Here is a 55,423-nt window from a genome sequence, read left to right on the forward strand (position 1 = left end):
GGAGGTGCTCGACGCGGTGGAGTCGGCCACCGGGATCCGCCTGGGCATGCTGTCCGGGGTGGAGGAGGCGAAGTTGACGTTCCTGGCGGCGCGGCGGTGGTTGGGGTGGCGGGCCGGGCCGATGTTGATGCTCGACATCGGTGGCGGCACCGCAGAGGTGGCGTTCGGTCCGGACCGGCTGCCGGAATCGGCGTTGTCGCTGCCGCTGGGTGCCGGCCGGTTGACCCGGCAGTTTCTGCGTGAGGGTGATCCGCCGCCGGCCGCCGCGGTGCGCCGTTTGCGGGGGCATGTCCGCAGGCAGGTCCGTGAGCTCGTCGCGCAGGCCTCGTGGGAGCCGAGGCGGACGGCGGTGGCCGCGTCGGCGACGTTGCGGCAGTTGGCGAGGCTGACCGGGGCGGCGCCGCTGCGGCGTGGTCCGTTCGTCGACAGGCGGCTGCGGCGGCGGTCGTTGCGGCCGTGGATCGACCGGCTCGCCGCGATGCCGACCGCCCGGCGTGCCGAGCTGCCGGGGGTCTCGGGGCACCGGGCCCGTCAGCTCCTCGCGGGAGCGATCGTCGGCTACGAGCTGATGCGCGATCTCGACATCGCCGTGGTGCGGGTCTGCCCGTGGGGCCTGCGCGAAGGCATCCTGCTGCGCCGGCTTGAAATCTGCCAGCCCGAGCTCGGCCACGCCGGCTGGGTTTCGTGCGGCTCGCCCGGGGGTCGCCGCGACGACGTTCGTTTCACGCTGGTGCTGCGGTACGCGATAGCCACGTTGCTGGCCCGGGCGCTGCAGCGAGGCGCCCCGGGCGAACGGGGCCGTGATGCTGGTGTGCCGTGACGGATTCATCGCCTCGGCTGCGGACCACCCGCCGACACGCAGGTTCAGGCAGCGGTGAACGCAAGGTGCGGAAAGTCAACGGGGGAGCTCGATGCCGGCTCGGACCAGCGCGCAAGGGCACGCTGCTGCCGATATTTCGGCCGACCTGACGCAAGCTTGGCGAGCCGGCTCCAAAAGGCGACGGGTCAAGAGCGCAGGAGCCGGTCGAGGAACGGATTGCTGAACACCCGGGCCGGGTCCAGCCGGTGGAGCGTCGAAACGGCAGCGTCCCAACCCGAGCCGAAAGAGGACGGCACGGCGCGCCCGAGCACGTCCGGATCGGCCCAAGCCGCCTGCTCGGTGTAGGCCCAGCCCTTCGACCACTCCACTCGCGTGCTCGGGTGGGCAGCGAGGAGATACCGCTCCAACTCCCGGTAGAAGCGGTTCGCGTCGGCCGTGCCGGGCAGCGTCAGCACATCGAACCACACCGCCACCTGCCCCGCCGGGCGGTCGGCGTCCGGCCGCAGCGCCGACAGTGAAGGTGCCTGCGCGCCGGGCACGGCCACGTCGGCCGGGTCGTCGACGCCGGTCACCCGGATCTCCACCGCCCCGTTGACCGGGAACCTCCCGCCGGCCGCGTAGGCCAGCAGCCGTGCGGTATAGAACTCGGTGAACGCATGGACGACCGCCTGAACGCCGGAGCGCGCGACCCGCACCGCGTAGCCGTTGGCGTGGACGTGCAGGGTCGTCGGCCGCACGTACAGCTGAAGGTTCTTGGCCGCGCCCCACAGATCGGCGGAGGCGGTGGCGAGGAGCCCGGCCGCGGTGGCCGCGTACTGCGCCTGGCCCAGGACCGGGGCCAACTCGTACTGCCCGGCCAGGATGCGCCCGGCCAGGTCGGCCACCGGCGATGGAACATTGTCACTGAACGGATAGTTGTAGGGCCCGGTGACCGGGCGCGATGTCGACGGCCGCTGCGGGCTGACGCTCCAGATCTTCAGCCACGGGCGGACGGTGAACGGGAACCAGATGGCTTCCACGCGTCCGGTCGCCGCGATGAAGCTCTCCAGGGTGCGCCCGCCGGCGCCGGGCGCCGCGAAGAGCTCCGCCGCCGGAATGTCGACCCTGCTCACGCAACGTAGCCGCGCGAGCGGCCCGGCGAGCAGTGTGATCTCGGTGAGGAACGCCCTTCCGAGGTTGGTCAGCAGCGCAGCACAGTCCGGGTCGGTCCGCTCAAAGGACCGCGTGACGTAGGCGCCGATGTCCGGGTCCCACACCACCGCGGTGAGTCGCAGGATCAGGTTGCTCAGCGACCCGTAGGTAGTGCCCGGCGGCCGGACCTCCCCGTCGGCCGGCACGGCGCTACCGTGGGCGTCCACCGCCAGGGCGCCGCCGACCGACAAGTCGCCGGGCGCTGGGGTGGCGGTCAGCCCGTAGCCGGCCGACTCCAGGAAGCCGAGCAGCGCCTCCATACCGGCGCCCGGCTCGACGCGTACGGTCGCGGAGCCAGGCTCGGCTCCCGGATTGCCGAGCGACATCGCGTTGAGGTGGTGGGTGTCGACGAGCACGACGCGGCTCGCGCAATCGGTGCCGGCGGTCAGGGTCAGCGGTGCCCAACCGTGCCGGAAGCCCTGCGCGCGCAGCGCGAACCCGTGCCGATGCGCCCAGTTGGTCAACGTCACCACGTCCTGCGCGTTGCGGGCGACGGCGGTCCAGACGTCATCGGCGCGCAGCTCGCCCGCCCAGTTGCGGTAGCTCTGCCGGTAGTGCTCCACGCCCGCAGGGAAGTCCGGCGGGACCGGACAGGCCTCGTCGGCCGAAGCCGCCACCGCGCGGGGAACCGGAATCCATACCAGACTCAGAGCGCCGGCAGATGCGGCGAGCATCCGGCGTCGGGGCAACGGCTGCGCCATCCGGCCATTGTGGCAGTTACTGCACCTTGGCGCCCCCAGAACGAGAAGGTGGGTCAGTCCCTTGTGGTGGTCGCGTCGACGCAGCGAGCAAGAAGGTCGCGCAGCACCCGCTGTTCGTTCGTGGCCGGCGCGTCCTTGATCCGGTGCTCGATGCGCGGGCCAGAGCCGCGCTCGAGAGTCCCGGCTGCTCGGCGAGGGCGGGCGTCCGCCCCACGGCAGGTCACCGTGGACGAGGGCGCCTACGTGGTCTGAGGCGGGGAGCCCGGCGGGAACCTCGTCGAGGCGCTCGTCACCGTGCCGGCGACCGGCCTGAGGGAGATCCACGTACCGCTGGCCGCCACCAGGCCGGTGGGGACGGCCCCCCGCGATCGCGCCGTACGCTGACGATCAGCATCGTGGCGCCCGCGGGCGGATGGGAAGCTTTCAGAGCCAGCAGGACCAGATCGTTTCTCCCCCGTCGTAGCGGGTAGGCGGTGACGGTAGGACGCCGACAACCATCCCGACGGGAGCAACGCCATGGCCGAATCGCACTCGCCTGCCGATGACATCGTCTACGACCTGGTGAGCATCCAGTACCACGCACTCAAGGGAGCCACGGTGTACGCGAAGTACGCCGCCGACGCCGAGGGCCACGACGACGTGCTGGACTTCATCGAGCAGGTCCACCAGGAAGACGCGCGACGCGCCGAACGCGCGCACGAGCTTCTCGGCAAGCTCACCGCTCAACGCGGCGGCATCGGCTGATCATCCGAACCTCTTCGATGCAGGAGGACGACATGACCACGCCCACCATGCCGATGCTCGAGACCTACCCACAGACGACCAACCTCGAGCGTACGAAGCTCGCCGCCGTCATCGACGCGCTCGTCGCGTGCAGCGAGGCCTGTACCGCGTGCGCACAGTGGGCCGTCGCCAAGGCCGGAACCGTCGACCCAGCCCAGCTACTCACCATGCAGGAGCCGATCACCGACATCCTCGGCGCCTACCGCCAATTCCAGGACCGCGAACCCGGCTGGCTGAAGGTGGCGCCGCATGTCTGACCGCACCGCCGCCGACATCCTCGTCGAGCGGCTCACCGCATGGGGCGTCGACCGGGTTTTCGGCTACGCCGGTGACGGCATCGACGGCGTGCTCGGCGCGCTGCGCCGCGCTGGGACGCCGACGTTCGTGCAGGCCCGCCACGAGGAGACCGCGGCGTTCATGGCCGTCGGGCACGCCAAGTACACCGGCGGCGTCGGCGTGTGCCTGTCCACCCAGGGGCCCGGCGCGGTGCACCTGCTCAACGGCCTGTACGACGCGAAGCTCGACTCGAAGCCCGTCGTCGCGATTGTCGGCCAGCAGCTCTCCACCGTGCTCGGCAGCGCCTACCAACAGGAGATCGACCTGGTACGCCTGTTCAGCGACGTGTGCGCGCAGTTCGTCCAGGCCGCACACACCCCCGAGCAGGTGCCGATGCTCGTCGACAAGGCGTTCCGGACAGCCCTCGCCACCCGCAGCCCCACCTGCGTCGTCCTGCCGCACGATGTGCAGACCGCACCGGCTCCGGACCCGGCCGCACGTCAGCACGGCACCCTGGTGACCAGCCCGGGTCTGCGCCCGGCCCGGGTCCTGCCGCACGACGACGACGTCCGCGCCGCGGCCGACGTGCTCGCCGCAGGCGAACGCGTGGCCTTCCTGGTCGGCCAGGGCGCGTACGGCGCCGCCGACGAGATCATCGCGCTGGCCGACCGGCTCGGCGCCGGCATCACCACGTCGCTGCTCGGCAAGCCGGTCCTCGACGAGGGCCTGCCGTTCCACACCGGCGTGATGGGCCACCTGGGCACCACGGCGAGCACCGAGCTGATGCGCGGCTGCGACACCCTGCTGCTCGTCGGCACCAACGACCCGTGGACGGAGTTCTATCCCCGTCCCGGCCAGGCGCGAGCCGTGCAGATCGACATCGACGGCCGCCGGCTCGGCGTGCGCTACCCGGTGGAGGTGCCGCTGGTCGGCGACGCCACCGAGACGCTGCGAGCGCTGCTGGCCGTGGTGAAGCCCCGGGACAACGCGGCGTGGCGGACGCGGGTCGAGACCTGGGTACGCCGGTGGCACGAGATCGCCGCCGCGCGCGCGGCCGCGCCGGCCGAGCCGCTGAACCCGCAACACGTCATCCGGTCACTGAGCGAACGGCTGCCGGCCGACGCCCAGGTCTCCCTCGACGTCGGCTCGGTCGTCTACTGGTACGCCCGGCACCTGCGGCTGCCGCCCGGTGTGCCGGCACACCTGTCCAGCACACTCGCCTCCATGGGCTCCGCGCTGCCATACGGCCTCGCCGCCAAGCTGGCAAGCCCGGACCGGCCGGTGGTGGCCCTCGCCGGGGACGGGGCGATGCAGATGAACGGCCTGGCCGAGCTGATCACAGTCGCGGCCCGGTGGCGAGACTGGGCCGACCCGCGCTTCGTGGTGTGCGTCCTGAACAACCGGGATCTGGCCGAGGTCAGCTGGGAACAGCGCGAAATGGAGGGCGAGCCGCGCTTCGACACCTCTCAGCAGCTTCCCGACGTCCCGTACGCCCGCTGGGCCGAGCTGCTCGGCCTGCGCGGCATCAGAGTGTCCACACCCGGCGAGGCGGAGCAGGCGTGGGACGCGGCACTGTCCGCCGACCGCCCGGTCGTCATCGACGCGGTGGTCGACGCGGCCATTCCCCTGCTGCCACCGGGACAGCCCTACGAAAAAGTCGAGCCGATGTACACGGGACTGGCCGCGGAAGACACCGCCCTGGCCCGCCGCGCCGTCACCCACCTACGCCGTGAGCGGGCGGATGAGGGATACGACGACCACCGGTAGGCCATGCGTTTCGCGCCCGTTCCGCCGCTCACGGCGGAGCAACGATTGGCGATCATCGAAGACGGCAGCGTCGCGGCGGGACGGACGGGTGAGCGGAGGAGTAGCCGGGCCACGACCGGGGTAGGAGGGACTGAAGATCGTGAGGTGAGTGCCGTGGCGGATGCGCGACGATCAGCGCGGGTGTTCGTGGGGAGCGCCGTCGCCATGGTGACGGCCGGGCTCGTCGCGCTGATGGCTCATCAGCCGTGGCTGTTTCCCAGTCTGGGGCCGGCGATCATGTTGCACCTGGAGAAGCCCGGAGCGCCGGAGTCGTCACCGCGTAACACCTTCATCGGCCACGCCGTGGCGCTGCTTGCCGGTTACGGCATGCTCGCTGTCTGTGGGCTGACCGCGCACCCGTCGGTGCTCGACGAGGGCGTGAGCCCGGTGCGGATCGTGGCGGCGGCCGGCTCCCTCGCGGTGACCGCCGTGGTGCTGCTCCTGCTGATCGCATCGCATCCGCCGGCCGGTGCGACGACACTGATCGTGAGCCTCGGGCTGCTGCACACACCTGAGCAACTGCTCGTTGCCGCGTGCGCGGTGGTGCTGGTGACAGCGGTGGACTGGGTCTTCAACCGGGCGACCGGTCAGCCGATGCCGGTCTGGGCAGCGCGAACGGAACGGGAAGGGACACGCCATGGGTGACCGGATCGCTGATCCGTGGGGAGAGCGGACGCCGTACGGGCCGGGGGAGAACTGGCCCGTGCGCGTCGACATGCAGTTGGCCGACGGCATCGGGGAGGCGGACGTGGACCGCTGGGTGCAGTCCGCGTCGATCCTGCACTCGAACGGCGACGCCATGGACATCGCCGTCCGCGACGGTCGCATCGCCGGCGTGCGGGGCCGCCCGGACGACCGAGTCAACCACGGCAGGCTCGATCCCAAGGATCTGTACGGCTGGCAGGCCAACAACAGCGCCGACCGGCTGACCCGGCCGTTGGTGCGTCAGGGCGCCCGGCTGGTGGAGGCCGACTGGGACACCGCGATGGACCGGATCGTGAACCGCTCCCGCGACCTGCTGCGGGGCCCCGGCGGGTGGGGACACCTCGGCTTCTATACCAGCGGTCAACTGTTCCTGGAGGAGTACTACACGCTGGGCGTGCTGGGCAAGGCCGGCATCGGCACCCCGCACATGGACGGCAACACTCGCTTGTGCACGGCGACCGCGGCGGCGGCGTTGAAAGCCAGCTTCGGCACCGACGGGCAGCCGGGCTCGTACACCGACGTCGACCACTGCGACGCGATCGCACTGTGGGGTCACAACGTGGCCGAGACGCAGACGGTGCTGTGGATGCGGATGCTGGATCGCCGCCGGGGGGCGAACCCGCCGGCGATGCTGGCCGTCGACCCGCGCTCGACGCCGGTGGCCCGTGAGGCCGACGTGCACCTGCCGGTGCGTACGGGCACCAACCAGGCCCTGCTCAACGGCCTGCTGCGTGAGATGATCCGGCGGGGCTGGCACGACGAGCAGTACGTCAACGCGCACACGATCGGTTTCGACGAGCTGTGCCGCGTCGTGGAACCGTACTCCATCGATCGGGTCGCCGAGATCTGCGACCTCAAGCCGGCGGACGTGGAATGCGCGGCCGAGCTGCTCGGCCACGCCGAGCGGCTGCTGTCGACCGTGCTGCAGGGTTTCTACCAGTCCAACCAGGCCACCGCCGCGGCCTGCCAGGTCAACAACCTGCATCTGCTGCGCGGGATGATCGGCCGGCCGGGCGCGGGGATCTACCAGATGAACGGCCAGCCCACCGCGCAGAACACCCGGGAGACCGGCGCGGACGGCGACCTGCCCGGCCTGCGCAACTGGGGCAACCCCGAGCACATCCGGGAGCTCGCCGAGCTGTGGAACGTCGACGAGATGACAATTCCGCACTGGTCACCGCCGACGCATGCGATGCAGATCTGGCGGTACGCCGAGCAGGGCTCGATCAAGCTGCTGTGGATCAGCGCCACGAACCCGGCCGTGTCCCTGCCCGACCTGGCCCGGATCCGCCGCATCCTGGCGAAGCCGGAGCTGTTCGTGGTGGTACAGGACCTGTTCCTGACTGAGACCGCGCAGCTGGCCGACGTGGTGCTGCCGGCCGCGACCTGGGGCGAGAAGACCGGCACCTTCACCAACGTCGACCGCACCGTGCACCTGAGCGAGAAGGCGGTCGACCCGCCCGGCGAGGCCCGCGCCGACCTGGACATCTTCCTCGACTACGCGCGGCGGATGGACTTCCGCAACCGCGACGGCGCACCGCTGATCGACTGGACCACGCCCGAGGAGGCGTACGCGGCATGGCAGCGATGCTCGGCCGGACGGCCGTGCGACTACACCCCGATCAGCTACGAGGGGCTGCGCGCCGGCGGCATCCAGTGGGGCGGCGAGCGGCTGTACACCGACGGCGTGTTCAACACCGATCCGGACTACTGCGAGACATACGGCCAGGATCTGACCACCGGCGCCGAGTTCACCGCCGACCATTACCGGGCCAAGGAGCCGGCCGGGCGCGCGTTTCTGCACGCCGCCGACTTTCAGCCGTCGCCCGAGGTGCCCTCCGACGACTACCCGCTGCTGCTCACCACCGGCCGTACGGTTTACCAGTTTCATACCCGCACCAAGACCGGCCGCGCCCCGGAACTGAACGCGGCGGCTCCCGACGTGTGGGTGGAACTGCACCGCGAGGACGCCGACCGGTACGGCATCACCGACGGCGACCTGGTCGGCATCGCCTCACCACGCGGCGCCATCGAGGCCCGGGCCCGGATCGGCGGCATCCGTCCCGGCGTGGTGTTCGTGCCCTTCCACTACGGCTACTTCGACGTAGAGCCGGCGCGGCGCCGGCCCCGCGCCGCCAACGAGATGACCGTGACGGCCTGGGACCCGGTCTCCAAACAACCGATCTTCAAGGTTGCCGCGGTCCGGATCGCCAAGCTCACCAGATCGGATTGCTGACCATGCACCTCGCCCACTACCTCGGACTCCTGCACCGCGCCCAGCTAACCCTGGCCGACGCATTCCGGCAGGTGGCCGCCGCGCACGGTGACGAGCCCGACATCGACCACCTCTGCCACCAGCAGGCGAAGCGGTGTGACGAACACGCCGCGCGTCTGGAACCGTTCGGGCGGCGTTACGCCGAAGAAGCCCCCGAGGAACCGGAGCGGCTGCATTCCGAACTGTTCCGGGGTACCCGCACCGGCGGCATCGGCCTGCTGCGTGACCTCCAGGATCTCTATCTCATGGCCGCCGAGTGCGACGTGTGCTGGACGGTGGTCGGCCAAGCCGCGCAGGGCGCCCGCGACCGTGCGCTGTTCGAGGTCGTGACCAGGTGCGAGGGCGAGACCGCACTTCAGCTCACCTGGCTGCGTACCCGGATGAAACAGGCCGCCCCGCAGGCCCTGGTCGTAGCCGACTGACAGTCGCGCCGGTGTGCGGTGCCGGTGCGAGCGGACTTGTCGTGTTCGTATCAGTGCGGTCGGGGTAGTCGAGCTCCTTCTCGAGGTCGCGCAGGGTGTCGGGGTCAGGCGGCGGGGTTGAGAGCGACCTTGAGCCAGCCCGGCTCGCGGCGGTCGAACTCGCGGTAGGCGGCCATGACGTCGCTCATCGGCTCCTGCTCGGTGAGCAGCAGCGCCGGGTCGACACTTCCGTCGGCGACCAGCTTCAGCAGATGCGGCATGTAGTGGCGGTGGTTGCAGTTTCCGGTCTTGACGGTGAGGTTCTTGTTCATCACCACACCGATCGGGTAGCTGCTGATCGTCTGCGGGTAGACCCCGATGATCCCGATCGTGCCGGCCTTGGCCACCGCCTGGGCGGCCCACTGCGAGGCCTGGCTGGGGGCGTCACCGGGCACCCACTGACCGTCCTGCTCGTTGGTCTGCGGCGCGGCCTGCTGCCGTTCGGCGTCGAACTGCTGAGCCTGCTCCTGCGGGACGCCGGTGGCCGGGCGCTGGGCGTCCACGCCGACGGCGTCGATGACCCGGTCGACGCCGATGCCGCCGGTCAGGTCCTGGATGGTGGTGACCGGTTCCTCGGCGTCGAAGTTGATGATCTCGGCGTGCTGGGCCTGCGCCATGGCGAGCCGGTCGTCGTTGTGGTCGACGGCGATGACCCGGCCCGCGCCCTGCAGGTACGCCGACAGGATCGCCAGCTGACCGACCGGCCCGGCGCCGAACACCGCGACGGTGTCACCGGTGCGGATCTCGGCCAGCTTCGCGCCGAACCAGGCGGTGGGGAAGATGTCGGAGACCATGATGGCCTGGGCGTCGGTGACGCCGGGCGGCACGGGCACGAGGCTGGTGTTCGCGTACGGGATCCGGGCGTATTCGGCTTGCAGCCCGTCGAAGCCGCCTGCCGCCTTGGGGCCGCCGAAGAAGGCGGTACCGGCGAGCTTGCCGCCGGGGTTGGCGTTGTCGCACTGCGCCTGGTAGCCGGCGCGGCAGTACGAGCAGTACCCGCAGGAGATGGTGGACGGGACGACGACCCGGTCGCCGCGGGAGAAGTTGCGCACCCCGGTGCCGGTGTCGACGATCTCGCCGACCGCCTCGTGACCGATGATCGTGCCCTGCTTCATCCCCGGCATGGTGCCGCGGATGAGATGCAGGTCGGTGCCGCACATGGCGCTGGTGGTGATCTTCACGATCGCGTCGGTCGGGGCTTGGATCTTCGGTTCGGGCACGTCCTCGAGCCGGATGTCACCGACCGCATGCCACACCACTGCCTTCATCGTTGCGCTCCTTGGTTGTCCGAGCCGATCGGGTATGCGCCGCCACCGGCCGATCCGACCCGGTGCTCGCGTTGCTCGCCGGACGTTGCGGGGTCGGCGGCGTCCGTACGGTGTCGCCGTTGGCCTTGCCGGACGGTGTGCCCGGCACCGTCGCATCCCCGGCCGGGACTTCGTCATGTGCTGTCATCGATTCGCGTACCCCCCGACGGGACCGGTACGCCGACAGATCGGCCCTTTTTTGGACTGTGCCTGGTCGACGCGGCTCGGCCGCTGGTTCACTCCGTGGCCGCGTCGACGTCGGCCCCACTGCTGTCGCCCATCCAGACTGATTTGAGGTTGCAGAACTCGCGGATCCCGGCGGCGGACAGCTCACGTCCGTACCCGGAATTCTTGACCCCGCCGAACGGCAGCTGCGGATATGAGGTGACCATCCCGTTGATGAAGACCGCGCCGGCGTCGAGCTCGTCGGCGAGCCGCCGCTGCTGCTGCGGGTCGTCGGTCCAGGCGTTGGCGCCGAGGCCGTAGGAGGTGGCGTTGGCCAGCTCGATGGCCTCGGCGATCGAAGCGGCACGGTAGACGCCGGCGACCGGCCCGAAGACCTCCTCGGAGAACATGCGCATGTCGCGGGTGATGTCGGTTACCACGGTGGGCGGGTACCACCAGCCGTCGCCCTCCGGTGCCTTGCCGCCGCACCGTACGGTGGCGCCCTTGTCGATGGCGTCGGCGACCTGGGCCTGGACGTCCTCGCGGCCCTGCCGGGTAGCGAGCGGTCCCACGTCGGTGGTGTCCATCATCGGGTGGCCGACGGTCAGCGCGGACATGTGGGCGACGAAGGTGTCGACGAACTGGTCGTAGACGTCGGTGTGCACGATGAACCGCTTCGCGGCGATGCAGGACTGACCGTTGTTCTGGCATCGGGAGGTGGTCGCGACCTGGGCCGCCCGGTCGAGGTCGGCGGTCGGCAGGACGACGAACGGGTCGCTGCCGCCCAGCTCCAGCACGGTCTTCTTCAACTCGCGGCCCGCGATCGCGGCGATCGACCGGCCCGCGTTCTCGCTGCCGGTCAGCGTCGCGGCCCGCACCCGGGGATCGGACAGAATCGTCTCGACCGCCTCGGAGCCGACCAGCAGGGTCTGAAACACCCCGGCCGGGAAGCCGGCCCGGGCGAACAGCTCGCCCAGATACAGCGCGGTCTGCGGAACATTCGAGGCGTGCTTGAGCAGGCCGGTGTTGCCGGCCATCAACGCCGGCGCGGCGAACCGCATCGCCTGCCACAGCGGGAAGTTCCACGGCATCACCGCGAGCACCGGGCCGAGCGGCTGATACCGGGCGTACGCCTGGACCGCGCCGACGGAGGACGGCTCGACCGGCTCATCGGCGAGAAACTGCTCGGCGTGCTCGGCGTAGAAGCGACAGGCGTTCGCGCACTTGGTGACCTCGGCCTTGGCCGCCGCGAGAGTCTTGCCCATCTCCTGGGTCATCAAGGCGCCAACATCGTCCTGCTCGGCGTCGAGCAGATCGGCCGCCGCCCGCATCCAGGCGGCGCGCTGCTCGAACGAGGTATCGCGCAGCGCGCGGAAGCCCGTCACCGCCCGGCCGATCGCCGCATCGATCTGCTCGTCGGTCAGCGGCTCGAAACTCTTGATCACCTCACCCGAAACCGGGTTCGTCGTCGCGATCGGCATCGTTGTCTCCTCCTGGCTGCCTTCGACAGCCGCTACCCGCTCGCGCGCCGGCTAATCACCGGTCATACACCGTTTCCCGACCAGAAGGACGGGTACGCGACATGGGCGCGTCGGTGGCCGAGGCGACTGCCACCGGGATCAAGCTCACCGACGGCCGGCTCGTCTCCGTGTTCCTGGCCGAGGGCTGGTCGTCGCAGGGCGGCGACATCACCGACGGCCTGCTGCGCCGCCGCGACGAATGGGTCGCGCACGCCTACCGCACGGGCGCCGATCTCCGGGTTTTCGAGCGCGCCGCCGGCGGCTCCAGCGCGGCATGAACGGCGAACCGGTTGCCGCGCCGCTCTGCTGTACCTGCGCCTTCGACGCTCTCACTCGCGTGCTGGCGGCGCCGCATGTCAATCTGGCACGCTGCACACCGTTCACGCCGTCACCAGGAAGCTGGAGCACCTGATGTCCGACTCCACACCCGACGACCTGGCCAGCCCAGCGCACGATCGGCGAGCGTGGCCCTGGCGCGAAGCCATCGTCGACCTGCTCGCCCGGACCCGGCTGGCGCACCCCGACGAACTCGCCGCAGCGATCAACGCCGCCGTGGCCCCCCTGGGCATCGACATCACCGTGTACCTGATCGACCACGAGCAGCGGCTGCTGCACCCGGTGCCCGAGCCCGGCAAGGACGTCGGCGGCCCGCTACCGGTCGATGCCACCCTGGCCGGACGGGCATTCATGGCCACCGCAGCGCTCACCGCCCCCGCCGGACAAGAGGAGGCACCGCTGTGGATGCCGCTGGTCGACGGCGTCGAGCGCCTCGGCATCCTCAGAATCGACAGTGCGGGCAGCGCCGTGTCCGACAGCGCGGAGTTCGAGTCGCAGTGCGACATGCTGGCTGCCCTGCTCGGGCACCTCGTCGCGATCAAAATGGAATACGGGCCGCACCTGGCCCGGACCCGGCGGACCCGCCGCATGTCGGTCGCCTCCGAACTGCTGTGGCGGCTGTTACCCCCGTTGACGTTCGCCGATCACCGGTTCACCGTCTCCGCGATCCTGGAACCGTGTTACACCGCCGGCGGCGACGGCTACGACTACGCCGTCGACGACGGCACCGCGTTTATGGTGATCTGCGACACCACCGGCCACGGCCTGCGCGCGGGTATCGGCACCGCGGTGGCGCTGTCGGCGATGCGCACCGCCCGTACCGACCGCGAGGGCCTCTACATGACCGCCCGCGCCGTAGACGCCGCGTTCACCGAACAGTTCACCGACGCCCGCTTCGCCACCGCCGTACTCATGGAACTCGACCTGCCCACCGGCCGGCTGCGTTACGTCAACGCCGGGCACCACCCGCCGATCATCCTGCGCGACGGCAAACCCGCCGGCCGCCTCGACGCCGGCCGGCGCCTGCCACTGGGCATCGACGACGCAGAGCTCACCGTCGGCGAGGTGATGCTGCAGCCCGGCGACCGGATCCTGGCCTACACCGACGGCGTCACCGAAGCCCGCGACACCCACGGCGAACTGTTCGGCGAAGAGCGGCTGCTCGACCTGGCCGCCCGGCACACCCTCGCCGGGCAGTCCGCGCCGGAAACCCTGCGCCGGCTCTCCCACGCCGTCCTCGCCCACCTCGACGGCCCCCCGCCTGACGACGCCACCCTGCTGCTGGCCGAATGGTCCACCGACACCGCCGCGGAGCTACTGCCATGACCACCCCCATCACCTTCGACATCAACGACGGCGACGGCGTCACCCTGGTCCGCGTCGGCGAAGGCATCTTCACCGACAACCGCGACCCGCTCCTGACCGCCCTGCTGCACCTCGCCGACACCCCGGGTACGGGCATCGTGGTCGACCTGTCCGACGTGCCGCTGTGCGACTCCGGCGCACTGAACATGCTCGTGCAGGTCCACCAACGCGTCACCGCCACCGGCGGCTCACTACGCCTGATCAACCCCCAGCCGATGGTCGCCAACATCCTGAACGTCACCAACCTCGACCGGCTGATCCCCATCGACACCGACGCGAGTGACGATGCTGAAGGGAACCGTAAATAGCCGCCCTCGCCGATGTCGGCATCCTGACCGCGCACAGCAGGCGATACGTAGCACACGAGGGCCTTCGCCCTGCAAACTCTGCTCGCTCGCCCGGCCTCCGCACCCGTCTAGTTCCGGTTGCGCAAAGAGCAGCCGTTGACCGGAATTCCCGTGTCTCTGCTGGTTGGCGGTTCGGCGGGTGTGGAATACCGTCTTGCCGATGTCACGTCGCCGCCGCGTTCCTCCGCCTCGCCGCCGGCCGCAACGCCCCAATCCGTGGCGGACCCCCGAGCGGCCCGCACGGCCCCGCCGGTGAGCGACGCGGTGCCCTGGCACCCGATTTGTGGGCATGATCGGCGGCGGCGCGTCGATCCTCATTCTGCTCCTGATGGCCTGGGCGACGCTGTTCTTCGCCATAGCACCGGCCGGGACGGGCGTGCTGCGGCGTTCGTTGGTCGGGCTGCTGTTCCTGTTCCTGCTCATGACCGCGTTCGGTGTCGCGCTCGGCGCGGACGGTCCGCGTGGCCGCGGCGTCGGCACGGTGTTCGTCCGGCTGCTCTGGTCCGAACTCACCTCACCTTGGCTGTGGGTGGGCCGGGTCGGCGCGCTCGGCCTGATCGTCGTCGTGGTGACGATGTACCGGACCCTCCTGGCGGAACCCCCGGGTCGGGGCGCGACAACCGGGTCGGCGGGACGTGGGCGGGCTGACGGTCCGGACTCCGCTACGGCGACCGATCCGCCGAGGCTCTGATCGGCGCAGCGCCGTTTCCCGCAGTTTTTGGGATGGAATAGGCGCACGCGTTCGCCGGATTCGGGGTCGTGCCAACGATGGGTGGATGTCGGAGGCGGCCAGGGGCGCGCCCGGCCATGCAGCGGGGCCACGCCACCGGTTCAGCGGTGGTCGAGTCGCGCGATGACGCTGTCGCCAAGCGCCGCGTGCAGGTCGGCCGGGTCCCGGTACGTGGCGACCGCCCCGGCGCCGGTCAGCTCGGCGGCGCTGGTGCCCCCGGAGGTCAGCCCGATGCAGGCGATGTCCAGCTTCGCGGCCGCCCGGACGTCCCACACGGAGTCCCCGACGTACACGCAGCGGTCCGGGTCGACGTCGGACTGTGCCAGGGCCGCCTGCAGGATGTCCGGGGCGGGCTTGCTCTCGTCGGCGTCGGTGGAACTGGTCGCGGCGGTCAGCACGTCGTCGGCGCCGAGGATCCGGCGCAGCACCGCCAGTTCGCGCTGCTTGGCCGATGAGGCGAGCACCACCGCGAGGCCGAGGCCGGCCACGGCCCGCAGCAGCCTCGTGGCTCCGGGCAGCGGGCGCAGGCGTTCCCACCACGTGGCGTACAGGGTGTCGTGGGCGGTGGTCATGTGCTCGTCGCGGCCCGTGTCGCGGTCATCGCCGAGCAGGTGGTCGAGGATCTTGTCGGAGCCCATGCCGATCGCCCGGTGGATCTCCGCCATGGGCACGTCGTGCTCCTGGAGCCGTAACGCCTGCCACCAGCCGACGGTGTGTAGGTACGTGGTGTCGACGAGGGTGCCGTCGACGTCGAACAGCACCCCGGGGCGCGCTTGATCGGCCATGGCTGCTGACATACCCGCTGGGCGGCGGCTCAGTCATCGCGGCACGACGAACCGCTCGAGCCACACCGTGGCGCCGCACACGCCCGGTCGACGGTGTGGCCCGCACGCGATATCGGCGGGGGCGGTTCACCGGGACGGGTGAAATAGCCGGAGACGGCCTCTCGGCACCGCCCGGATCGGTGGCATGCGCTGGGCGAAGGTCAGCACGGTCAGCAGTACGCCCACGGCGACCAGGAAGGACTGAACGGCCAGGAGTAGCCGGCGCCGGTCGAAGGTGTCGGCCAGCGCGCCGGACGGCAGTGCGAGCAGCACGATCGGCAGGGTGCTGGCGGTCTGCACCACCGCGACCAGCGTGTCGGTCCCGGACTGCTCGACGAGCAGCCACTGGGCTCCCACCGTCTGCATCCAGGTGCCGATGTTGCTGGCCAGCAGGGCCAGCCACAGGCTACGGAAGGTGGCGATGCGTAACGGTTCCCACGCTGACGGCGTGGCGACCTGGGCAGTCGATGAGGCGGCGGTCACCGCAGTCGTCTAACCCGGGACGCCTCCGGTCTACCGTCGAGCGCCGCCCCGCAACCGGCGATCCTGCCCGGCATCCGGCATCCGGTGATCGTTCGGCGCGGAAACCTTGCCGCGCCCGAGCCACTGAACGGCCGCCCTGTCCCGATCACCGCAGGAGGAGGTTGAGCAGCACGGTCAACACGATGGACAGCAATACTGACATCACGATCATGCCGAGGCAGCCGGCGGGTCCGCCGAGGAACCTTACTTCCGTGTTGCCGATGCGCATGAGTGTGGGTCTACCCGCTGCGTGCCAAAGATATCCGCGAGGATCACCGCCGCGACCGGACGGCGCGGCTCCGGCCGCTGCTGAAATCTTGCGCTCGGCGCCGAAACCTACCCGTCGGACGGTTCCGGCGTGCCGGGCGGCGCCTGCACCGTCTGCCGGCCGACGTCGTCGACGATCCCGGGAGCCATGCTCCCGCCGTGGGCCTCATGCTCCGGACGCTCCCGCCCGGCGGGAGTGGATCGCTCGCCAGAGCAACCGGGTCCCTCCTCGTTGACGAACTCGGCGTGGTTCTGTGGGTCGACGTCGCTCATCGCCTTGCCATACCCGTAAAGCCGACGTTTACGTCCGCGCAGTGGTGGCGGGGCCGGCCGAGGGCGCGTCGCTCCGCCGGCGACGAGCGGGAATGAGGCGGGTCTGGCCCGCGCGAAGATGCCGGTACGTCTGCCCGCGCTGCGTCGTTCACGCTGTTGACGGACCCGAACTTCGTGTCGGCCGGCAGCCGCGTACACCTCGGGTACGGCGCCTGGACCCGCCGGTTGATCGATCCCGCCATGACACCGGGCGACCTGCCGCCGCTCGACGGCGTGGTGCTGTCGCATCTCACGGCGGCCGCCGTCATACGCGCGGCGATACCCGCCCTCAAGGAGTCACACGGCGGCGAGGCCGGGATCCGCACGTACGTCCCGGCCCGTAGAACACGGCCAGCACGCCGAGCACGAGAAGCCACGTGACGACGTGGAATTCCCGGTCGGCCCCGAAGGGCCCCGGACAGGCCCGGCCGGGCCACGACCCGGGGTAGCCCGACATCGTGCCAATCCCTTCCTCATGGAGGTCCTGATGTTCAAGCACGTTGATTACCTGCAGTCCAGGCCAAGCCGGAGAAGCCCGACGCCCTGCTCGCAGCGAAGATGCAGGAGCTCGTCGGCGGGCAATTCGGCGAGATGACCGTGATGATGCAGCACCTCTGGCAGGGCTGGTCTTGCCGGGTGCCCGGGAAGTACAAAGACATGATCATGGACATCGCGACCGAGGAGATCGGCCACGTCGAGATGCTCACGACCATGCTGGCCCGGCTGCTCGAGGGCGCACCCGGCGAGGCGACCGAGAAGGCGGCGGCCGCCAACCCGTTGCTGGCCGCGGTCCTCGGTGGCATGAACCCGCAGCACGCCATCGTCACCGGCGGCGTTGCGCTGCCGCGCGACGCGGCCGGCGTGCCATGGGACACCGGCTACATCATCGCCAGCGGCAACCTGCTGTCCGACTTCCGGTCCAACGTCGCCGCCGAGGCGCAGAGCCGGCTGATGACCAGTCGGGTGTACAACATGACCGACGACCGCGGGGTCAAGGACATGCTGCAGTTCAACCTCGCACGTGACACCTGGCACCAGCAGCAGTGGCTGCTCGGCATCGAGCAGCTCATCGCCGACGGCTTCACCGAGTCCGGTATCGAGGACTCCAATGCCGATGTCGAGAACCAGGACGCCAACCACACGTTCTACAGCTTCGACCCGGAGAGCAGAGCCGACCAGGGCCGCTGGGCGCAGGGTCCGGCCCTGGTCGGGAAGAACGAGATCGTGTACGTGCCCGATGCGCAGCCGCTGACCGACGACAAGCCGCTCGGGCCGGCGCCGGACCCCAAGCTGTTCGTCACCTACGACGGCTCGATGGGTAAGGGCAAACCGGGCACCGGAGCCGGGGCCCACGCACAGGGTGCCGCAAACATCGTCAATAAGATCAAGGGCGCACTCGACTGACGGTTCTCCGCGCGCGGGAACGAAGGCAGTCCTTCGTTCCCGCGGCGCCGATCGCGTTGTCGACGAGCCGGCAGTAGGACAGGGCCGGTCCGAGGTGGTTGCCTCGACGATCTGCCGTATCACGCGTGAACAGGGCGGATCAGGGAATCCGTACAGGGACCGTCGGAAGGCGTTCGCAAGGCCGAGGAGGCGACGATGCAGGCATCGGGCAACCACGTGACAGCGGTAATCAGCAGTCAGCACGAGTTCAACGCACCAGCCGAGGTCGTCTTCGGGGTGCTCACCGATCCCGACCGTAGGACCCGATGGCTTCCGCAAGGTATGCGTACCGAGTCCGCCGGCCTCGACCACGTCCGGGTCCGGGCAGGCGGACAGGCCCACGAGTACGACGTGAGTTCTGCACCGGACCAGCTACGAGTGGAGTGGCGGGCGCGGGGCTCCGCCGGACTACATGGAGCGGCTTGGGTGCGTGACGCACCGGCCGGTGGCTGCGTGGTGCACGCCGAAGTGACGGTTCCCGGCGGGCATGCGGAGCGTCAACGGGCCGAGGAGCTGTTGGCGGAGTCGATGGGCCACCTCCAGCGCGATGTCAGCGACAACTTCAACGCGGGATGACGACCCGCTCGCGGCACCGCCGGTTGCTGCACCCCGACGGGCGCTCGTTCACCGGCGAGTTGCAGGTTGACGGCCTCGACGTACCGATCGGCTCGGGTCTGATCGACCGGTCCGGCCGGTACCCGGTCACTGTCCGGCTGTCCAAGGGGGTCGGCACCCCAGGCGCTGCACCGGGTCGAGCGGTTGCGGGAACGCCTGGGGCGGGAAGCAGGTCTGCGGGTGATGGACTCCTCGATCGTCGGCCACGACGGGGTCGCTGAGTGGGATCCGTTGAAGCTCAGCGTGGACGTTTCCGCCCTGGGTATCACCGGCTACCAGGCGCGCGACTGGCTGAAGCAGGAATGCGGACTCACCGTCCAACTGGGCGACGCCCGAAGGGTGGTGTGCTCGCTGACGTACGCCGATGACGATGCTGCGATCGAGCGGCTGGCCGCGGCCCTGGAACGGCTCGCCGACGACCCGCCGGCGCCGGACCGTCCCGCCCCGGACCTCCCACCGCTGGAAGATTTTGATCTTGACCAGGTGATGAACCCGCGGGAGGCGTATTTCGCCGAGACCGAGCAGGTCACCGACCCTGCCGGGCGTATCGCCGCGGGGATGACTCTCCCCGACGCCGCCGACCCGAAGCTGAAGACGTTCCGGGTAGTGCGCGAGTAGTGGACCACCGAACCGGGAGTCATGGAGCGCGGTCACTGCCAGCACCGTCCCGGGCCGAGTGCTCGGCGCGGCACCGGACGCACCGGCAGGCTGAGCGTTGCCGGCGTAGGCCCACCCGCCGGGATGTCGCCGGCTAATTAGGCGGTGTTTACCGGTGCCGGCTCGGTGACGGCCAGGTAATCGAGCAGCCCGCTGATCCGTAGTACCTGACGGGTGAACGGGTGGGGATCCACGACGCTCAGTCGGCATCCGAACTGCCGAGCCCTGGTCTGGCATAGCACGAGGGTGCGGATGCCGTTGGAGTCGAGGAATGTCACGCCGTGAAAGTCCACCTCGACGCGGGCGTACCGGTGGCTGCTCACCGCACCGACGATGCTGTTCTGCAGTTGGCCCGCGGTGTCCGCGTCGACTTCGCCGGACACGATGATGCGTGTGGTTTCCGGGTCCCCGCCGTCCCGCAGTTCGATGGTCAGCGCGTCCTGGTCCTCGCCCGGGAAGCTGGCCCTACCGCCGATGTTCATGAGCGTCTCCGGCGCGCTTGGGGCAGGTTACGGTAGCCCTCGCTACTGAAGGTGATTCTTACCGTACTACCGATGACCGGTCGTCACCACGGTGGTGGCGGGCCGGCCGGGCGGTGGTGATGTACTCGCCGGTGCGCGACGCGCGTGCGGCCCGACCCTTCGGTCACGATCAGGCGAGACGGCGGGCGAAGGCCTGGACCGGCAAGGACCAGGCGGCCGGATCCTGCCAGCAGAAGGTGTGCGGGCCGGGGACCTCGACGCAGCCGCCTTCGGCGGCCGGCGCGGCCAGCCGCTCCGCCCATCGGCGGGTGCTCAACGCGTCGTCACGGCCGCGGACGACCAGCACCGGCACCGGAAGCGCGAGGACCGCATGCGTCAGGCTGTAGCGACGGTGCTGACGCAGGACATGCACGAGTCGCCGCAGGCCGGCTCGTTTGCGCTCGGGCCGGTTGACCTGCTCCAGGCCGGCCGGCTCGCGGGTCAGGTCCAGCAGCCACCTACCGAGTACCGAGGGCAGTCCTCGGTAGGTGGGGTCGAAGACCGGCGAGCCCAGCACTATGCCGGCGACGTCGCCGGGCCGGCGCAACGCGGCTTCGGCCGCCACCTGAGTCCCGCTGGAGTGACCGGCGAGGACCACCTTGTCCGGCCCCACCTGATCGAGCCAGTCGTTGAGCGCGTCGGCGAACTCGGCAACGCTCAGCTCGTGCGGCGGGTCGCCGCTGCCGCCGCAACCGGGTAGGTCGATCAGATGGGCCCGGGTCCAGGTGGCCATCTCCGCCAGGCTGGGCAGCAGATAGTCGCAGGCGGTCATCCCGTGGACCAGGACGACTTCCGGCAGACCCGGGCGCACGGTGCCGAGGCTCCGGCTGCGGATCCTGCCCAGGGGCCCGTCGTGGTGTCGCGTCTCGGTAGCGATCGGATCCGGGCTCACGCAGGATCGAGTACCCGGATTCGGCGGCCGCGATACCGGGCATTCGGATTTCATGACATTGCCGCCTCAGGTCGCCGGATTCGACTCCGCCTCGGCGATGGTCGTCGCCCTCGCCCGGTTCCTGCACGGCCAGGACACCCCGCCGCTGGGGAAACCGGGGTTCCGGGCACTCCGGCCGGTCGCCGCCGCGGCCTCCAGGCTTCCGGCCGGAGTCCAGGAGGCCCTGTACAGCGCGTTCAGTGGGGCCGAGGGCCGCCAAGAGGCCGAGATCGCCCGACTGGACATGGACGCCATCTCCGCCGGGATCGTGCAGGCCTATCCGCGCCGCCGCTACCCGGCGGTCGTGATCGGGTCGTCCGGGGGGGCCCTCGTGCACCTGTGCGCGGCGCTCGGTGTGCCCTGGCTGCCACAGACGCTGCTGTTGCCCGTACGGCAGAGAGGCATCTCGCCCGACGATCCGCAACGGGCGGCACACGCGCTCGCCGGCACCGCCCGGGCCATGCTCGACCGCAACCCGGACCTCGTGCTGCACCACATGCACGACCCCAACCAGGACCGGCTGACCCTGCGGCGGATGGCCTACTTCCGCGTCAAACGCCGCACGCTGGGGGAGGCCTACGAGCGCTTCCTCGCCGATCACCTCGAGCCCGGCGGCCTCGTCATCGTGGCCGAGTGCGGCAAGCGCTGGCCGGTCACGCACCTGGGGGAGCGGCATCTGTTCCAGTTCGGCGCGGTCGGGGGCATCCCGCCGCAGGAATACCGCCAGGGCAGCGACCGGGTGACCGACTACCTGCGGCGCTACGGGGCCGACCGGACCCGATGGGTCGCACCGGTCGCCGACGGTGATGCGCCCGAGGCGGAATGGGGTTTCGAGCCCGTCCTGCGCGATGACATCACCGCCTTCGCCGACCGGTTCGGCTTTCGGGTACGCAGGCTGGCGTTCGACGAGCCCGAGGACCTCAGCCCGCTGGTCGCCGACCTGTACCGATGGTGGTACCGCCGTCGTGGCCTGCCCGGGAACCGGCTGTTCGTCGACTCGTTCATACTGCTCGACCCCTGGTGGACGCTGCGCGCCGGCGCCGTGCCGTACTGGAGTGTGTTCCCGGTCCAGCCGTCCCTGACGGCCTTGGAGAAGTACCTGGGCGACGCCGAGCCCTACGATCACATCCAACTCGCCCTGTTCTGCCACGGCGTGGAGTCGGCCGGCGTCGCCGCCGCCGGGCAGTGGCAGGAGGTGCTCAACCGGGCCCGGGTGACCGGCACCTTCGCCGGAGTCTCACCGCGCCGCTATCCGCGGGACTTCCGCACGTTCTTCGGTTTCCAGGCCGCGCTGCGCCGGGTCCGGCCGCGCCGACAGCTGCCGGAACCGCTGCCGCTCACCGGGTTCGACGAGTTCCTCGGCGAGCACGGCGGCCGGTACCCGGGTCTGCGAACTCAGGAGCGCCTGATGGACTGAATCAGCCGTCGGTCGCCTCTTCGTCCTCTTCCTCGGCGTCCTCGTCGATCCAGTTGTGCCGGTACCAGGGAATGCCGGCCCAGAACACCAGGAAGAAGATCGCCGTCGCCCCGCCTAGCAGCAGCGCTGCCGGCCTGTTGAGCAGGTAGTCGACGATGAGGAAGACGCTGCTGACCATCGCGATCAACAGGAACGCCAGCCCGCCGGTGGCCATCCGGTGCGCGTACCGGACCAGCTCGGGCTTGCGGCCCTGCCGGAACAGCGCGCGGTGGAACGCGACCGGCGAAATGATCATCGCGGTGGAGGCCGCCGCGGCGAGGAGCGCCACGACGTAGATGTCCTTCTGGAAGCCTGTCGTCTTCGGGAAACCGTTGCTGAACGGCAGCGTCAGCAGGAACGCGAACAGGATCTGGATGCCGGTCTGCGCCACCCGTAACTCCTGGAGCAGATCCGCGAAGTTGCGATCCCAGCGGTGCTTCTCGCCCTCGTAACTGACGCGACGTTTCTCGGCGGTCATATCACTGGAAGGTGCCCCGCCGACCGGTCGTCGAAACGCCTCACCGGCCCGGGTGTACTCCTCGCCGAAGAGAAGCCGAATACCCGTTGCAAAGTCGTCGACGCAGAGCTGAAGCCGGCTCGTGCCCGGTTGAAGCGCCGGGACTCGCGAACTCACGAGGAGCTGATGGAGGAGGCCGACCGGCTGCTCGCTTCGATGCCACCACGCACGCGCAAGGCTGCCGCCGCACACCCAGGACATGCTCATCGGCCAGGCCGGCCAGCTGGAGCAGTTCCACTGGTTCGTCCGCGCTCACCTGGAGCGCGAGGACGGCAGCCTGGGCACGGCCGGTGCCCGCGACGAGAAGACCGCCGCCCGACGCGGCAAGCGCTGACGCGCCCGGTTCAGGATCTCGGCCCGTTCAGGACCGGGCGGTAGCCGCTGAGCTCCAGGCGCCGCGTCGGCCACTCGCTCGTCCTGGTGGTAGGGCACGATCACGCGGTGTGTGGTGGCCGGGTGGCTAGTTCGCGGTAGAAGGTGTGAATGGTGTTGACGGCTGCGGTGAAGGCGTCGAGGTCGATCGGCTTGGTCACGTAGGCATTGGCGTGACGCAGGTAGCTGGACGTGACGTCGTCGGGCTGCGCAGAGGTCGTGAACACCACGATCGGGATCGTGGCCAGCAGTGAGTCCTGCTTCACGGCGGTGAGGACTTCCCGGCCGTTCATGCGGGGCATGTTGAGGTCGAGCAGGATGAGATCCGGTCGCGGGGTGGCCTCGCCGTCGTTGTGCAGGTAGGCCAGCGCCTCGATGCCGTCGTGGGCGATGTGCAGGCGGGTGGACACGCGGTGCGCGGTGAACGCCTCGGTGATCAGTGCGAGGTCGGCGGTGTCGTCGTCGACGAGCAATACGTCGTAGCGCGTGTCGTCCTGAGTCATAAGGGCTCCGTTGCGTCCCCGTCACGGGTTTCTTTCCGGTTCGCATCACCATCGTGGCACGCGTCGGGGCCTGCGTGCGGATGTCCGCGGGTGGAATCGCAAGGCGGGCCGTGTGGGCAGACGTGCGGAGGGTTCAGGTTCAGCGGTCGCCTGTTGCCGCTCCGCCGTTTCCGCGGAGCAGCTGGGTCGGTGTGATCATCGGGGCGTTCACCAGGGTGAGGATGAGGTCACCGACGTCGGACAGCGCGACCACGTGTCCGGTGATGTCGCCGCGACTGATGGTGGCATGCGGCATCGCGGGCTGGGTGGAGGTGGCCACGCTGCTGACGATGACGGTGCCGCCGAAGCGGTGCACGACGGTCGCGCCGGTCGCGGCGTCGTTGCCGTGCCCGGTGAGCACCACTGCGATCAACTGGCGTCCCGCGGCGATAGCCGCGGTCGTCAACAGCAGGTCCGCCGACGGCCGGTAGGGCGGTGCCGCACCGGACGGGATCAACGCGATCGACAGGTCCGCGGCGATCAGCGTGTGGAATCCGGACGGAGCGACCAGTACCCGGCCGGGTGTCAGCACGTCACCGTCGGCGGCGAAGCCGACCGGCAGTGTCGTCCGCTGACCGAGGATGGCGGGCAGTTCGCTGACCCGGTCGGGCTCCAGATGCTGCAGGACGATCACCGCGGCGGGCAGATCGGCCGGCAGCCGCTCGAGGACGACGGTCAGGGCAGCGAGGCCGCCGGCGGAGCAGGCCAGCACCACGATCGGCATGTCGCTCACTGCACCACCCCGAGCCTCAGCTGCCGCCGTGTGTCACAGCGCGCGGGTCGGCCGGCCGAGCCCACGGAGTTGCCGGTGTGGCGCGCAGAGCCGCCCAGACGGTCTTGGTGTCGGGGCCGGCATGGATATCCCAGGCGGCGCTGTAGGCCTCCACGAGGCGCAGCCCTCGTCCTCGGACGGCGTGCGGCGCGCCGTCGCGGAGTTCGGCGGGGGCGATGACCGGTAGCTGGGGGCAGTAGTCGCGCACGCTGACGAGCAGATAGTCCCCGCGCAATATGCAGGTGGCGTGGAGATCGGTGCGTGCGTGCTCGACGGCGTTGCTGACCAACTCGGAGATGACCAGTGTGGCGGGGCCGAGCAGGCAATCGAGGTTCCACGTGCGGCAGGCGTGGGCGACCATCGCTCTGGCGCGTTGCGGGGCATTTGCGACGGCACCCAGCCGGATGCTTGCTCTGCGCGGGGCCCGGGCGCCGCCGCTGCCGACCGCGGCAAGGGCGTCGGTGTAGGTCGGGAAAGACTCCACGTCACCGAGAACCCGGCCACCCATCTGGGTGGCGAGCTCGGCGGACGCGCCGCAGATCATCAGCGTCGTTCCGGTCGGTGTCTGGGTCTGCGCCGCGGCGGGGAACACGGCCAGGCGGGAACGGTGATCGACACTCATCTCGCCGACCTCGACGATGACCGCGTCGGGCGCCTCGATCAGGCACTTCATCAGGGTGCGCCGAACCAGCGGAGCGGTTTGCAGATCGAGGGAACCGCGAATGGTGATCAGAATGGTGTCGCGTGCGGGCACGGTAGACACCGCGGCGGTCAGGCTCACACCACTCATCCTCCGAAGCTCGTAGCCGGATCGAGAGTATCGGCGTCGACCACCAGATCGGACACTTGCAGTAGATCCGCCACATCGGTGATCCGCAGAACGGTGTCGACGTCGCCGGACCCGTTGCAGGCACGGAGGACCACACCGGTGCTCCGGGCAAGATCATGGGCCTTGACGAAGGCGGTCAGACCCGCGGCGTCGAGGAACGTCAAGGCCGCCAGGCCGTCGACCGGGGCCAGTACGGAAATCGCCAACGGATTGGCCACATCCATCACGGCCCTCCCTAAAGCCGTCTCTGACCACACGCATCAACTGCCCGAACGCCATCACGCACCACCAACCGGCAGGTCAGGCCCGATCAGGCGCTACCCAGGTGCTACCGGGCATGTCCCATGGTACGTGGAGTCCCGCGCTTCGTCCGCAGCAACGATCCCAGCGACCGGCTGTATGAGGCGGCGTGTCGCGGGCTCGCGCCTTCGCAGGTGGTTGGGGACAACCTTGGTTCGGTAACGGCGCACAATGCGCTGGTCGCGGCCGGGTGCCGGGATCCCGGCTCGGCCGGCTCCGGGTACGGGTCTCAGCGCGCACCACGGCGGCCATGTCCTCGCCGCCGTGGCCCCGTGCCAACACCTCGCCGTAAGGCTGGTGCAGGCGTCCAGCGGCGGTGACGCGATCCCGGTCGCCTGGGCGGCGCCGGCGATGAGCCGCCAATTCATCAGCACCTGAAGTCTCGGCGGACCAGCTTGTCGGCCGGGACACCGCGCCGGCCATGGGCCGGAGTCGAGTATGCGCATCCGCTCCCGGCCGGTATCGGGACGGCTGACAACCGTGGTAGAAAGGCACGCCCAAGATCGAAGGATCGTCGGCCCGGGGGAGACATTGTCCGAGGAAGCGCTCATCGTCTGCGAGAGCCTGGTCCGGATCTATCAAACCGGATCGATCGAGGTGCAGGCGCTGCAAGGGCTCGACCTGGTGGTGAACCGCGGCGAGATGGTGGCCGTGGTCGGCGCCTCCGGCTCCGGGAAGTCGACGCTGCTGTCCATCCTCGCCGGGATCGACGCGCCGACCGCGGGGAAGGCCGGGGTCGGACGGTGGGACCTGCTCGCGATGTCCCGCGCGGACCGGGTGCGGTACCGGCGGCACACCGTCGGGTTCGTCCGGCAGCAGGCCGCCAGCAACCTGGTGCCGTACCTGACCGCCCGCCAGATGGTCGACCTGCCGATGACCGCCGCCCGCAGACCGGCCGGGCAGCGCCGGGAACGCGCCGGTGAACTCCTCGAGGCGCTCGGTGTGGCGGACTGCGCCGACCGCAGACCGGGCGAGATGTCCGGTGGGCAGCAGCAGCGGGTCGCGATCGCCGTCGCCTGCGCGAACGAGCCGCACGTGCTGCTCGCCGACGAGCCCACCGGTGAGCTGGACACCGCCACGTCGGCAGAGGTGTTCGGCGCGCTGCGCGACGTCAACCAGAGGTACGGCGTGACTGTCGTGGTCGTCACCCACGATCCCGAGGTGAGCGGCAAGGTCGAGCGGACCGTGGCGATCCGGGACGGGCGCACCAGCAGCGAGGTGCTGCGCCGCACCACGACCAACGAGGATGGTGACACCCACGTGATCGCCGAGGAGTACGCGGTGATGGACCGGGCCGGCCGGGTCCAGGTGCCTCGCGAGTACCGCGAGACGCTTCAGCTCGTCAACCGGGTGCGGCTCGCCCTGGAGGCCGATCACGTGCAGATCCACCCCGATCGGAATGGCCGGTGACGGACCCGATTCTTTCCGTACGCGGTATCGACCGCACGTTCGGCGTCGGCCCGGCCACCGTGCACGCACTGCGCGGCATCAGCTTCGACGTCGAACCGGGAACCATGGTCGCCCTGGTCGGCCGTTCCGGCTCGGGCAAGACCACCCTGCTCAACGTGATCGGCGGCCTGGACCGTCCGGACGCCGGCACCGTGGTCGTCGACGGCGCCGACGTCACCGCCCTGGACGAGGACGGCCTGTCCCGGCTGCGGCGCGACAAGGTGTCGTACATTTTCCAGACCTTCGGCCTGATCCCGGTGCTGTCCGCCGCCGAGAACATCGGCGCACCGCTGCGGCTGGCCCGCACCCCGGCCGCGGACCGGGAGAAACGGGTCCGGTTGCTGCTCGACCTGGTCGGCCTCACCGAACACGCCGAGCAGCGCCCCGGCGAACTCTCCGGCGGCCAGCAGCAGCGGGTCGCGATCGCTCGCGCCTTGGCCGCCTCGCCCCGGCTGCTGATCGCCGACGAACCGACCGGGCAGCTCGACGCGGAGACCGGCCGCTCGGTGATGGCGCTGCTGCGCGGCGTCGTCGAGTCCGAGGGCGTCACCGCGCTGGTGTCCACCCACGACCCGGTGATGATGGCGCTCGCCGACCGGGTGATCCGGATCAGCGACGGGCAGCTCGCCGGATGATGACCCTGTTGGGTCGCCGGGCCCGCGCCCAGTGGCCGGTGCTGGCCGCCCTGCTCGCCGTGGTCATCCTCGGCGCGTCCCTGCTCGGTGTGTGCGCCCTGTTGGTGACCCGCAGCGCGGCGCTGGCGCTCGGGGTCGCGGCGGCGCAGGCCGATCCGGCGGCGACGACGGTCACCGCGTACACGTCGACCATCGACGGGTCCGACGCCGCCGCCGTCACGGACGCCACCCGGCGCGTGCTGACCTCGGCGATCGCCCCGTACGGCGCGAGCACCGCGGTCCGCGCCTCGTCGGTGACCCGGCCGCTGCCCGGCCGCCGGGACGAGGCCCGCACGTACCTGTCCGCCATCGAGGATCTGCCGAGCCGGGCCGAACTGGTCGCCGGTCACTGGCCGCGCGCCGGGGACCCCGCGCACGCGGAGGCCGTGCTGCTCGAACCGACCGCGAAGCTGCTCGGGCTGGGCGTGGGCAGCCGGGTGCGCCTGGCCGCGAAACCGCCGGACTATCCCGCCCCCGCAGTAGACCTGACCGTCGTCGGCATCGCCCGGCCGCTGCCCGGCGCCGGCTGGGACCGGGACCCCCTGCATGGCGCCGGCTACCAGGCGGACCACAGCGACGGCACCACGATGCGTACCTTCCCGGCGTACGGGCCGTTCCTGCTGGACCTGAAGGACCTGCTCGGCGGCGGGTCGTCGCTGGCCCTGATGGAGATCGCCGCCCATCCCGACCTGGCCCACGCCACCCCGGCCGGGCTGGGCACCCTCGTCGCGGGCGTGCGCGACGCCGACCCGCGGCTCACCGGCACCCTCGGCGGACGCGCCAAGTTCACCCGGGTCGGCTCCGGCGTGATCGGCACCCTGATCGCCGCCCGGCATCAGCAGAACGTGACCGAGGCCGCGGTCCTCGCGGTCGCCGTGCTCGGCACCGTACTCACCGCAGCGGCGCTCGCCCTCGCCGGGCGGCTCACCGCCGGGCTGCGCGCCGGGGAGACCGCGCTGCTGTCGGGACTCGGGACCAGCCGGATACAGCTCGCCGTCACCGCGTTCGTGGAGGCGGGGTTGATCGCGCTGGTGGCGACGGCGGTCGCGGTGCCCGCGTCGTCGCTGCTGCACGCCGGCCTCAGCCACCTACCGCCGATGTCCGGGGCGGGGCTGGCCACCGACCCGGGCGTGACCGGCGGCCAGATACTCGCGGTCGTGGCGGGCGCGTCCGCCCTCACCGTGGTCCTCGCCCTGGTGGCGATCCGGGCCGAGGCCCCACCCGGCGAACGCGGCCGCCGCGAACTGCTGGCCCGCACCGGCCTGGACCTGCTCCTGGTGGCGTTCGCGGTCCTCGGCTGGTGGCAACTGCACGCGCGCTCGGCATCCCCGGACCTGCTGGAGACGCTCGCGCCGGCCCTGCTGCTGGCCGCCGGGACCGCCCTCGCGCTGCGGCTGGTCCCGCCCGCGCTCCGGGTCGCCGACCGGCGGCTGGCCCGCCGCTCCGACGGTCTGCCGCTGCCACTGGCCGTGTTCGAGGCGGCCCGCCGCCCGCAGGCCGCCGCGGCCGGGCTGTTGATCTGCCTCGCCGCCGCGACCTGCACGTTCGGGACAGCGCTCGACGCGACCTGGAACCGGTCCCAGCACGACCAGGCCGACCTGGCCGTCGGCACCGACCTCGCGGTCACCCTGACCACCCCGCCGGTTGCCGGGCAGGGCGCCGCGATCGCGCGGGCCACCGGCGCCGGCACGATCAGCCCGGCCACCGACCGGGGCCTGGCGATCGGCCAATGGGTCGGCAGCGGCGGTGACCCGCCCCGGCTGGTCGCGGTCGACACCACGCACGCCGTGCAGCTGCTGCGCGGCCGGCTGCCGGACGGCCACGACTGGGCCGGCGTGACCCGCGGACTGGCCCCGGCCGAGCCGGCCGGCGGCATCACCGTGCCGGCCGGCGGCACGTTCACCCTGGCCGGTACGGCGAGCGGCGCGGTTCCGCTGGCCGTCATCCCGAAACTGCTCCTGCAGGACCCGACCGGGCTGCGGACGCTGTGCACCGGTGCGCCGATCCAGCTGGACGGCACCCCGCACCGGGTCACCGGCTGCGCGCCGGCCGACGGTATGCGACTGGTCGCGGTCGCCCTGCCGGTCGACGTCGATCCGTACGACCTGTTCGCGGCCACCCGCAGCCGGCTCGCGGTCACCCTCACCCTGCCCGGCCCGGCCGGTGACGTGGCCGGCTGGAACACCCTTTCGGCCGAGCCGGTGGCGAACCAGCTGTTCGACCCGGCCATGACCACGGCCGGGAACCGGATGCGGATGACCGGGACCGTGCAGCTCGGCGGGCAGCCGGACGCCGCGCTGACCCTGGTCACGATGGCCTTCCCGGCCCCCGACGTGGTGCCCGCGGTGGTCTCCGAACGACTCGCGGACGACCTCGGCGTCACCATCGGCTCGCCGCTCGACGTGGCGTTCGGCGCCACCGCCGTATCGGTGAAGATCACCGGCATCGTGCCGGCCGTGCCGTCCGCGCCCGGCTCCGCCACCATCCTCGCCGACCTGGACACCCTCTCCCGGTACCTGACCGCCCGCGGCGACCTGGAATATCCGGTGGACGCCTGGTGGGTCGGCGCGCCGGCCCGCAGCGACGTCGCCGGCCTGCACCTGGGCACGGTCACCACCCGCGCCGGCGAGACGGCGCGGCTCACCGCCGGGCCGCTCAACGCCGGGCTGCCCGCCGTGCTCCGCCTGCTCGTCCCGGCCGCCGTCCTGCTGCTGCTCGCCGGGGTGTTCCTGCACGTCACGCACGACCTGCGGGACCGGGCGGTCGAGGTGGCGCGACTGCGCGGCATCGGGATGACCGGCCGGGAGATCCGGACCACCCTCCTCGGCCAGCACGCCTTCGTCCTGTTGCCGCTGCTCGCCGCCGGAGCGCTGGTCGGCGCGCTCGGGACGGTGATCGTGGCGCCGCTGCTGATCCGTTCGGAGACCGGGGCGGTGCTCATCCCGTCGGTGACCCCGGCCTGGCCCTGGGCGGCCGAAACGCTGTTGCTCGTCCTGCTCGTCGCCGGGTCCACCCTGGCCGTCGGCGTGGTGGCCGGCGTGCAGGCCCGCCGGGCCGGCGCGGCTCAACTCAGGGTGGCGTCATGAGTCTGCACTGGCCGAGCATCCGGGGCCGCGCCCGGGCCGACGCCGGTCCGCTACTCCTGTCGGCCGTGGTGATCGCGGTGGTCTCGGTGCTGGCCGGGACGGCCCCGGTGCTGCTGCGCAGCACCGCCGACGAGGCCGTCCAGCGGGCGGTCCGCGAGGCCGGCGACGACGCGGACGTCCAGGTCCAGGCCCGCTGGGAGTACGACGACGGCCCGAGCGGCGGCCGGCTCCGCACCCCGCGCTCCGCCGAGGCCCTCGACGACCTGCGCGATCGGTCCATGGAGGAGCTCGGCCCGCTGAGCGCGATGCTGCTCCCGCCGATCGAGTTCGTCGACAGCCCGTACCTGAAGATCGTCAACGCCACCGAGCCACGCTCGTTCCGGCTCAACTACGTGTCCGGCCCGTCCGGGCCGGCGCTCACCTGGGTCTCCGGCGCCGCGCCGAAGGCGGCCACCGGGCAACCGGACGTCGAGACGCCGTGGAACGGCCCGCCGTGGCCGGTGCAGGTGGGCGTCTCCGAGATCACCGCGACACGGCTGGGGGTCAAGCCCGGCGACCGGATGCAGATCGAGGACAAGAACCGCAATCCCAAGGACATCCGGGTGAGCGGTGTCTTCCGGGCCGGCGACCCCACCGATCCGGCCTGGCGGGTGGCCCCGTGGCTGCTCGACCCGATGGCCGGCAAGGACGGTCCGGGCAACACCCGGTTCGGCGGGCTGCTCACCGAGGAGTCGCTGCCCGACGCCCGCCTCGCGTTCGAGCTCGACGCGGTGAGCCGCGAGGTCCGGTTCAGCCCCGACCCGGACATGCTGACCCTGGACTCGGCCCAGAGCCTCGCCGCGACCGCGGTGGCGCTCAAGGCGTCGTCCGCGTCGTCCGCCGACCGGGGCTCCGGCTCGCAGTGGTCGACCCAGCTCGACCGGGTGCTGCGGAACGTCGAGAACCAGATCGACGCGACCACCGTGCAGGCGTCGGTGCTGCTCGCCGCGGTGTCCGCGGCCGCCGTGCTGATCCTGCTGCTGGCCGCCGACCTGATGGTCGGCCGCCGCGCGCCGGCGCTGACCGTGGCCCGGCAGCGCGGCGCCTCGCTGACCACCCTGGGTATCGAACTGCTACTCGAATCGGTGCTGGTCGCGGTCGGCGCGGCGGCCCTGGGCGTGCTGATCGCCCGGCTGTTCGTGCCGGACGTCGCCTGGGGCTGGCTGCTGCCGGTCGTACTCGCCGGCGCACTGGCCGGTCCCGGATTCGGGACGCTCACGGCGTACCGGTCCACCCGCGACAAGCGGGTCCCTGCCAACCGCAGCGCCCGCCGGCGGGCCGGGCGAACGGCCGCGCTGCGCAGGCTGACCGCGGAGAGTGCGGTCGTTGCCGCGGCGGTGACCGCGGTCGTCGTGCTGCATCAGCGCGGAGTTCTGCCGTCGGCGGGCGGGACCGTGCTGCTTCCGGCCGCCGCGCCGGCTCTCGGGGTGCTGGCCGGCGCACTGGTGCTGCTGAGGCTGCTGCCGCTGGGGACCGCGCTGGCGCTGCGCCGGGCGCTGCGGTCGACCCGGCCGCTGGCGGTGTTCGGGGCGGCCCGGGCCGCGGCGGCCTCCGGGCGGGTGCTGCCGATGCTGGCGCTGGCCAGCGCGGCGGCGCTCGCGACGTTCGCGCTGACCATGAACACCACGATCGGGCATGGGCTCACCGACGGCGCGTGGCGGACCGTCGGGGCGGACGCCCGGCTGGACCTCGCACCCGACACCGAGACCGCCGAGCCGGTGCGGCTGATCGCGCACTCGCCGGGGGTCAGGCATGTTGTCACGGCCCAGATCAGCGATGGCACGCCGATGGTCGTCGGGGACGCCTCCCGGCCGTCGCGCCTGGTGATCGTGGACAGTGCCGCGTACCGGGAGCTGCTCGCCGACACCCCGTTGCCCGCGCTGCCGGCCGACCTCACCGGCGCCGCGGGCAGCGACGCCATCCCGGCACTGGTGCGTTCCGCCGACGGCAAGGTGACGGTCGGCGACCAGCTGAAACTCGCCCGGGACGGCGCTCCCGCGCTCCAGTTCATCGCGGTCGGCGCGGCGCCCGCGATCGACGGCGCCGAGGACGTCGTACTGGTCGACGCGGCCGCGATGACCGCGGCCGGGGTGACGGTCACGTCGAACACGATCTGGGTGACCGGCTCCGGTGCGGTCTCGGCGGCCCGGGCCCACGCGGGCGCCGCCGACGTCGTCGCGCGCACCGACGTGGAGCGTGACCGCCGGGACGCGCCCCTGGTGACCGGCCTGCTCCGGCTCGCCTGGGCGTCGGCGGGCACGCTGCTCGCGCTCGGGCTGCTGGGCTTCGCGCTCGGGGCGGCATCCGGGGCGCCGGAACGCTGGCAGACCCTGAGCCGGCTGCGGACGCTCGGACTTCGTACCGGAGAGTCCCGCCGCGTCGCCGCCGCCGAACTGCTGCCCCTCGCCCTGATCGCCGCCGTCGGCGGCCCGCTGCTGGGGGTGCTGCTCGCTTACCTGTCCCTCGGCCCGCTGGCGTTGCGGCTGCTCACCAGTCAGCCGGACGGTCCGGCGCTGTTCCTGCCGTGGGTGGAGATCATGGTGATCGCCCTCGCCTTCCCGGCGATGGTCGCGGCGGTGGTCGCGGTCGAGTCGGCGGTGCGCCGTCGTCGTCGCCTGGGCGAGGTCCTCCGGGTCGGCGGCGCGTAGCAGGACCGGCGGCTCCGACGTTGTCTCAGACGGAGGGTCAACGAGGACGCAGCTGTCCCCGCCTGGCCGGCGGTGGGATCCGCGGTGGGGGATCAGAGCGCGTCGGCGTCGATCTGCCCGCGGAGCTTGGCCAGCGCCTTGGTGAGCAGCCGGGAGACGTGCATCTGGGAGATGCCCAGCTGCTCGGCGATCTGCGACTGGGTCAGGTTGCCGTAGAACCGCAGGGTGACGATCTTCTGCTCGCGGTCGTCGAGGCGGGCCAGTGCCGGGCCCAGGCTGGCGCGCAGGTCGACGTTGTCGTAGTCGTTGGCCCCGTCGCTGAGGGTGTCGCCCAGCTCGGTGTGGCCGTCGGTGCCGATCGGGGTGGACAGGCTGGTCGCGTTGTAGGCACGGGCGCCTTCGAGGCCTTCGAGGACCTCTTCCTCGGTGATGCCCAGGTGGGTGGCGATGTCCGCGACCAGGGGCGGGCGGCCCAGGGTGTGGGTGAGGGTGCTGTTGGCCTCGGTGATCCGCAGGCGCAGTTCCTGCAGCCGGCGGGGCACCCGGATCGACCAGGTGCGGTCGCGGAAGTGGCGCTTGACCTCGCCGAGGATGGTCGGGATCGCATAGCCGGCGAAGTCGGCCCCGCGGCCGGCGTCGAACCTGTCGACGGCCTTGATCAGCCCGATCGTGGCGGTCTGGACCAGATCGTCGGTGGGCTCGCCGCGGCCGGTGTAGCGGTTGGCGAGGTGGCGGGCCAGCGGCAGCCACGCCTCGATGGTCTTGTCACGCAGGGCCGGGCGGGACGGATGACCGGCCGGCATCGCGGCGAGCGCGTTGATCAGGTCCCCCGCGACGTCTGCCGCCCGAGCGCCCGTCAGCGTGTCACTGTCGGTGGTGGTCGACCGGGAGGTCGTCGCGACGGATGTCGTGGTCATTAGTGTTCCTCCAGTCGTCCTGCCAGCAAGGTTGGCCGTTCGGCAGCAAGACAATAACCGAACAGTCAGGGCGAAGGCTAGCCGAAAGTATGAGTCACGTTCTGTGGCAGTTTGGTGACTCGCCTCCACCATGCGACGCGATCAGGCATCGGTGGGGGGCCCGTCTATGCTCCGCTGCGTGAGCGACAACCAGATGAGTGGCGTGGATCTCAACGACATGCTGCTCGCGGTGGAGAAGGCCGCCCCGGTCGACGCGGTCGAGGCGGTCACCCGGAGCATCGCGGTGAGCCTCGACGCGTTGTGGGTGTCGTTCCTCGTGGCTGATATGAGTGGCCGTGCCCTCGTGCGCCTGGTGCACGTACCGATCGGTGATGGGCCCGGAGGTCGTCGGCAGGCCGCGGACCTCGCGATGGTGTTGCCCTTCGACGGCGGCCCGCAGGAACAGGCGCTACGCGCGCAGCATGTACTGGTCGAGTACGACGGTGACCAGTACGTGGTGCGGGCGCCGGTCACCCAGCGGGGCGAAGCCATCGGCCTGTTGGAGATCGCCCTGCCTGCCGCACCGGGCGACGCGGCCGTGCAGTGGGTGTCGCGCTCCGCGCACACGCTGGCCTTCGTGGTGATCGCCAACCGCCGGCACACCGACCTCTTCGAATGGGGACAGCGGAGCAGTCCGTTCACCCTCGCCGCGGAGATCCAACGACGGCTGCTGCCCTCGTCGTTCACCTGTGAGGCCGATTCGTTCACGCTGGCGGGATGGCTGGAGCCGGCAGCCAGCATCGCCGGCGACACCTTCGACTACAGCGTGGCCCGCGACGTGCTGCACATGAGCATCACCGACGCGGTGGGCCATGGAGTACACAGCGCGCTCACCGCGACCCTGTGCGTCAGCGCACTGCGCAACGCCCGCCGCCGGGGCGCCACCCTGCTCGAACAGGCCCAGGCCGCGGACGAGGCGCTCATCGCCGACGCACCGATCAACTCTCCCTTCACCACCGGGCTGCTCGGCCGGCTGGAGCTGACCACCGGAGTCTTCGCCGTCGTCAACGCCGGGCACCCCGCCCCGCTGCTCGTCCGCGACGGGGTCGCGCAACCCATCCCGCTGCTCGTCAACCGGCCCTTCGGCGTGCTGCGTGACAAGCCCTACCGGACCTCTGAGGTCCAGTTGAAGCCTGGCGACCGGCTGGTCCTGCTCACCGACGGCATGCTCGAACGCGGCGCCGCCGCCCTTGACGTGTCCGCGCGACTCCTGGACCTCAAGGCGCTACACCCCCGGGAGGTCGTCCGCGTCCTCGGCGACCTCGTCGTCGATGCCGCCGGACCGGTGCTGCCCGACGATGCCTGCCTGCTGATCCTCGACTGGCACGGAGGCCACGGCGACACCCGCCGCACCACAGCCGGCGCCGACCCCCACCGGGCCAGCCAACCCGATTGACGCGGATGACCGAGGCCTTCGGCGGCGGCCTGAGCATCCGCTCGCCGAATGCCGGCGGGCCGCGTCGGCCCGCAGTGGGCCCGCGATCGAGCCCATCATGGGTCGGACCCGGCGCCGCGCCCAGCCGATGCCTGTCAGGCGGCCTGATCCGGGGTGCGGAACCGGGCTGTCGCCACGTCCGTTACGGTTGATGAACTATGACGAGCTACTCGGGTCCTGCAAGGCTGATCCTGGTCGACGGCGCGTGCATTTCTGGGATGGCCTCACTTGCTACCAACCAGCGCGGGGGAATCAACGGCTGGGGCGGCACCTTCCGGCCGGACGAGATCACGACGGAGCTTCGCGACGCGGCCGAGGGACTGCAATTGGAACTGCCTTACGAGCGGGTGGGGACGGTGGCCGTCACCGGCACGCGCAAGCTGCTCGCCACACAGCTGTTGATGTCGTTGACAGGTCACGGACCCGCACCGTTCTGATCCTGCGCCGCTGGGCGGCAGCCTCGTGGGATGCGGGGCCCGCCGAGTAGTTCAGGGCTGAGTCACGAAGGCCCCGGTGGTGCTCCTGTGGCCGATGCGCTGTCCATAGACGACGGAAAGCCTCTCCTGATGGCGAGGGCCGAGGTGCTCGGATCAGGCGACGTCTGTCCGCGGCTGATGGTGTTCGTTGTGGTGAAGGGCTTCTTCGAGCTGGTCCTCGAGGATGATGATCCGGCAGGCGGCTTCCAGAGCGGTCCCGTGGTCGACCATCTCCCGGGCGCGTGCGGCGAGTCGCAACTGGTAACGGGAGTAACGGCGGTGCCCGCCGGCCGAGCGGAACGGCGTGAACAGTTTCGCCTCATCGAGGCGGCGTAGGAACTCCTGCGAGGCGCCGACGATCTCCGCGGCGCGGCCCATCGTGTAGGCGGGGTAATCATCGTCGCCGAACATGTCATCTGGTTGGGCCATACGCTTCTCTCCATGACGAGGGCCCCGGCGCGCAAGCACCGGGGCCCAGGGTTACGGGACTAAAACACCATTCACCGACAGGTACGTCGGGTTCTCGTATCCGCACCTGCCGTCGTCGACGGCGTCGGGTGCGAAGATCGCATAAGCGTGACCGGAGACCACCTCTCGTTCGATGGAAACTGCGGTGTCCACCCCAGCACTGAAACCACTGCTGGTGGTAGGCGATCCAACGGTGTTCGGCCCTCCCATTCCTCTGTTGCACACCTCTGATCTGTACTGCCGTGCTGTCCGCCGGTGTCCGGAGCCCCACGCGACTTCATGGCCTCGCACACGGACGACGGACGATCCTTCCAAGCGGAACCCCAAACCAGCCTCGGCCCCGCCTGATGCGCCCTGACCTGGACTTACGTCAGGGTCTTGCCTTACCCATACCTTCGTTTACCACGGCATTTCGCCGTTGCGACCGAGCGAGCCACGAACACATCCGGGCCCTGCTTGACGCTCGGTCCGATCGTCTGCGTCTTCAGCGATCTCTGTTGTCAACACCGACAACGTTAGCCGAGCAGGCCCAGGATGTCTAGTTCCTTCGACATAGATTTTCTCGGTGGCCGTTTCGCGTTTCAGGAGCGCATCGACGGCCGGTTCACAGGATGGACCGCGGCGCGGTCGCCTGGCCGGGTCGATGGTGGCGAGGCCGGCGGGTGCTGAGCGTCGAGCGGCCATATCGGTACGAGGTTTACGACCGGTGGCTTCCGGTCGGGGACGCATCGCCGTTACCGCCCGCTGGGTCGGTGCTCTTCGGGTCCGGTGGTGCTGCCGGGCTGGTGAGGCAGGCACTGACGGAGGCGGTAACACCGTCGGGCAGGCGGGACAGCATGAGTCCCTGGGTGAGGCGGTGGGCGATCCACAGCCCGCGTCCGCCCGGTACGTCGGCGTGCGACAGCCGTACGGGCAGGTCGTCGGGGCACCCTCCGTGATCGACGACCTCGCACACCAGGGTGTCGCCCAGCAGGCGCAGCTCGAGCCGGCCGCTGCCGCCGCCGTGGCGCACGGCGTTGGTCACCAGTTCGTGCACGGCCAGGACGAAGTCGTCCGCAGCGTCACCCGACAGCCCGGCCACGACGACCTGCGCGGTGACCGCGTGCCGCAAGGCGGTCACCGTCTCGGCGCTGAAAGGCCTCCGAAGAAGCACAGCCGGCCCGGGCACTGCTCCTGGGGTGCCACGGGCAGGCGGGCTGCCGTCCGTCATGACGGGAACGCTACCGGGCGCGGCGGAGTCCGCCACCCTTGCGACATGGCAAGCATTTGCAGCTCAGCCCGGCAGTGAGTTCGTCGATGAGCTGCTGGGTGAGCCACAATCCATGGCCGCACCGGCTGGTCGCGGTCACCTCGGGTCAGCGGTGGGCGAGCCGCCCTTCGACGGCGCCGGTCTGCTGGGTGGCGGCCCAGGAGGCGAGCAGGCGCAGGGCTTCCTCGGTGGGGGAGGCGGGCTGCGCGGCGTACAGGGTCATGGTGAGGTCGGGTTCTGCGCGCAGGTCCATGCTTTCGTAGGCGAGTTCGAGGTCGCCGACGGCGTGGTGGTGGAAGGTCTTGATCCCGGTGCCGTGGGTGCGCACGTTGTGGGCTCCCCAACGTCGGCGGAAGTCGTCGCTGCGGGTGGACAGTTCCCCGACGAGGTCGTGCAGACCCTTGTCATGGGGGTCCTTGCCGGCGGCGGTGCGCAGGTTGGCGACGGTCATGTCGGCGGCGAGGTCGAAGTTCGGGTAGAAGCGGCGGGCCGCGCTGTCCAGGAACGTGAACCGGGCGAAGTTCGGTGGCCGGGTCGGGTCGGCGTAGACGTCGCTGTACATGGCGCGGCCGAGGTGGTTGGCGGCGAGCAGGTCCTGGCGGTTGTTGACGACGATGGCCGGGCCGGTGGTGACGATGTCCAGCGTCCATTGCAGGCTGGGCCGGATCTGCCACTGCCTGGGCCGGCGGGGCCTGCGCAGGACGGCGTTGGTGCCGTTGGCCTCGTGGGCCAGGCGCATCAGGTGGGCGCGTTCGGCCTCATCGAGCCGCAGCGTGCGGGCGATCGCGTCGAGGACACCGGGGGAGACCCCGGCCAGCGTTCCGCGTTCGAGCTTGGCGTAGTACTCGACGCTCACTCCGGCCAGGGCGGCGACCTCGCTGCGCCGTAGCCCGGGCACGCGGCGTTGCCCGGCGGCGGGCAGGCCGGCCTGTTCCGGGCTTATCTTCGCGCGGCGGGTGGTGAGGAACTCGCGGACCTCGGCTCGGTTGTCCATGCCCTCGAAGGTACGACGGGTACGGCTGCGCTGGGATGCCCTGCCGGTACACCTATCAGCAGAGACTTCCCCGCGTGACGCCGGCGCGGTGTGCTGGAGGTGCGGAACGACGATCAGCGAGGAGATTCATCATGCGTGGTGTTGTCATGCACGGCCCGGGCGATGTCCGTGTCGAGGACCGTCCGGACCCGCGGATCGAGCGGCCCACCGACGCGATCATCAAGGTGTCGGCGGCCTGCGTGTGCGGCTCCGACCTGTGGCCGTACCGGGGCATCGAAAAGCTCGACGGCGTGACGGCGATGGGCCATGAGTACGTCGGCATCGTCCAGGAGGTCGGCAGCGAGGTCCGCACCCTCGAACCGGGTCAATTCGTCGTCGGATCGTTCTGGGCCTCCGACAACACGTGCGAGATCTGCCGGGCCGGCTACCAGTCCGGCTGTATCCACCGGGTCCTGATGGGCACCGTCGGCACCCAGGCGCAGTACGCGCGGGTCCCCCTCGCCGATGGCACCCTGGTCGCCACCCCGGAGGTGCCACCCGCCGATCTGATCCCCAGCTACCTGGCCGCCTCGGACGTGCTGGGCACCGGCTGGTTCGCCGCGGTCGCCGCCGAGGCCGGCCCGGGCAAGACCGTCGCGATCGTCGGCGACGGGGCGGTCGGCCTGCTCGCGGTGCTGGCCGCCAAGCAGCTGGGTGCGGAGCGGATCATCGCGATGAGCCGGCACGAGTCGCGGCAGAAGCTGGCCCTCGAGTTCGGGGCCACCGACATCGTCACCGAACGCGGTGACGAGGGCATCGAGCAGATCAGGGAGCTGACCGCCGGGCTGGGTGCGCACTCGGTCGTCGAGGCCGTCGGCACCCAGGAGTCGATGATGCAGGCCATCAACTCCACCCGGCACGGCGGGCACGTCGGCTTCGTCGGCGTCACCCACGACGTGGCCCTGTCCGGCCTGGAGCTGTTCGGCGCGCTGGTGCACCTGCACGGCGGACCTGCCCCGGTACGCCGGTTCCTGCCCGACCTGATGGACCTGATCGGCGACCGCACCATCGATCCCGGCCGGGTCTTCGACCTCGACCTGCCCCTCGACCAAGCAGCCGAGGGCTACCGGGCCATGGACGAGCGCCGCGCCGTCAAGACACTGCTGCGCCCGTAGCTGCCAGGAAGAACCGGAACGTGCGTGTGACACGACCATCCACCTTGGAGACAACACCATGACCGCCATGAGGGCCGGCCAATTCGCCGGCCGGGTCGCCTTCATCACCGGCGCGGGCAGCGGAATCGGCCGAGCCACCGCGCTGGCCTTCGCCGCGCAGGGTGCCGCCGTCGCGGCATCCGACAACTCGGAGAAGACCGTCCACGAAACCGTCAGGCTGATCGAGGACCAGGGCGGGCAGGCCCTGCCGGTGCTGTGCGACGTGACCAGCAGCGACGACGTCGCCGGGGCGGTCGCGGCCGCGTTGCAGCAGTTCGGACGGCTCGACTTCGCGTTCAACAACGCCGGCGTCGAACAGCCTCCCTCGCCGCTGCACGAGATCAGCGGCGAGCAGTGGGACCGCCTCATCGACATCAACCTGCGCGGCGTCTTCTACGGCATGAAACACGAGATCCCGGCCATGCTCGCCACCGGCGGCGGCGCGATCGTGAACACCTCCTCCGGCGCGGGTGTGATCGGCATCGCCGGGCAGAGCGCCTACGCCGCGTCCAAGCACGCGGTCATCGGGCTTACCAAGGCCGCCGCCCTGGATTACGCGGCCGCCGGGGTGCGGGTCAACGCGGTCTGCCCGGGCATCATCGAGACTCCGATGATGGACCGCTTCTCCGGCGGCACCGAAGAGGGCCGGCAACGCGTGATCGGCCAGGAGCCCGTCGGGCGGATGGGACGGCCCGAGGAGATCGCCTCCGCGGTGCTGTGGCTGTGCTCCGATCTCGGCGCGTTCACCGTCGGCCACGCGCTGGTCGTCGATGGCGGCCAGACCGTCGGGCTCTGACGGTCCCCGGCCGGGGTGTACTGCCAAGGCATCCCTCGACAGAGCCTTCAACTCGAAATGATCAACCCGAACGAGTGACCCAGGCACACCCGTGAACCGACGTGGAGACAAGCAATGAAAAGAGCACTCGCCGTACTGGCCCTGCCCCTTCTGGTCCTGGCCGCCGCTCCAGCGGCCGCCGCGGAGAGAGACGACCGGCGAAAGAAACAGATGATCACTCGCAGCCAGGATCAGACCACCACCGCGGGCTCGCCGGACACCTTCACCGGCGACGTACGTGTCAGCACGCTGTTCCCCGCCGGCGCGAATGCCCCGTACTCGGGCGCGTATGTGACGTTCCAGGCCGGCGCCCGATCGGCGTGGCACACGCACCCGACCGGACAACGGCTGGTCGTGACCGAGGGCGTAGGCCGCACCCAGCAGTGGGGCGAACCACTGCAGGAGATCCGGGCCGGCGACGTCGTGTGGTGCCCGCCCGGCGTCAAGCACTGGCACGGTGCGGCCCCGGACAGCGTCATGACCCACGTGGCCCTGACCGGGGTGCAGGACGAGAAGGCTGTGACCTGGCTGGAGCACGTGTCCGACCAGCAGTACAACGGGCACGTGGCTGGCGGCCACGAGCAGACCGGCGCCCTCAGCGACCAGCATGCCGCGATCGCCATGATCGGCGCGTTCGCCGCGGGCGGTGACCTGGCCCGGCTGACGACGGCGCTGAACCGTGGCCTGGACGCCGGTGTGACGGTCAACCAGGTCAAGGAGGTGCTGGTGCAGATGTACGCCTACGCCGGCTTCCCCCGCAGCCTGAACGGCATCGGCACGTTCATGACCGTCCTGGAGCAGCGCCAGGACAGGGGCATCAAGGACCAGGCCGGTCCGGAGCCGAGTCCGTTGCCCGCGGGTGCGGACATCCTCGAACTCGGCACGAGGAACCAGACCGAGCTGATCGGTGCTCCGGTGACCGGTCCCCTGTTCGACTTCGCGCCGGCGATCGCCGAGTTCCTCAGGACGCACCTGTTCGGCGACGTCTTCAGCCGCGACAACCTGGACTGGCGCAGCCGTGAGGTGGCCACCGTAGCCGCGCTGGCCACGCTGAAGGGCACCGAGTCGCAGCTGCGGTCGCACCTCACCATCGGCCTCAACGCCGGCCTGAGCGAGGCAGAGCTGCGGGGACTGATCCAGGTGCTGCGTCACGAGGTCGGCTCTCAGCAGGCCGCCGACGCCGGCCGGATCCTCGACGAGGTCATCCGCAGCCGCTGATCGTGCCGAGGGGCCGCCAGGCAGCCCACCCGACAGAGGGAGATGCCATGCCGGCCCCACGCGCGGCCGTCTGCGCAGCGCTGTTGACAATCGCCGGGCCGGCCCTTGCCGGTTGCGAGGGCCCCGGCCGGTCCGAGGACACCCGGGTGGGCGCATCAGCCACCGGGCAGGCGACGATCCAGCCCAGCAGCGACCCCGCAGCCCGCCAGGAGGAACAGCCGAGTGTCAGCCGGCCGTCGGCGAGCGGATGCGCAGCGTGGCCCACACCACCTTGCCGCCGCCGGTGAGGATGCTGCCCCAGCGGTGCGCGACCGCGTCGACGAGCAGCAGGCCCCTTTCGGCTGCGGGGTCGTCGGTCTGCGGCGCCGGAGCGACCAGCTTGGGAATGCTGATGCTGCCGTCGCGTACGGCGACGGTGAGGTAGCGGCGGCCCAGCGTGAGCCGCAGGTTCAGCATGGTCGAGGCGCGCGCCGCGGCATCGGCGACCAGCTCGGCCGCCACCAGGCCGGCCGGCACACAGAGGTGAGGCACGTCCCACCGTGCGCACGCGTCGACGGCCACCTCTCGTGCCCGGCGGCCGGCTCCGCTGACAGGGAGCAACATGTCGCTGACCGCCGCCTGCTGGCGGGGCTCGACCGCCAGGGCGGCCTCGATCGACGGGTACACCGGCAGCCGGCTGGGGAATCGCGCCAGCGCCGCCGCCACGTCGCTGCCGGGCGCGCACAGCAGCAGCGGCGTGCCCGGCCATATTGCCGCCTGCCGTGCCACCGCGGAGAACACCGTTACCGCCGTCGGCTCGCTGATGGTCAGCCCGGTCAGGTCGACCAGAATCGCGTCCGGCTGCTCCACAAGGCCCTTCAGCAAGGCCAGCCGTACCTTGGGTGCCGTCTGCAGACACAACTCACCGATCAGCCCCACGACCAGGCGTGTGCCGATCAGCTCCACCTCGCACCGTAGGTCGGCCGTCACCCCACCATTGTCCACATGTCCGCTGTCCATCGCGTGCCGGCAAAACTGCGGGTCGGCGTTCGGGCAGGCTCCGTTCGGATTCCTTGAGCGGGAAACCGGGTAGGAGGGTGCCGGGTTACACGAGACCGGCTTTGTATGCGACCTTTGGAACCCGTGCGTTGGGAGAGCCGCTGGTGACCCAGACATCCACTACTCGTATCGCCGCTGTCGTCGCTGAGGCGGCCAGGCGAATCAACGTCCCGCAGAGCCTGCAGGAGCGTCTGGCGGCGATCGTGCCGGTTGCGCTGAGCGCCGTGCCTGGGTTCGACCACGCCAGCCTCTCCATGGCTGACCATAACGGACAGGTCCGGACCAGGTCCGCATCCAGCGGTCTCGTGGAGAAGCTCGACCTGTATCAGTACAAGACCAATGAAGGTCCTTGCCTCGAGGCGCTGCGCGGGTCCGGGCTGGTATTGGTGCCCTCGGTGCGTGACGAGGCACGGTGGCCCCGCTACATCGCCCGCGCGGCGGAAGCGGGGATCACCGCCCAGATGGCGGTGCACCTGCGCGACGACGCCGGCGTACGCGGGGCGCTGAACCTCTACCGCACCACCGGCGACGGCATCGACCCGGAAGCCCCCGACCTCGCCGCCCTGTTCGCCGCCCACGTCGCAGTGGCCCTGGGCCGCGCCCACACCGAAGAGCAGCTCAACACGGCAATGGAGACCCGAAAGATGATCGGGCAGGCGCTCGGCATCCTGATGGAACGATACAAGATCGACGAGGTTCGGGCCTTCGGCTTCCTCACCCGGGCCTCGCAGAACAGCAACTTCAAGCTGCGTGACATCGCCCGGGAGATCGTCACCCAGGCCAACACCCGCTACAGCGCCGAGGACGCCTGACGGATAACTCCGAAAGATCCGCTACGTTCGCGCGCCGGCACGGTCGGTTTCCTTCTGTGGTGCGACCACGAGATTTGCCCTGCTGTGGGCGCTCCGGCCGCGGGTCGCACATCCAATCCTCGCCCGGTCACTATGCGTACGCATGGCCGGCTCGTGCCGCTCCGCGGGTCGCTGTCATCACAAACTTCCTCGTGGCAGCCGGCCAGACCGGGTACGTGCCCACCCACCTGCAAGACGCCGCCTCGTATTGGACAGGTTCGATATGGTCGCGGTTCGGGCGAGACTGCCCGCGCGAGGAGGTTGAGGATGACCAACCGATCGATCCGTCCGGCCTGAGCGGCACGCCGGTCCGAGCTGGCCGGCTTCGGCGCGCCCTGGGGGCGTGACGACATCGGCTCGCTGATCGGCGCCGCCCACGACGAGGTGTCGTCGTGGGCGTTCGAGTGCTACCGGGACGCCCTGGACGAGATGGCCTCGGCCGGGGCCGACGTGGTGGACATCGGTGCGCAGTACATGGAGGTGGACGAGAACGTCAGCCGCCGGCTCCGTGGGCTGCTCACCAAGCTGGGGGACTGACGCGTGGGCATGGAGATACCGGGCGAGCTCCGGTCGCTGCTCGGCATCCTCGGCTACAACTGGCCGGAGGCCGACGAGACCGCGCTGGTCGAGATGGGCTTGGCCACGGGTTCCGGCAAGCTCATGCGGGCCGCGCTGCGATTCCTCCGCAAGACGCGCAAGCGTGCCCGCCCCGATCGGATGAATCCGCACTTCACGACCCACACCGTTGTCACCGCTGAGCCGTACCGGCTGCTAAGAGGCGATCTTTGCCGCCGCGAGGGTGTTGGTGTCGCCCACACAACGCACGCTGGACCCGTTGTCCCACAATGTTGAGTCTTTGACCCAGCCGCGCTTGTTCACCCCGACCGCGACGACGTAGGTCCACGTGTCCTCCCCGTTGATGTCCTTCGCGTAGCAGTGGTAGTCGAGGTCCAAGTTGGCATTGATACCGAGAGACTGCACCGCGCAGCGGAGGCTGGAACCGACGCGCGAGACGGTGCTTTCCACCACCCAGTTGTTACCTGAGCTATCGATGTCCGAGGGAGCGCTTCGCCCGCAGCTCCAGTGTGCCCCGGCTGGTGCCGGGGCGGCGAACACGCCGATGGTGACGACTGCGATCGCTGTTGCGACGGCGAGAGGGCGGGATACCTTCTTGGTCATGTTCTCTCCTTTTGGGACGAACATAGAGTTCAGGCGCCGAACCCATCCGATCTTGCATCGACATCCGATATTGCATTGACGTTCATCGCTGTCACTGATGTGACAATGTGATGCTTGATACATCGTTTGATCGCGTCGGAGTGTGCTTTCACCCCGTGTGTGTGACACCGGTCGGAGCATCGGCGGGCGGCGGCATCTACTGGGCGCGTCGATCAACCGTCCGGGGAACCGGACTGCCGGCACAACCGTCCGACGAGGGATGGTTCGACCGGAAGGCAGCATATGAGTCGCCTTGGATTCTCCGGTGCCGGCATCGCCATGAGCATTGCCCTGGCCGGTTTCGCCGTGACGGGGTGCGCGGACGGTCCCGCGGCCCCCGGGTACCTGCCGCCCGGCCGGTGCCCGGCCCTCGCCGCCGGCGCCACGGTCTCGTCGCCGCCCGGCCCGCTGCCTGCCGACTTCACCGCCGGCGAGGTGCGTCGGTGCACGTACACGATGATGCTCTTCCCGCAACCGCAGTCGGGCAGCACCGCGCCGGGCGCGGACGGTGGATGGGTCTGGGAGTCCGTGCAACGCTCGTCCGGGCCGCTCGACGACCTCGTCCGGGCGCTACGCCTGCCGCCGCCGGAGTGGGCGGCTCCGACGACCCGGTCTGCCCGGCGGTCGCCATCGCTCCGGTGGCCCTCGCCCTCATCGACCCCGGCGGCCGGACCGTGCTGCCGGCCGTGCCGGCGACCGTCTGCGGCCAGCCCTCGCCGGAGGTGATGGCGGCGGTGGAGGCGCTGTCCTGGACGACCGTGCAGACCCGCGCCCCACGGTGAGAAGAGGCCGCGCCGCACGCGAGCATGGTCAGCCGGCGTCCAGATGTCGTTGAAGGACGGCCAGGCCTTCGTCGATGCGGCCCACGTCGATCAGGCCGTACCCGAAGACGATGCTCGGCGGGTCGGGCGGCGCGGCGGCGATCTCCGGAAAGGTCGTCACGCCGACGCCGGCCGCCCGCGCCCGGTCGAGCCCGTCGGCGGCGCCTGGCCGCACCCTCGCGCTCAGGTGAAGGCCGGCTGCGGAGGGCACGGCCGCGAGGTACGGCGACAGTGGGCCGGCGAGCGCGGCCATGATGCGTTCGTGGCGCTGCCGGTACACCCGGCGGACCCGCCGCAGGTGCTGTGCGAACATGCCCTGCTCCACGAACTCCGCCATGGCTGCCTGGATCGGCAGGCTGGTGTGCCAGTCGGTGAGGAACTTGGCGGCGTGCAGGGCGTGGCGCAGCGACGGCGGGTGGAGCAGGAAGCCCAGCCGAAGCGTGGGCAGCAGAACCTTGGAGAACGATCCGACGTAGAGGACCCGACCGCTGCGGTCCAGGCTGTGCAACGGCTCCAGCTGCTGCTCGGTGTAGCGGAACTCGCTGTCGTAGTCGTCCTCGACGATGGCCGCATCGTTTCGTTGCGCCCATGCGAGCAGTTCCATGCGCCGCCGCAGTGACAGCGCCACGCCGGTCGGGTACTGATGGGAGGGCGTCACGTAGACGAGCCGCGCGTTCGCGGGCAGCGCGTCGACGATCAGGCCGTGCTCGTCGACCGGGACGCCGGCCACCCGGATTCCCTGCGTCTCCCACACGAGTCTCGGCGGGGCGTAACCGGGTTCCTCGATCGCCGCCGTGTCGCCGGGTTCGAGCAGCACCCGCCCGATCAGGTCGAGCGCCTGCTGCGCACCGCAGGTCACCAGCACGTCCTGCGGATGCGCCTCACTGGTGCGAGCCCGGCGCAGATGATGGGCGATGGCGGTACGCAGTCCGAGGTGACCGGCCGGCTCGACGGGCAATCCGGTGCCCAGGGCCGACGGCCGGAACTGGTTGGTCAGCAGGCGACGCCAGGCCACGTGCGGGAACAGCCGCGCGTCGGGCGCACCGACTCTGAAGTCGAACTCCGGCGCGGTGCCGAAGTCGGCCGGCACCGGCATCGTCGGCCACACCGCACGCGGTAGGAGCGGGCCGGACGGCGGCTGCGGCGCCGCCGGCCCCGTGAGGGACAGCGCGCTGACGAAGGTCCCGGCGCCCGCTCGCCCGGTCAGATATCCCTCGGCAACCAGCCGCTCGTAGGCGGTCATCACCGTGTTGCGCGAAACCTTGAGTTGCTCGGCCAGTTCCCGGCTGGACGGCAGTGCCTCGTCCCGGCGCAACCGGCCGTCCAGTACGGCGTCACGCAGTTGCCGGTAGATCTGCCCCGTCAAACCCCCGGTCCGGTCCAGCCGGACGGCTACCTCCACGACTGTAGATCCTAAGTGGACCGGTCAAGCCGCCATCGAATTGGCCCTGGGTGAGGATCGCCGGGGCCTCTACCGTGGTGGGCACGGGGGCAGAGCAATCAGATGCGATCGATATTCGACCGGTTTGATTGCTCTTCTCATTCATGGGGGAGGAAATGTGAATCGTAGGACCCTGTTGTCCGCAGCCGCATTGGGCGGCGCCGCAGCCATTGTCCCGACCGCGGCTTTTGCCGGGCCGTCGCAACGCGCCGCCGACGTCGACAGCGAAAGCATCCGGCGGCTCGCAACGATGTATTTCGCCGACCGGGCCGGCCGGATCACCGCCGCCGGGGCGCACGGCGACGCCGTGCCCGCGACCACTGCGCTGTCCGCGGCGCAGCGGGTCACCGCGGATCGTCTCGACACGGTGCGCCGGCAGCTCAACGCCCTGCACGGCGGCTATCGCAAGGCCGCCAGCACGGTGACCGTCGATCGGGTCCGGGTGGACGGATCACGCGTCCTGGCCCGGGTCACCGAGCAGACGGACCTCGCCTACGCCGTGGTCGCGCCCGGCGACGTCGACCACATGACGTACTGGGCCGAGCACGACCTGGAGTTCCGGTCCAGCGGCTCGCGACTGGTTCTGGCCGGCGCGAAGTACCGGCCGGCCAATCCGTTCTCGACGCCGGCCACCCAGTTCGCCGACGAGCTTCCCGCCGACCTGCGCGCGCTCGACGCCACCCGGGCCCGGAACGCACGCACGGCAGTGCCGCCCGCCGGGAAGGCACCCTCCGCCAATACCCCGGGACCGTCCGGAGCCGTCGTGCCCAAGCGCACCGTCGCGAGCCTCGCCGGCTACGACTACACCGCGATGGTCAACTACGCCCGGGCGTGGGCGAACGGACGCAATCCCGCCTACCCGAGCTACTCCGACGACTGCACCAACTTCGCCTCGCAGGTGATGCGGGCGGGCGGCTGGGGGACGGTCGGGTCGTGGCCCGGCAGCTCGCGCAGCAACAACTCCAACTGGTGGTACGGCTCCTACGCGAGCACCTCGAGCTACACCTGGGGCGGCGCGGAGAACTGGTACTGGTTCGGCACCGGATCCGGGCGCACGTCCATCATCGACATGTGGAACATGGGAAACGGCGACGTCCTGCAGTACGACTACGACTTCGACGGCAACATCAGCCACACCCAGGTCTGCACCGGTCGTGACTCCACCGGCCCGCTCATGACACAACACGGGTCCGATTACCGGGACAAGCGGCTCAGCGAGATCATGGCCAGCTCCTCGAATTACAACGCCTGGAAGTACGCTCACCGCACATGAATCGAAAACTCCTTCTGGCCGCTTTCGGGGCAATTGCTCTGGTGGTAGCCGGCGCTATCTTCGTCCTGTCGCAACGCGGGCCGGCCGGCGCGGACAGCCCGGAATCGGCGGTTTCCGAATACGTCTCGGCGCTTCAGGAGCACGATCCCGGGCGCCTCGCGGAAATCGCCGATCCCGACCACGACGCGACCCGGGAGATCCCCGCCCGCATTCGTCATTTCGGCAGCGACGAGCTGGCGGTCGACAGCACCTCGATCAGCGGCACCGAATCCGACGCGACGAAACGCGCCGACCTCGCCGGCACGGTCAACGGGGCGTCGTTCACCGACCAGCTCTGGCTCTACCGCCGCGACGATCGCTGGTACGTCGCACTCGGACCCAACCGGAACGCACATCCGAAGGGAACCTGACCTTGCGCAAGGCTCTTCACCGCCTTGGCCTCACGGCCGCGGCGATAACCGTTGCCATGCTGATGGGTACGCCGGCACACGCCGACCCGGCCCAGCCCGTGCTGAACGACGTCACCACGCCGGTCAGCAGCCACTCCTCGAGCCACGCCCCCGCACCGCAGTCGCGGCAGCAGTACCGGGCGTCCCGCGAAGCCGCCGGACGGCCGCTCTCGGCAGTCGAACGCGTCGCGCTCGCCTCCTCCAATTGCTGGACCTGGAGCGCGTCGCAGTGGAAGGACAACGTCTACGGCGGCACGCTGATCCGCATCAACGGCACCATCGGCTGGTGCCAGGACGGCTATTCGGTCTGGGGCGGCACCTACAGCTGGAGTACCTACACCAACTTCGGCTGGTCCTTCAACAGCTGGACGAACGGCCCAACCGGCTACTACAACCCGGCACAGACCCGGTACGACACCGTGGCGCAGGCGAAGTTCTGCATCAGCTGGTGCGCCGGCGCCTCATACCTCGGCCAGGACATGTGGGGCAACGCCAACGGAACCTACGGGCGGAGCAATCTGTAATCGTGCCTCTGCGACAGCCGGCCCCGGCACGCTCCGGGGCCGGCTACCCGTGTCGGCAGCGGGAGCCCGGGCGAGCGAGGGCGGTGGCCGTGGCCTGTCGTCGACCTCGACCGCCGGTTTCATCGTGTACGTGGTCGACCTGCGCGGCAAGAGGGCCGGCTCGCCCCGCCCGGCCGTTCCTCCTACGCCACCGCCGGGCGGTCCGCGCCGGGGGACGCCGCCGGTCGGGTAGTCCACTCTCCCCGGTCAGCCGTTCGGATCGGCTTCACGCCACCGCCGGTGCGGCAGCCGACGTAGCGTGACGTCGGTCAGTCGGTGGTTCGCCGCGGTGGCGGTGAGGTACGTGCAGAAGGGCTCGCGGCGGCGGTCGGTGGGCGAGCCGGGGTTGAGCAGTCGCATTCCCGTCGGAGCCGTGCTGTCCCAGGGAATGTGCGAATGCCCGAAGACCAGTACCTCGGTGTCCGGGAAGCGCGCGGCGCACCGCTGCTCGCGACCGCCGGCCGGTCCGGTCTCGTGCACGACCGCGACGCGCAGGCCGGCGAGCTCGGCCCTCGCCACCTCGGGCAGGCGCGCGCGCAGTTCCGGGCCGTCGTTGTTGCCGTAGCAGGCGATCAGCCGGGCGGACCGCGACTCGAGGGCGTCGAGCAGGGTGGCATCCACCCAGTCGCCGGCGTGTATCACCACATCGGCGGCGTCGATCGCCGACCACAGCTGCTCGGGCAGGTCCGGCGCCCGTTTCGGCACGTGGGTGTCGGACAGCAGCACGAGCCGTACGGTCATCGCACGTCGCCCATGAGCCGCTGGAGGGGGCGGCTGATCAGCCACAGGAGCGCGCCGATCGCGATCGCGATGATGCCGAGCACGCCGAAGTAGACGACCTCCTGCTCGGCGCTGTAGTAGCCGGCCAGCGTGCCCGACATGGCGGTGCCCAGGGCGACGGAGAGGAAGAAGAGCGCGACCATCTGGGTGCGGAAGGCCGCCGGGGCCAGCTTCGTCGACAGCGACAGCCCGACCGGTGACAGCAGGAGCTCGGCGATCGTGAAGACGAAGATGATGCCGACGAGTCCGAGCAGCGGGACGCTGTTGGCGCCGCTGCCCGCGAACGGCAGGAACAGCAGGAACGCGACACCCATGATGATCGTCCCGGCGGCGAACTTGACTGGTGTCGACGGCTGGCGGTCGCCGAGGCGCATCCAGAGCGCGGCGAAGACCCCGGACAGGATGATGATGAAGACCGGATTGATCGACTGCACCCAGGAGACCGGCATGGTCCAGCCGAACACCTCGCGGTCCAGGCGCGTGTCCGAATAGATCGTGACGACCGTGAACTGTTGCTGATACAGCGACCAGAAGGCGGCGCTGGCGATGAACATGGGTATGAAGGCGATGACCCGGCGGCGCTCGGTGCCGTCGACCCGGCGGCTGGCCAGAATCACGGCGAAGTAGGCGAGCGCCGCGAGGATGCTCAGCACGACGACGATGGTGGAGAGCCGGGCGGGGCGCAGCAGGCCGGCCAGCGCGAAGACGCCGACCAGGACGATCGCGGCGACCGCGATCAGGGCGACCAGGGGCCGGCGGTTGCGGGGGAGCGGGTTGGGAACCGCGCGCGCCGCGCCGGTCAGCGCGTGCCGGCCGATCGCGTACTGGATGAGTCCGATCGCCATACCGACCGCCGCCGCGGCGAAGCCGTAGTGGAAGCCGAGGTCCTTCTGCAGCAGGCCGGTGAGCAGCGGGCCGAGCAGGGCACCCAGGTTGATGCCGAGGTAGAAGATCGAGAAGCCGGCGTCGCGCCGCTGGTCGCCGGGTGCGTAGAGGGTGCCGACGATCGCGGTGGCGGTGGCCTTGACGCCGCCGCTGCCGAGCGCGATGCAGATGAGCCCGATGGTGACACCGGCCAGCTGGGGAATCACGGCGAGTGCGATATGTCCGCACATGACCAGAATGGCGCTGCCGAACAGGACGCGCTCCGGCCCGAACAGCCGGTCGGCCAGCCACGCCCCGATCACCGTGGCGAGGTACACGGATCCGCCGTACGCGCCGACGATGCTGGTCGCGGTGTCCTGATCGATGCCGAGGCCACCCTGGGCGGCCTCGTAGTACAGGTAGATCAGCAGGATGCCCTGCATGCCGTAGAACGAGAACCGCTCCCACAGCTCCACCCCGAACAGGTTGGCGAGCACCCGCGGCTGTCCGAAGAAGGTCGGCTCCCGCGTCCGCGTCGTGGTCATCACTGACGACGAGTACCCCGCGCCGCGCCGCGAAACCCTCGCCGGCGACCCGAAGCGTTTCAGCGGGGGAGCAGGGCGGAGGATCCGCTCAACATCCACCGCGTGCGGGCGATAGGGGGACCTGTAGCGCCCCGCTACCCCGGGTCCTGGATGGTCGTCGATGCATGCTGACGCAAGCGCCGGGCCGCTGCGTGTCCGCCGGGACCCGCGCGCGGCCACCGTGCGCACCAGAAGCGTCCGCGCCATGCTCGCGCCGGCCGTCGTCGCCCTGTACCTCGCGGCCACGCCGCACTGGCCGCACCGTCCGCTCATGCTCGCCGTCGCCGCCGTGATGTTCGCGGTCGCGGCCGCCACCTGGCGCGCGGCGCCGCGAATCGTCCGGTCCCGGGCCGGCGCGTCGGTCCGGATCTTCGGCGCGATCGTCAGCCTCGCCGGCTCGGCGACGCTCAGCCTGCTCGACGGCGGCGTCGCCGGCCCGCTCGGCGCGCTCGTGCCGACCACCGTCGTCTTCTACGCGATCATGATGCCGCCCCGGATGTTCGCGGTGACCGCGGTGCTCGGCGCGGCGGCGTACGGCGCCGTTGCCGTGCTGGGCGAGCCAGCTCCCGCCGGGTACGCGGAGGTGTACGCGCTGGGCCTGGGCGGGGTCTCGATCCTGTGCCAGCGGCACTCCGCCGCGCTCGCCGGACTGCGGCGCCGGCTGGCCGAGATGTCCCGGGTCGACCCGCTGACCCGCAGCCTGAACCGCCGCGGCTTCGACGAGCAGCTGGAGCGTGCGGTGGCCCGGGCCGGGCAGACCGGCGAGCCGGTCACCCTGCTCCTCGCCGACCTGGACAAGTTCAAGCTCGTCAACGACACGTGGGGACACCAGTCGGGCGACGACGTCCTGGAGGCGACCGCCCGCGCCATGAGCGGCGCGCTGCGCGACACCGACCAGGTGGGCCGGCTGGGCGGCGACGAGTTCGGTGCGCTGCTGACCGGGACCGGCCCGGACGAGGCCCCCGCGATCGTCGACCGGCTGCGTGCCGCGCTCGAGACCGGCGCGCCGGCCAGCCTGGGCTATGCGAGCTGCCCGGCCGAGGCGGGGACGGTCGAGGAACTGCGCCGGCTCGCCGACGCCCGCGCGTACGCGGACAAGACCGCCCGGGCCGGCCGCGTACCCCTCGCGGAGCATGTTGAGCGGGCCCGCGAGCAGGCCGCCGCGCCGGCGGCGGTCCGGGTCACCCGCACGGCGAGACGGCGCCGTTCCATCGCCGACATGGGCCGGATCTGCGCCGCCGACAGCCTCGTCGGCGCCGTGTACGCCGCCGTGTTCGCCGCCGGGTCGCCGCACCGGCTGACCATCGGCGTGGTGTGCGTCCTGGGCGTCCTGTACGGCCTGGGCGTCGTCGCGGTCGCCGGCCGGCTGAGCCGCTCCGCGTACGTGCGGCCGCTGATGGCGCTCAACGCGGTGCCGCTGTTCGCCCTGGGGATCGTCGTGCCGGTGCTGGACGGTGGCGTCTCGTCGCCGACCGGCGTCGCCCTGCTGGCGCCGATGACGCTGATCGCGCTCGGCGCACCGCTGCGGGTGGCGGCGCCGATGCTCGCCCTGGACGCCGCGGCCTACCTGGTGCTGGCGGCCACCGTCGGCAACACCGGCCCGGCGTACGCGATCATGCATCTGCTCTGCTTCGGCGTGGTCGCCGCCGCGTGCGCGGCGCAGGGCCGTGCCAGCGCCCGGCGGCGCCGCAGCCTGACCGAGCTGTCGCACACCGACGCACTCACCGGCCTGCTCAACCGCCGCGGCGTCGACGACCGGATCGCCGGCCGGTCGGGCGTGGGCGGCCCGGTCGGCCTGGTACTGCTCGACCTGGACGGCTTCAAGACGCTCAACGACACGGCCGGGCACGCCGCGGGCGACGAGCTGCTGTGCTGGGTGGCGAGCACCCTGACGGCGCACGCGCCGCCCGGTTCCGTCGTCGGGCGCCTGGGCGGTGACGAGTTCGTGGTGGTGATCCCGGGCGCCGAGGTGCGGGCCGAGGCCGAGAGGTTGCGCGCCGCGCTCGCGCCGCGCGCCGCCGTCAGCGTCGGTGCCGCCGGCCGGGGCGCCGACCGCGCCGGCTTCGCCGCGCTCTACGCACACGCCGACGCCGCGCTGTACGCGGAGAAGGCGGACCGCCGCGGATCATCACTGACGGTTCAGGCGGGACCGCCGCCCAGGTAGCGCTCGGCGACCGCGGCGGGTTGCTCGACGACCCGGCCGGCCGCCAGATCTCGGGCCAGCCGCAGGTACTGCGCGTGCGTCCAGGCCAGTGGCGTCGCCGAGAAGGTGGGCGTGCCTGGCTCGAAGCCGGGCCGCCCGGCCGGGGGCGTGCGGTCCCAGACCTGCTCGGGGAGCATGCCGCCCGGGCCGGCCGGCCGGGTCATCGCGTCCAGCCGGGTGCCGGCCGCGCGCAGGTCGCCCGCGGCGATCTCGTACTCGCCGCGTTCGCCGCTGAGCAGGGGCCAGGCCCGGCCGCGGGAGACGAGCGAGCCGCCGGGCTCGTTGAACTCCCACTGGCTGCCGTCGAGCTGCTCGCCGAAGCCGTCGAACGAGGCGCGGTGCCAGAAGAAGCCGCGCGGGGTGGCCACGCCGAGCCGAGCGTCGATCACGGCGAGGGTGTTGACCACGTCGGCGTCGGTGGGCGGCAGGACGCCGAGGCGCACCAGGTCCAGGAAGCTGGGGTCGACCACGCGGCGCTGGTCCACGCCGACGGGCCCGCCGTCGCCGATGTCGTAGGTGGTGCCGGCGTCCGGGTCGCCGTCCTTGGTCAGGCGCAGGAAGTACGGCTCGGCCGAGTACGGGCCGGTGGTCGTCACCGTCCACGACTTGACGCGGGCCCGCCACGAGTCGGCCGTCTCGAGATAACGCCGCGCCGAGGAGGCGTCGCCCTGCGAGCGCGCGATCGAGGCGGCGCACACCAGGCCCGCGATCGCCGTGGCGATGGTGTTGGGCGAGTAGCCCGACTGGTTCTCCCAGCGCTCCTGCGGCGTGAAGGGCGCACCCGGGTACCCGACCAGGAAGTCGGCCGCCCGCCTGACCTGTTGCCAGGTGTCGGCGCGGCCCAGCTGGTATGCCAGCACGATGGGCAGCGCCACCTCGTCGAGTTGCAGGCCGCCCCACACCGGAACCCCGTCGACCTGGGAGTTCTGCGGGAAGGAGCCGTCCGGCTT

Annotated in this window: 56 protein-coding genes and 1 pseudogene (1 of these 57 cut by a window edge); 33 read left to right on the forward strand and 24 right to left on the reverse strand. The window is 70.9% G+C overall.

What is annotated here, in order from left to right:
* A partial coding sequence (locus AB0F10_RS13620) for a hypothetical protein (protein ID WP_360623471.1) occupies positions 1-820 on the forward strand: 820 nt, incomplete at its 5' end.
* Positions 821-1,005: 185 nt separating this feature from the next.
* Here the strand turns inward: AB0F10_RS13620 and AB0F10_RS13625 are convergent.
* On the reverse strand, positions 1,006-2,574 hold the full coding sequence (locus tag AB0F10_RS13625) for a cholesterol oxidase substrate-binding domain-containing protein (protein ID WP_360623473.1): 1,569 nt from the start codon (positions 2,572-2,574) through the stop codon (positions 1,006-1,008).
* 654 nt (positions 2,575-3,228) lie between these two features.
* Between AB0F10_RS13625 and AB0F10_RS13630 the strand changes: the two genes are divergently transcribed.
* The 6 genes from AB0F10_RS13630 (at position 3,229) to AB0F10_RS13655 (ending at position 8,979) form a co-directional block, all read left to right on the forward strand.
* Positions 3,229-3,456, forward strand: a complete 228-nt coding sequence (locus AB0F10_RS13630) for a hypothetical protein (RefSeq protein ID WP_360623475.1) — start codon at positions 3,229-3,231, stop codon at positions 3,454-3,456.
* 32 nt (positions 3,457-3,488) lie between these two features.
* Positions 3,489-3,752, forward strand: a complete 264-nt coding sequence (locus AB0F10_RS13635) for a hypothetical protein (protein WP_360623477.1) — start codon at positions 3,489-3,491, stop codon at positions 3,750-3,752.
* On the forward strand, positions 3,745-5,538 hold the full coding sequence (locus tag AB0F10_RS13640) for a thiamine pyrophosphate-requiring protein (RefSeq protein ID WP_360623479.1): 1,794 nt from the start codon (positions 3,745-3,747) through the stop codon (positions 5,536-5,538). The genes AB0F10_RS13635 and AB0F10_RS13640 overlap by 8 nt, the downstream gene beginning before the upstream one ends.
* A 144-nt stretch (positions 5,539-5,682) precedes the next feature.
* Positions 5,683-6,222 (forward strand): HPP family protein, encoded by a 540-nt coding sequence (locus AB0F10_RS13645; protein WP_360623481.1) that lies wholly within the window; start codon positions 5,683-5,685, stop codon positions 6,220-6,222.
* Complete coding sequence (locus AB0F10_RS13650; protein WP_360623483.1) at positions 6,215-8,518, forward strand: molybdopterin oxidoreductase family protein; 2,304 nt, start codon at positions 6,215-6,217, stop codon at positions 8,516-8,518. The genes AB0F10_RS13645 and AB0F10_RS13650 overlap by 8 nt, the downstream gene beginning before the upstream one ends.
* A 2-nt stretch (positions 8,519-8,520) precedes the next feature.
* Positions 8,521-8,979 carry a hypothetical protein gene (locus AB0F10_RS13655; protein ID WP_360623485.1) on the forward strand — a complete coding sequence of 153 codons (459 nt, stop codon included), beginning with the start codon at positions 8,521-8,523 and terminating at the stop codon, positions 8,977-8,979.
* A 104-nt stretch (positions 8,980-9,083) separates the two neighbouring features.
* Here AB0F10_RS13655 and AB0F10_RS13660 read toward each other — a convergent pair whose 3' ends face one another.
* Both AB0F10_RS13660 and AB0F10_RS13665 read right to left on the reverse strand, forming a co-directional pair.
* Positions 9,084-10,286 carry a zinc-dependent alcohol dehydrogenase gene (locus AB0F10_RS13660; protein WP_360623487.1) on the reverse strand — a complete coding sequence of 401 codons (1,203 nt, stop codon included), beginning with the start codon at positions 10,284-10,286 and terminating at the stop codon, positions 9,084-9,086.
* Between the two features lie 275 nt (positions 10,287-10,561).
* A complete protein-coding gene (locus tag AB0F10_RS13665; RefSeq protein WP_360623489.1) occupies positions 10,562-11,971 on the reverse strand; it encodes an NADP-dependent succinic semialdehyde dehydrogenase in 1,410 nt (469 codons plus the stop codon).
* A 101-nt stretch (positions 11,972-12,072) separates the two neighbouring features.
* On the opposite strand from AB0F10_RS13665, the gene AB0F10_RS13670 reads away from it, so the two are divergent.
* The 4 genes from AB0F10_RS13670 to AB0F10_RS13685 all read left to right on the forward strand — a co-directional run bounded on the left by AB0F10_RS13670 (position 12,073) and on the right by AB0F10_RS13685 (position 14,749).
* Positions 12,073-12,288 carry a hypothetical protein gene (locus AB0F10_RS13670; protein ID WP_360623491.1) on the forward strand — a complete coding sequence of 72 codons (216 nt, stop codon included), beginning with the start codon at positions 12,073-12,075 and terminating at the stop codon, positions 12,286-12,288.
* Positions 12,289-12,421: 133 nt separating this feature from the next.
* On the forward strand, positions 12,422-13,672 hold the full coding sequence (locus AB0F10_RS13675; RefSeq protein ID WP_360623493.1) for a PP2C family protein-serine/threonine phosphatase: 1,251 nt from the start codon (positions 12,422-12,424) through the stop codon (positions 13,670-13,672).
* A complete protein-coding gene (locus AB0F10_RS13680) occupies positions 13,669-14,019 on the forward strand; it encodes an STAS domain-containing protein (RefSeq protein WP_360623495.1) in 351 nt (116 codons plus the stop codon). Before AB0F10_RS13675 ends, AB0F10_RS13680 begins: the two co-directional genes overlap by 4 nt.
* Positions 14,020-14,347: 328 nt before the next feature.
* On the forward strand, positions 14,348-14,749 hold the full coding sequence (locus AB0F10_RS13685) for a hypothetical protein (RefSeq protein WP_360623497.1): 402 nt from the start codon (positions 14,348-14,350) through the stop codon (positions 14,747-14,749).
* A 140-nt stretch (positions 14,750-14,889) separates the two neighbouring features.
* Here the strand turns inward: AB0F10_RS13685 and AB0F10_RS13690 are convergent, their stop codons facing one another.
* The 4 genes from AB0F10_RS13690 to AB0F10_RS13705 form a co-directional block, all read right to left on the reverse strand.
* The gene (locus AB0F10_RS13690) at positions 14,890-15,573 is read right to left on the reverse strand and encodes an HAD family hydrolase (RefSeq protein WP_360623499.1); all 684 of its coding nucleotides are present in this window, start codon (positions 15,571-15,573) and stop codon (positions 14,890-14,892) included.
* Positions 15,574-15,699: 126 nt separating this feature from the next.
* Positions 15,700-16,095 (reverse strand): MFS transporter, encoded by a 396-nt coding sequence (locus AB0F10_RS13695; protein WP_360623501.1) that lies wholly within the window; start codon positions 16,093-16,095, stop codon positions 15,700-15,702.
* A gap of 145 nt (positions 16,096-16,240) precedes the next feature.
* Positions 16,241-16,363: a hypothetical protein gene (locus AB0F10_RS13700; RefSeq protein WP_360623503.1), complete on the reverse strand. Its 123-nt coding sequence runs from the start codon at positions 16,361-16,363 to the stop codon at positions 16,241-16,243.
* A 107-nt stretch (positions 16,364-16,470) separates the two neighbouring features.
* On the reverse strand, positions 16,471-16,674 hold the full coding sequence (locus AB0F10_RS13705) for a hypothetical protein (RefSeq protein ID WP_360623505.1): 204 nt from the start codon (positions 16,672-16,674) through the stop codon (positions 16,471-16,473).
* 156 nt (positions 16,675-16,830) lie between these two features.
* Here AB0F10_RS13705 and AB0F10_RS13710 point away from each other — a divergent pair, with 156 nt between their 5' ends.
* The 4 genes and pseudogenes from AB0F10_RS13710 to AB0F10_RS13725 all read left to right on the forward strand — a co-directional run bounded on the left by AB0F10_RS13710 (position 16,831) and on the right by AB0F10_RS13725 (position 19,389).
* On the forward strand, positions 16,831-17,094 hold the full coding sequence (locus AB0F10_RS13710) for a hypothetical protein (protein ID WP_360623507.1): 264 nt from the start codon (positions 16,831-16,833) through the stop codon (positions 17,092-17,094).
* A 106-nt stretch (positions 17,095-17,200) separates the two neighbouring features.
* A pseudogene (locus tag AB0F10_RS13715) lies at positions 17,201-18,117 on the forward strand (manganese catalase family protein).
* A 195-nt stretch (positions 18,118-18,312) separates the two neighbouring features.
* Positions 18,313-18,732: an SRPBCC family protein gene (locus AB0F10_RS13720; protein WP_360623509.1), complete on the forward strand. Its 420-nt coding sequence runs from the start codon at positions 18,313-18,315 to the stop codon at positions 18,730-18,732.
* A 222-nt stretch (positions 18,733-18,954) separates the two neighbouring features.
* Entirely contained in the window at positions 18,955-19,389 is a 435-nt protein-coding gene (locus tag AB0F10_RS13725) for a hypothetical protein (protein ID WP_360623511.1), read from the forward strand.
* Positions 19,390-19,526: 137 nt separating this feature from the next.
* Here the strand turns inward: AB0F10_RS13725 and AB0F10_RS13730 are convergent, their stop codons facing one another.
* Together AB0F10_RS13730 and AB0F10_RS13735 are read right to left on the reverse strand one after the other, a co-directional pair.
* Complete coding sequence (locus AB0F10_RS13730) at positions 19,527-19,910, reverse strand: STAS domain-containing protein (RefSeq protein ID WP_360623513.1); 384 nt, start codon at positions 19,908-19,910, stop codon at positions 19,527-19,529.
* A 169-nt stretch (positions 19,911-20,079) separates the two neighbouring features.
* The gene (locus AB0F10_RS13735) at positions 20,080-20,841 is read right to left on the reverse strand and encodes an alpha/beta hydrolase (RefSeq protein WP_360623516.1); all 762 of its coding nucleotides are present in this window, start codon (positions 20,839-20,841) and stop codon (positions 20,080-20,082) included.
* 52 nt (positions 20,842-20,893) lie between these two features.
* On the opposite strand from AB0F10_RS13735, the gene AB0F10_RS13740 reads away from it, so the two are divergent.
* Positions 20,894-22,297, forward strand: a complete 1,404-nt coding sequence (locus AB0F10_RS13740) for a hypothetical protein (RefSeq protein WP_360623518.1) — start codon at positions 20,894-20,896, stop codon at positions 22,295-22,297.
* A gap of 1 nt (position 22,298) precedes the next feature.
* Here AB0F10_RS13740 and AB0F10_RS13745 read toward each other — a convergent pair whose 3' ends face one another.
* On the reverse strand, positions 22,299-22,814 hold the full coding sequence (locus AB0F10_RS13745; protein WP_360623520.1) for a DUF6328 family protein: 516 nt from the start codon (positions 22,812-22,814) through the stop codon (positions 22,299-22,301).
* Positions 22,815-23,052: 238 nt separating this feature from the next.
* Between AB0F10_RS13745 and AB0F10_RS13750 the strand changes: the two genes are divergently transcribed.
* The gene (locus tag AB0F10_RS13750; RefSeq protein ID WP_360623522.1) at positions 23,053-23,187 is read left to right on the forward strand and encodes a hypothetical protein; all 135 of its coding nucleotides are present in this window, start codon (positions 23,053-23,055) and stop codon (positions 23,185-23,187) included.
* A gap of 100 nt (positions 23,188-23,287) precedes the next feature.
* On the opposite strand, the gene AB0F10_RS13755 is transcribed toward AB0F10_RS13750, so the two are convergent.
* From AB0F10_RS13755 to AB0F10_RS13770, 4 genes are all read right to left on the reverse strand, one after another.
* Positions 23,288-23,728 carry a response regulator gene (locus tag AB0F10_RS13755; protein WP_360623524.1) on the reverse strand — a complete coding sequence of 147 codons (441 nt, stop codon included), beginning with the start codon at positions 23,726-23,728 and terminating at the stop codon, positions 23,288-23,290.
* 139 nt (positions 23,729-23,867) lie between these two features.
* The gene (locus tag AB0F10_RS13760; RefSeq protein ID WP_360623582.1) at positions 23,868-24,491 is read right to left on the reverse strand and encodes a chemotaxis protein CheB; all 624 of its coding nucleotides are present in this window, start codon (positions 24,489-24,491) and stop codon (positions 23,868-23,870) included.
* A 25-nt stretch (positions 24,492-24,516) separates the two neighbouring features.
* Positions 24,517-25,320, reverse strand: a complete 804-nt coding sequence (locus tag AB0F10_RS13765; protein WP_360623526.1) for an ATP-binding protein — start codon at positions 25,318-25,320, stop codon at positions 24,517-24,519.
* 5 nt (positions 25,321-25,325) lie between these two features.
* Entirely contained in the window at positions 25,326-25,592 is a 267-nt protein-coding gene (locus tag AB0F10_RS13770) for an STAS domain-containing protein (RefSeq protein WP_360623528.1), read from the reverse strand.
* Between the two features lie 607 nt (positions 25,593-26,199).
* Between AB0F10_RS13770 and AB0F10_RS13775 the strand changes: the two genes are divergently transcribed.
* The 4 genes from AB0F10_RS13775 to AB0F10_RS13790 are packed head-to-tail and all read left to right on the forward strand — an operon-like array spanning position 26,200 to position 33,564.
* The gene (locus AB0F10_RS13775) at positions 26,200-27,078 is read left to right on the forward strand and encodes an ABC transporter ATP-binding protein (RefSeq protein ID WP_360623530.1); all 879 of its coding nucleotides are present in this window, start codon (positions 26,200-26,202) and stop codon (positions 27,076-27,078) included.
* Positions 27,075-27,752 (forward strand): ABC transporter ATP-binding protein, encoded by a 678-nt coding sequence (locus AB0F10_RS13780; protein ID WP_360623532.1) that lies wholly within the window; start codon positions 27,075-27,077, stop codon positions 27,750-27,752. Before AB0F10_RS13775 ends, AB0F10_RS13780 begins: the two co-directional genes overlap by 4 nt.
* Positions 27,749-30,877 (forward strand): FtsX-like permease family protein, encoded by a 3,129-nt coding sequence (locus AB0F10_RS13785; protein WP_360623534.1) that lies wholly within the window; start codon positions 27,749-27,751, stop codon positions 30,875-30,877. The genes AB0F10_RS13780 and AB0F10_RS13785 overlap by 4 nt, the downstream gene beginning before the upstream one ends.
* Positions 30,874-33,564 carry an FtsX-like permease family protein gene (locus tag AB0F10_RS13790; protein ID WP_360623536.1) on the forward strand — a complete coding sequence of 897 codons (2,691 nt, stop codon included), beginning with the start codon at positions 30,874-30,876 and terminating at the stop codon, positions 33,562-33,564. The genes AB0F10_RS13785 and AB0F10_RS13790 overlap by 4 nt, the downstream gene beginning before the upstream one ends.
* A 92-nt stretch (positions 33,565-33,656) precedes the next feature.
* Here the strand turns inward: AB0F10_RS13790 and AB0F10_RS13795 are convergent, their stop codons facing one another.
* The gene (locus AB0F10_RS13795; RefSeq protein WP_360623584.1) at positions 33,657-34,367 is read right to left on the reverse strand and encodes a SigB/SigF/SigG family RNA polymerase sigma factor; all 711 of its coding nucleotides are present in this window, start codon (positions 34,365-34,367) and stop codon (positions 33,657-33,659) included.
* A gap of 292 nt (positions 34,368-34,659) precedes the next feature.
* Between AB0F10_RS13795 and AB0F10_RS13800 the strand changes: the two genes are divergently transcribed.
* On the forward strand, positions 34,660-35,916 hold the full coding sequence (locus AB0F10_RS13800) for a PP2C family protein-serine/threonine phosphatase (RefSeq protein WP_360623538.1): 1,257 nt from the start codon (positions 34,660-34,662) through the stop codon (positions 35,914-35,916).
* Between the two features lie 197 nt (positions 35,917-36,113).
* A complete protein-coding gene (locus AB0F10_RS13805) occupies positions 36,114-36,392 on the forward strand; it encodes a hypothetical protein (protein ID WP_360623540.1) in 279 nt (92 codons plus the stop codon).
* 153 nt (positions 36,393-36,545) lie between these two features.
* Here the strand turns inward: AB0F10_RS13805 and AB0F10_RS13810 are convergent, their stop codons facing one another.
* From AB0F10_RS13810 to AB0F10_RS13820, 3 genes are all read right to left on the reverse strand, one after another.
* Positions 36,546-36,860 carry a MerR family transcriptional regulator gene (locus AB0F10_RS13810; protein WP_360623542.1) on the reverse strand — a complete coding sequence of 105 codons (315 nt, stop codon included), beginning with the start codon at positions 36,858-36,860 and terminating at the stop codon, positions 36,546-36,548.
* Positions 36,861-37,596: 736 nt separating this feature from the next.
* A complete protein-coding gene (locus AB0F10_RS13815) occupies positions 37,597-38,019 on the reverse strand; it encodes an ATP-binding protein (protein ID WP_360623544.1) in 423 nt (140 codons plus the stop codon).
* Positions 38,020-38,254: 235 nt separating this feature from the next.
* On the reverse strand, positions 38,255-39,142 hold the full coding sequence (locus AB0F10_RS13820) for a helix-turn-helix transcriptional regulator (RefSeq protein WP_360623546.1): 888 nt from the start codon (positions 39,140-39,142) through the stop codon (positions 38,255-38,257).
* A 131-nt stretch (positions 39,143-39,273) separates the two neighbouring features.
* Here AB0F10_RS13820 and AB0F10_RS13825 point away from each other — a divergent pair, with 131 nt between their 5' ends.
* The 3 genes from AB0F10_RS13825 (at position 39,274) to AB0F10_RS13835 (ending at position 42,388) form a co-directional block, all read left to right on the forward strand.
* Complete coding sequence (locus AB0F10_RS13825) at positions 39,274-40,296, forward strand: zinc-dependent alcohol dehydrogenase family protein (RefSeq protein ID WP_360623548.1); 1,023 nt, start codon at positions 39,274-39,276, stop codon at positions 40,294-40,296.
* A gap of 67 nt (positions 40,297-40,363) precedes the next feature.
* On the forward strand, positions 40,364-41,131 hold the full coding sequence (locus AB0F10_RS13830; RefSeq protein ID WP_360623550.1) for a glucose 1-dehydrogenase: 768 nt from the start codon (positions 40,364-40,366) through the stop codon (positions 41,129-41,131).
* A 114-nt stretch (positions 41,132-41,245) separates the two neighbouring features.
* On the forward strand, positions 41,246-42,388 hold the full coding sequence (locus tag AB0F10_RS13835) for a carboxymuconolactone decarboxylase family protein (protein ID WP_360623552.1): 1,143 nt from the start codon (positions 41,246-41,248) through the stop codon (positions 42,386-42,388).
* 225 nt (positions 42,389-42,613) lie between these two features.
* Here the strand turns inward: AB0F10_RS13835 and AB0F10_RS13840 are convergent, their stop codons facing one another.
* On the reverse strand, positions 42,614-43,357 hold the full coding sequence (locus tag AB0F10_RS13840; RefSeq protein WP_360623554.1) for an STAS domain-containing protein: 744 nt from the start codon (positions 43,355-43,357) through the stop codon (positions 42,614-42,616).
* Positions 43,358-43,530: 173 nt separating this feature from the next.
* On the opposite strand from AB0F10_RS13840, the gene AB0F10_RS13845 reads away from it, so the two are divergent.
* Positions 43,531-44,238 carry a GAF and ANTAR domain-containing protein gene (locus AB0F10_RS13845; RefSeq protein WP_360623556.1) on the forward strand — a complete coding sequence of 236 codons (708 nt, stop codon included), beginning with the start codon at positions 43,531-43,533 and terminating at the stop codon, positions 44,236-44,238.
* 423 nt (positions 44,239-44,661) lie between these two features.
* A complete protein-coding gene (locus tag AB0F10_RS13850; protein ID WP_360623558.1) occupies positions 44,662-44,814 on the forward strand; it encodes a hypothetical protein in 153 nt (50 codons plus the stop codon).
* 234 nt (positions 44,815-45,048) lie between these two features.
* Here AB0F10_RS13850 and AB0F10_RS13855 read toward each other — a convergent pair whose 3' ends face one another.
* Positions 45,049-45,456, reverse strand: a complete 408-nt coding sequence (locus tag AB0F10_RS13855) for a hypothetical protein (protein WP_360623560.1) — start codon at positions 45,454-45,456, stop codon at positions 45,049-45,051.
* Between the two features lie 629 nt (positions 45,457-46,085).
* On the opposite strand from AB0F10_RS13855, the gene AB0F10_RS13860 reads away from it, so the two are divergent.
* Positions 46,086-46,277, forward strand: a complete 192-nt coding sequence (locus AB0F10_RS13860; RefSeq protein ID WP_360623562.1) for a hypothetical protein — start codon at positions 46,086-46,088, stop codon at positions 46,275-46,277.
* Positions 46,278-46,305: 28 nt separating this feature from the next.
* On the opposite strand, the gene AB0F10_RS13865 is transcribed toward AB0F10_RS13860, so the two are convergent.
* Positions 46,306-47,718, reverse strand: coding sequence for a PLP-dependent aminotransferase family protein (locus AB0F10_RS13865; protein ID WP_360623564.1), 1,413 nt, complete (start codon positions 47,716-47,718; stop codon positions 46,306-46,308).
* Positions 47,719-48,007: 289 nt separating this feature from the next.
* Between AB0F10_RS13865 and AB0F10_RS13870 the strand changes: the two genes are divergently transcribed.
* From AB0F10_RS13870 to AB0F10_RS13880, 3 genes are read left to right on the forward strand one after another with little or no spacing between them, the layout of a single operon-like run.
* The gene (locus tag AB0F10_RS13870) at positions 48,008-49,030 is read left to right on the forward strand and encodes an amidase domain-containing protein (RefSeq protein WP_360623566.1); all 1,023 of its coding nucleotides are present in this window, start codon (positions 48,008-48,010) and stop codon (positions 49,028-49,030) included.
* Entirely contained in the window at positions 49,027-49,440 is a 414-nt protein-coding gene (locus AB0F10_RS13875) for a hypothetical protein (protein ID WP_360623568.1), read from the forward strand. The genes AB0F10_RS13870 and AB0F10_RS13875 overlap by 4 nt, the downstream gene beginning before the upstream one ends.
* Before the next feature lie 56 nt (positions 49,441-49,496).
* A complete protein-coding gene (locus AB0F10_RS13880) occupies positions 49,497-50,003 on the forward strand; it encodes a hypothetical protein (RefSeq protein WP_360623570.1) in 507 nt (168 codons plus the stop codon).
* A 246-nt stretch (positions 50,004-50,249) separates the two neighbouring features.
* On the opposite strand, the gene AB0F10_RS13885 is transcribed toward AB0F10_RS13880, so the two are convergent.
* A complete protein-coding gene (locus AB0F10_RS13885; RefSeq protein WP_360623572.1) occupies positions 50,250-50,783 on the reverse strand; it encodes a metallophosphoesterase in 534 nt (177 codons plus the stop codon).
* Complete coding sequence (locus AB0F10_RS13890; RefSeq protein ID WP_360623574.1) at positions 50,780-52,231, reverse strand: peptide MFS transporter; 1,452 nt, start codon at positions 52,229-52,231, stop codon at positions 50,780-50,782. Before AB0F10_RS13890 ends, AB0F10_RS13885 begins: the two co-directional genes overlap by 4 nt.
* A gap of 160 nt (positions 52,232-52,391) precedes the next feature.
* On the opposite strand from AB0F10_RS13890, the gene AB0F10_RS13895 reads away from it, so the two are divergent.
* Positions 52,392-54,434: a GGDEF domain-containing protein gene (locus tag AB0F10_RS13895; RefSeq protein WP_360623576.1), complete on the forward strand. Its 2,043-nt coding sequence runs from the start codon at positions 52,392-52,394 to the stop codon at positions 54,432-54,434.
* Here AB0F10_RS13895 and AB0F10_RS13900 read toward each other — a convergent pair.
* On the reverse strand, positions 54,410-55,423 hold the 3' end of the coding sequence (locus tag AB0F10_RS13900; RefSeq protein WP_360623578.1) for a glycoside hydrolase family 15 protein. The gene runs 1,086 nt beyond the window's last position; the window shows 1,014 of its 2,100 coding nt (coding positions 1,087-2,100); its start codon lies beyond the right edge, outside the window — the gene reads right to left on this strand; its stop codon occupies positions 54,410-54,412. The genes AB0F10_RS13895 and AB0F10_RS13900 overlap by 25 nt on opposite strands.

It is taken from the genome of Actinoplanes sp. NPDC026623, assembly GCF_040638275.1.
Lineage (GTDB): Bacteria > Actinomycetota > Actinomycetes > Mycobacteriales > Micromonosporaceae > Actinoplanes.

What these genes read in the sequence shown, in the direction of transcription:
- AB0F10_RS13630 (WP_360623475.1), top strand. Translation starts at nt 3,229, where the DNA reads ATGGCCGAATCGCACTCGCCTGCCGATGACATCGTCTACGACCTGGTG.
- AB0F10_RS13635 (WP_360623477.1), top strand. Translation starts at nt 3,489, where the DNA reads ATGACCACGCCCACCATGCCGATGCTCGAGACCTACCCACAGACGACC.
- AB0F10_RS13640 (WP_360623479.1), top strand. Translation starts at nt 3,745, where the DNA reads ATGTCTGACCGCACCGCCGCCGACATCCTCGTCGAGCGGCTCACCGCA.
- AB0F10_RS13650 (WP_360623483.1), top strand. Translation starts at nt 6,215, where the DNA reads ATGGGTGACCGGATCGCTGATCCGTGGGGAGAGCGGACGCCGTACGGG.
- AB0F10_RS13655 (WP_360623485.1), top strand. Translation starts at nt 8,521, where the DNA reads ATGCACCTCGCCCACTACCTCGGACTCCTGCACCGCGCCCAGCTAACC.
- AB0F10_RS13660 (WP_360623487.1), bottom strand. Translation starts at nt 10,286, where the DNA reads ATGAAGGCAGTGGTGTGGCATGCGGTCGGTGACATCCGGCTCGAGGAC.
- AB0F10_RS13665 (WP_360623489.1), bottom strand. Translation starts at nt 11,971, where the DNA reads ATGCCGATCGCGACGACGAACCCGGTTTCGGGTGAGGTGATCAAGAGT.
- AB0F10_RS13670 (WP_360623491.1), top strand. Translation starts at nt 12,073, where the DNA reads ATGGGCGCGTCGGTGGCCGAGGCGACTGCCACCGGGATCAAGCTCACC.
- AB0F10_RS13675 (WP_360623493.1), top strand. Translation starts at nt 12,422, where the DNA reads ATGTCCGACTCCACACCCGACGACCTGGCCAGCCCAGCGCACGATCGG.
- AB0F10_RS13680 (WP_360623495.1), top strand. Translation starts at nt 13,669, where the DNA reads ATGACCACCCCCATCACCTTCGACATCAACGACGGCGACGGCGTCACC.
- AB0F10_RS13685 (WP_360623497.1), top strand. Translation starts at nt 14,348, where the DNA reads ATGATCGGCGGCGGCGCGTCGATCCTCATTCTGCTCCTGATGGCCTGG.
- AB0F10_RS13690 (WP_360623499.1), bottom strand. Translation starts at nt 15,573, where the DNA reads ATGGCCGATCAAGCGCGCCCCGGGGTGCTGTTCGACGTCGACGGCACC.
- AB0F10_RS13700 (WP_360623503.1), bottom strand. Translation starts at nt 16,363, where the DNA reads ATGCGCATCGGCAACACGGAAGTAAGGTTCCTCGGCGGACCCGCCGGC.
- AB0F10_RS13705 (WP_360623505.1), bottom strand. Translation starts at nt 16,674, where the DNA reads ATGAGCGACGTCGACCCACAGAACCACGCCGAGTTCGTCAACGAGGAG.
- AB0F10_RS13720 (WP_360623509.1), top strand. Translation starts at nt 18,313, where the DNA reads ATGCAGGCATCGGGCAACCACGTGACAGCGGTAATCAGCAGTCAGCAC.
- AB0F10_RS13725 (WP_360623511.1), top strand. Translation starts at nt 18,955, where the DNA reads ATGGACTCCTCGATCGTCGGCCACGACGGGGTCGCTGAGTGGGATCCG.
- AB0F10_RS13730 (WP_360623513.1), bottom strand. Translation starts at nt 19,910, where the DNA reads ATGAACATCGGCGGTAGGGCCAGCTTCCCGGGCGAGGACCAGGACGCG.
- AB0F10_RS13740 (WP_360623518.1), top strand. Translation starts at nt 20,894, where the DNA reads ATGACATTGCCGCCTCAGGTCGCCGGATTCGACTCCGCCTCGGCGATG.
- AB0F10_RS13745 (WP_360623520.1), bottom strand. Translation starts at nt 22,814, where the DNA reads ATGACCGCCGAGAAACGTCGCGTCAGTTACGAGGGCGAGAAGCACCGC.
- AB0F10_RS13750 (WP_360623522.1), top strand. Translation starts at nt 23,053, where the DNA reads ATGCTCATCGGCCAGGCCGGCCAGCTGGAGCAGTTCCACTGGTTCGTC.
- AB0F10_RS13755 (WP_360623524.1), bottom strand. Translation starts at nt 23,728, where the DNA reads ATGACTCAGGACGACACGCGCTACGACGTATTGCTCGTCGACGACGAC.
- AB0F10_RS13760 (WP_360623582.1), bottom strand. Translation starts at nt 24,491, where the DNA reads ATGCCGATCGTGGTGCTGGCCTGCTCCGCCGGCGGCCTCGCTGCCCTG.
- AB0F10_RS13770 (WP_360623528.1), bottom strand. Translation starts at nt 25,592, where the DNA reads ATGGATGTGGCCAATCCGTTGGCGATTTCCGTACTGGCCCCGGTCGAC.
- AB0F10_RS13785 (WP_360623534.1), top strand. Translation starts at nt 27,749, where the DNA reads ATGATGACCCTGTTGGGTCGCCGGGCCCGCGCCCAGTGGCCGGTGCTG.
- AB0F10_RS13790 (WP_360623536.1), top strand. Translation starts at nt 30,874, where the DNA reads ATGAGTCTGCACTGGCCGAGCATCCGGGGCCGCGCCCGGGCCGACGCC.
- AB0F10_RS13795 (WP_360623584.1), bottom strand. Translation starts at nt 34,367, where the DNA reads ATGCCGGCCGGTCATCCGTCCCGCCCGGCCCTGCGTGACAAGACCATC.
- AB0F10_RS13805 (WP_360623540.1), top strand. Translation starts at nt 36,114, where the DNA reads ATGACGAGCTACTCGGGTCCTGCAAGGCTGATCCTGGTCGACGGCGCG.
- AB0F10_RS13810 (WP_360623542.1), bottom strand. Translation starts at nt 36,860, where the DNA reads ATGGCCCAACCAGATGACATGTTCGGCGACGATGATTACCCCGCCTAC.
- AB0F10_RS13820 (WP_360623546.1), bottom strand. Translation starts at nt 39,142, where the DNA reads ATGGACAACCGAGCCGAGGTCCGCGAGTTCCTCACCACCCGCCGCGCG.
- AB0F10_RS13825 (WP_360623548.1), top strand. Translation starts at nt 39,274, where the DNA reads ATGCGTGGTGTTGTCATGCACGGCCCGGGCGATGTCCGTGTCGAGGAC.
- AB0F10_RS13830 (WP_360623550.1), top strand. Translation starts at nt 40,364, where the DNA reads ATGAGGGCCGGCCAATTCGCCGGCCGGGTCGCCTTCATCACCGGCGCG.
- AB0F10_RS13835 (WP_360623552.1), top strand. Translation starts at nt 41,246, where the DNA reads ATGAAAAGAGCACTCGCCGTACTGGCCCTGCCCCTTCTGGTCCTGGCC.
- AB0F10_RS13855 (WP_360623560.1), bottom strand. Translation starts at nt 45,456, where the DNA reads ATGACCAAGAAGGTATCCCGCCCTCTCGCCGTCGCAACAGCGATCGCA.
- AB0F10_RS13870 (WP_360623566.1), top strand. Translation starts at nt 48,008, where the DNA reads ATGTATTTCGCCGACCGGGCCGGCCGGATCACCGCCGCCGGGGCGCAC.
- AB0F10_RS13875 (WP_360623568.1), top strand. Translation starts at nt 49,027, where the DNA reads ATGAATCGAAAACTCCTTCTGGCCGCTTTCGGGGCAATTGCTCTGGTG.
- AB0F10_RS13880 (WP_360623570.1), top strand. Translation starts at nt 49,497, where the DNA reads ATGCTGATGGGTACGCCGGCACACGCCGACCCGGCCCAGCCCGTGCTG.
- AB0F10_RS13885 (WP_360623572.1), bottom strand. Translation starts at nt 50,783, where the DNA reads ATGACCGTACGGCTCGTGCTGCTGTCCGACACCCACGTGCCGAAACGG.
- AB0F10_RS13890 (WP_360623574.1), bottom strand. Translation starts at nt 52,231, where the DNA reads ATGACCACGACGCGGACGCGGGAGCCGACCTTCTTCGGACAGCCGCGG.
- AB0F10_RS13895 (WP_360623576.1), top strand. Translation starts at nt 52,392, where the DNA reads ATGCATGCTGACGCAAGCGCCGGGCCGCTGCGTGTCCGCCGGGACCCG.